This window comes from uncultured Pseudokineococcus sp., assembly GCF_947495735.1.
In the GTDB taxonomy this organism is placed as follows: domain Bacteria; phylum Actinomycetota; class Actinomycetes; order Actinomycetales; family Quadrisphaeraceae; genus Pseudokineococcus.
On sequence record NZ_CANMAA010000022.1, the window covers coordinates 1 to 47,850 of the forward strand.

Genomic DNA, 47,850 nt, shown 5'->3' on the forward strand with positions numbered 1-47,850 from the left:
TTGGCCCCCCGCACGGGCCCCCCAACCCCCCCCCCCCGCAGGGGGGCCCCCCCGGGGGGGGGGGCGCCCTTGGGGGTGACGGGGGGGGGGGGGGGCCCCCCCCCCCCGGGCCGCCCCCCCCCCCCCCCCCCCCCCCCCCCCCCCGCCGTCATCCCGGGCCCAGCGCGACAGCCCCCACGGGGGCACCGGTGGCCGCCGGAGACGGTCGAGACCGCCCGGGACGCGAGGAGCGCGCGACCCGGTCCGGGTCGCGCGCTCCTGAGCGGTGCTGCGGTGCGTCAGGCGACGCGGCCCCAGGTGACGCCGCTCTTGGCCCAGATGGTGCGCTTGCTCACGACGCGGCCCGGCTTGGGCGCGTCCCAGATCTTCCAGTTCCCCGCGTAGATGCCCACGTGGTAGACGTGGCCGCTGGAGTTGTGGAAGAAGACCAGGTCGCCCGGACGGAGGGACTTGGTCGCGATCTTGGGCAGCGCGGCGCGCTGCTGGGCGGCCGTGCGGGGCAGCTTCTTGCCCGCCTGCTTGTAGGACCACTGCGTCAGGCCCGAGCAGTCGAAGCGGGTGGGGCCGGTGGCGCCCCAGACGTAGGGCATCCCGGCGCGCGTCGCGGCGGCGGCGACGGCCTTGCTGCCCAGCGTGGCGGCGTCGGCCTTCGGGGCGGCGGGACCTGCCACGAAGCCGGCCATGAGGGCGACGGACGCGAGCAGGACGAAGAGCATGCGGGCAGGCGTCCGCAGGGCGGTGCTGGTCATGGGTGGTCCTCCGGGTGCCGCCTGCGGGGGGTGACCTGTCGGGTTCGGGCTCCAGAGCTGCCCGGCCGCGCGTGCGCGGCTTCACCCCGAGGACCCCCGTGGGGGCCCGACGAGCTGGTTCCTCCGCCCCTGCCGTCTCCTCGTGTGCTCAGGCTCTTGCCGCAGCGGTGGCAGGGTTCGGCGTCCGCGCGGCCGCCCCGCCTCGTGGCGGGGGCTTCTGACGTTCGTGTCGGCGGAAGAGTGCCACACCTTTACCCGATCGAGATAGAGGGCACCTCAGACATCTCGTCCGCCGGCCGAGGAGGCCGCGCCGGCGGGCGGGTGCGCCGTCCGGCCCCCGCCCGTGAGGGCCCCCGCGCCCGCCCTCCCCGGCGCGGGGCACACTCCCCCCGTGAGCAGCACCCCCCCGGCGCCGTCGGACGACGAGGCGGCCTGGCGCAGCGCCCGTCGCCGGGCCGCGCGCCGCCACCACCCCGACGTCGGCGGCAGCACCGAGGCCTACCTCGCGGCGCTGGCCGAGGTCGACGCGGACTTCGGGCGCCTGCCCGACGGCCGACCCGCCGGCCCGCGGGTCGTCGTCACCACGTCCCTGCGGCGCCGCGTCCTGCGCGGAGCCCTGCGCGGCGCGCGGGACGCCTCACGGGCCGTCCGCCGGCGCATCCCGCCGGGCGTGCCCGGTTCGCGCCGCTACGGCAACCTCTGACCCATGAGCGCCCTGAGCACGCGGCCCGACGTCGTCCTCCTCGACGTCAACGAGACGCTGTCCGACACGGCGCCCATGGCGCGCGCCTTCGAGGACGTGGGCGCGCCGGGCTCGCTGGCCGCGACGTGGTTCGCCGGGGTGCTCCGCGACGGCTTCGCGCGGACGGCCGCCGGCGCCGCGGCGCCCTTCGCCGACGTGGCCGCCGGCGCGCTGCGGACGGTCCTCGAGGGGGTCGACGGCCTCGGTCCCGCCCTCGACGACGCGGTCTCCCAGGTCATGGACGCCTTCACGCAGCTGCCGGCGCACCCCGACGTGGCCCCGGGCCTCGCCGCGCTGCGGGCGAGCGGGCTGCACGTGGCGACGCTGACCAACGGGGCGACCGCCGTCTCCGACGGGCTGCTGCGCCGCGCCGGCGCCCGGGACTCCGTCGACCAGCTGCTCTCCGTCCAGGACGCCCCCGGCGGGGCGTGGAAGCCGGCCCCCGCCGCGTACGAGCACGGCCTGCGCGCCACGGGCTCGACCGCCGACCGGGCGGTGCTCGTGGCCGTGCACCCGTGGGACGTCGACGGCGCCGCCCGCGCCGGCCTCCGCACGGCCTGGCTCGACCGCTCGGGCCGCACCTACCCGAGCCACCTGACCGCCCCCGACGTCACGGCGCCCTCCCTGACGGCGCTGGCGGAGCTGCTCAGCCGCTGAGGGCCCTGGGTCGCTCGGCCACGGTGCTGCGCACCCACGCCGAGGCCCTCGCCGGGCCGGTGGCGCGAGCCGCGCCGGAGGCGCCCGGAGGGGCGGGCGGCCTCCGCACGACCACCACGGGCAGCCCCAGCTCTCGCGCGGCGACGAGCACCGCGGCGCCGCCCGGTCCCCCGCTGTCCGTCGTCAGGACGACACCCACGTCGCGGTCCGCCAGGAGAGCGCGCTCGCCGTCGACATCCCCGGCACGACGGCGCAGGGCGATCTCGCAGCCCGGGGGCAGCGGCGGTCGCGGGAGCCGGGGCAGGCGCAGGACCAGGCGCGGGCTCGACAGGCGGGCCAGCGCCCCGAGGGAGCGGCCGCCCCCCGCGACCAGCGCGCGCGACCACGGCCCGGCGGCGAGGAGCTCCGCCGCGGCGTCCAGGTCCGGGACCGAGCGCCAGTCGTCACCGGCCTGGGGCAGCCAGGCGGGTCGCTCCAGGAGGAGCAGCGGGACGCCGGAGGCCGCGCAGGCCTCGACGGCGGCGTCGGTGATGCGGGCGGAGTAGGGCGGGGTGGCGTCGACCACGGCCCGCACCTCGTGCTCGACCAGCCACGCGGCCAGGCCCTCGGCTCCGCCGAAGCCCCCGCGGTGGAGCTCCCCCGGAGGGGCCAGCGGCACCTCACGGCCGACCGGGAGCGAGGTCGTCACGCGCACGCCCGGCAGCTCCACCAGGTCCTGGGCGAGCGCGCGGGCCTCGGTGGTCCCTCCGAGCACGAGCACGTGATCCGGGTGCGGGTCCACGCGTCCATGGTGGGACACGGGCGCCCGAGCGGCAGGTCCGCTCCGCAACGATGCGGTGACGACCGCCCCGGCGGACGGCGGGAGACATCTCGCGCGACGCACTTCGTCGGCACCCTGCCGCCGACGACGCCCCCCGGGCGCACTCTGTCGACACCCTGCCGCTGACGACCCCCTCGAGGCGCACCCTGTCGGCACACTGCCGCCGGAGACACCCCCGAGGCGAACGGTGTCGACACCGTGCCGCCGAGGACACCGCGCTCAGACCGCGCAGCCCTTCGGGCCGCAGTCCCGAGTGCCGGCGTCGCAGCGGGGACGCCCGCGGGGCCCGCCGCAGCGGGCCCCGGCGGGTCAGCGCCCGCTCGAGCCCCGGCCCCAGCCCCGGCGCCGGCCGCGGCCGCTGCTCGTGCCCAGGGCCTTGCCGACGGCGTCCTTGGCCTTGGTCACGCTGGCCTCGTGCTTGCCGCCGGTGCGGCTGTTGACGGCGTCTCCGACGCGGTCCAGGCCCGACGTCACCTTCTCGGGGTTCTGCGCCGCGTAGCGACGCGCCTGGTTGACGATGAGGCCGATCCTCAGAGCCATCTCGTGCTCCTCCCCAGCGCCCTCGGGCGCTGCTGCTGGTGCTGTGCCGTGCGGTCGGCGCCGGGGTCGGCGCCCTGCCCCGAGCGTCGTCGCTGGGCGGGCGGGGCGCCACCGCGGGGCCTTCTCCCGGCGAGCTGTCACCGGAGTCCGGGCGCGTCACCGACCCCCGGGGACCTCGGACACCTCAGCGGCCCTCCGGAGACCTCACCGGTCTCCGACGACGTCGCTGGTCCCCGACGACGTCACTGGCCCCCGAAGACGCGGACCTCGTCGGCCTCGGTGCCCTCGCCGAGCGAGGCGGGCTGGCCCGTCGCCTCGAGCACCGACCACCACAGGTCCCCGTTGGGGTCCACGCGGTTGCGCGTGCTGACGGCGAGCTGGATGGGGATGTGCACGAAGCGGCGCCGCCAGCGGCCCACGACCATGTTGGTGCGCCCCGCCATCGCCGCGTGGACGGCGGCGTGCGCCAGCCGGGTGCAGTAGACGCTGTCGTAGGGGTTGGCGGGCACGCTGCGGATGACGTAGCTCGGGTCGATGTAGCGCAGGTTGAGCTCCATCCCGTGCCGGGTGAAGTCGTCGGTGATGCGCTGGCGCAGCAGGCGCCCGACGTCCTGCAGCCTCTTGTTGCCCGAGGCGTCGACCAGCCCGCCCTCCGCCTCCGCCTCGGTGAACAGCTCCTGGCCCGCACCCTCGGCGGCGACGACGAGCGCGTGGCCCTGGGTGCGCACCTTCTGCCGCAGGACCTCCAGGAAGCCCCCGGGTCCGTCGAAGGCGAACGGCACCTCGGGGATGAGGACGAAGTCGGCGTCGTTCTGCGCCAGCGCCGCGTAGCAGGCGATGAAGCCGGAGTGCCGCCCCATGAGCTTGACCACGCTGACGCCCCCGGGCGCCGACCGGGCCTCGACCTTCGCGCTGCGGATGGACCGCGTCGCCTCGGAGAAGGCGGTCTGGAAGCCGAAGCTCTGGTCGAGGAAGGGGATGTCGTTGTCGATCGTCTTCGGCACGCCGACGACGCCGATCGGCCGGTCGCGCCGGCCGATCTCCTCCGCGATCCGCTGGGCCCCGCGCATGGAGCCGTCGCCGCCGATGACGAACAGGATGCTGATGCCCATCCGCTCGAGGCAGTCGACGACCTGCCCGATGTCCTGCTGCCCGCGCGAGCTGCCGAGGATCGTCCCGCCCAGGGCGGCGATGCCGTCCACGGACTCCACCGACAGGTCCACGACGTCGTGGCCGTACTCGGGGATGAAGCCCTGGTAGCCGTTGCGGAAGCCGTGGATGCGCTTGACGCCGTAGTGCGTCGTCAGCTCCGAGACGATGCCGCGGATGACGTTGTTGATGCCGGGGCACAGCCCTCCGCACGTCACGATGCCGACACGCGTCTTGGAGGGGTCGAAGAACAGCTTCCGCCGGGGGCCCGCGGCCTCGAGGCTGGGCAGCTCGCCCTCCGAGCGCCGGTCGAAGGACGCCCGCGTGTCGTCGAAGAGGATGCGGTCGCCCTCCTCCACGGCGTGGTGGCTCGTGCGGCGGCGCTCCAGCAGGGGCGCGAGGGGGGACGGGACCGTCCGCGGCCCCAGGGACTGGACCTCGAAGTCGATGTCGGCGTCGCTGCTCGCCATGCCGGGTTTCCGCCTCTCGCCGTCGTGCACGTGCCGGTCGCTCGCCATCCTGGCGCATCGCGCGCGGCGGCCGGCACGCCCCTCCACCGCTCCCGCCAGGAGGGGGCCGCGAGGGGCGGCGAGCCTCAGCGGGGCTGGAGACCCGCCGCGCTGAGCACCTCGGCCCGCTCCTGCGCGGAGAGCCGGTCGACGTAGAGCAGCCCGTCGAGGTGGTCCACCTCGTGCTGGAGGCACACGGCGGCGAGCCCGTTCGTCGACACCCGCACGGGCTCCCCCCGCACGTCGACCCCGGTCACGACGGCCGTCGTGAGGCGCTCCACGACGGCGGCCTCGCCCGGGACCGACAGGCACCCCTCGTCGTCCGCGGCGCGGCGGGCGAAGACGCCCGGCAGGCGCAGCACGGGGTTGACCACCGTGGCGACCACGCGCTCACCGCTCGCGTCGGGGCAGTCCATGACGAAGACGCGGGCGTCGACGCCGATCTGGTTGGCGGCCAGCCCGACGCCGTCGGCGGCGTGCATGCTCACGACCATGTCGGCCTCGAGCTGGGCCAGCTCGTCGTCGAAGACGGTGACCGGGGCGCACGGGCGGTGCAGCACCGGGTCCCCGTCCAGGACGATCGGGCGCACCCGGCCGGCCGGCCCGGCGGCCGAGCCGTCACCGGCTCCCGAGCCGGGCGAGGGCTCCTCGGACGGCGCGGGGGGCGGGGCTGTCCCGGACGGCACGGTCTCCTCCTCGGCGACGACGCCGGCGAGCCCGGCGAGCGAGCCGCCCATGCTAGGGCGGGGCGCGCGCACGACCTCGCGGCGGTGGAGCCCGGCGGCGGGCGACGCGGCCCGCCGCCGGCGGCTCAGCCCTCGGTCGAGCGCTGCTGCGGGACGCCGCCGTCCAGGAGGGCGCGCACCTCGGCCTCGCGGTAGCGGCGGTGGCCGCCGAGCGTCCGGATCGAGGAGAGCTTGCCGGCCTTGGCCCAGCGCGTGACCGTCTTGGGGTCGACGCGGAACAGGGCGGCGACCTCGGCGGGCGTGAGCAGGGTCTCGACCTCGTCGGCACGAGCGGACATGAGGGCCTCCAGGGGGGTGCCGCCCCCGGAGCCGGCGGGACGCCGGCCCGCGGACGACTCGGGTGGATCAGAGTGTGCGGTCGCTTCCTGTGAGTCGCCATAGTCCGGATTGACTAGGTCCTGGGTGTTCGTCTCCGAGTGTCACAGCCGACGGCGCTGGGTGAGCGACTCGGGCCGTTTCGGCTGCGCTCCGTGACAACGCCTCCCCTAGGTAGTCAAATCTGTGACCACTTCGTGATGCTGCGGCGCGCGGCGGGGTCCAGGCGCCCTCACCCGCCCGGGGGAGGAGGGGGCCGGAAGGGTGACGCGGAGCGGGGTGGCGCCGGGACCGGCCGGGCCCTCCCCGAGGGCTCCGCAGCCGGTGTGCCGGAAGACGCGGCGAGGCTGTAGCGTTGCCGCCACGCAGAGATGACCAGGCCCCGGGGCCGCCGTCCTCGGACGGCCTGCCCCGGCACGACGTTCAGAGGGGGTCGACGCCATGGGGCGCGGCCGTCAGAAGGCGAAGCAGACCAAGGTCGCTCGCCAGCTCAAGTACTACAGCCCGGAGACGGACTACAAGTCCCTCGAGCGCGAGCTCGGGCACCCCGGCACGTCGTACGACCCGCCGCCGGAGCGCGAGTCCTCCGACGAGGAGGACGACGGCTACGGCGGATGGGCCTCCGGCTCCGTCCGCTGAGGACCGGCCGGCACAGCAGCTGCACCACCACGACGCACCGCTCGGCCCCACGGGCCGGGCGGTGCGTCGTGCTGTGCGCGGGCTCCCGCTCGGGTGCGGCGCCACCAGCGCTCGGGGCCCCGGGCGGGGCGCGGAGACTCCGTGGGGTCGGGACTCCAGCGGCGCTCGACGACTCAGCGGCGCTCGGCGACTCAGCGGCGACCTGGTGGTGTTCGACGACTGAGGAGGCTCGGGACCTCAGCGCGCGAGGTGCGCCCCTCGGAGCCGCACGCTGCCGCCGTCCACGCCCTTGGCGCCCGCGGTGACGTCCGCGTCGCGCACGCCGTCGTCCGCCCGGACGGAACCCAGGACCCAGGCGTGCGTCCCCGCCCCTGCGAGCCCGCGGAGCGCGGCGTCCACGGCGTCCGGCGCCACCACCGCGACCATGCCGACGCCCATGTTGAGCGTCCGCTCCAGGTCCTCGAGGGGGACGCCGCCCAGCCGGCCGACGAGGTCGACGACCGCCGGGGGCGCCCACGTGCCGCGGTCGAGGTCGGCCTGCAGGCCCGCGGGCAGCACGCGCCCGAGGTTGGCCGCCAGCCCTCCGCCGGTGACGTGGCTGAGGGCCCGCAGCCCCTCTCCCAGGTCGGCGGCCAGGTCCAGGCACGGCCGGGTGTACAGGCGCGTCGGCGTCAGGAGCTCCTCGCCGAGGGTGCGGCCGAGCTCGTCGACGTGCCGCTCCAGGCCCCACCCCGCGTCGGCGACCACGCGGCGGACCAGCGAGAAGCCGTTGCTGTGCAGGCCCGAGCTGGCCAGGGCCAGGACGACGTCGCCCTCGCGCACCCGCTCGGGGCCGAGGACGTCGTCCGCCTCGACCACTCCCGTGGCCGCCCCGGCGAGGTCGTACTCGTCGGGGCCCATGAGCCCGGGGTGCTCGGCGGTCTCGCCCCCGACGAGGGCGGTGCCCGTCTCCTCGCACCCGCGGGCGATGCCGCGGACGAGGTCGGCGATGCGCTCCGGCACGACCCGGCCGCAGGCGATGTAGTCGGTCATGAAGAGGGGGCGCGCGCCGCTGACGACGATGTCGTCGACCACCATGGCCACGAGGTCGATCCCGACCGTGTCGTGGACGTCCAGCGCCCGGGCGATCGCGATCTTCGTGCCCACGCCGTCCGTGCTCGTCGTCAGCAGGGGGCGCCGCATCCCGACCAGGGCGCTGGCGTCGAAGAGGCCCGCGAAGCCGCCGAGCCCGCCGACCACCTCGGGGCCGTGCGTGCGCGAGACGGCCTCGCGCATGAGCGCGACCGCGCGGTCCCCCGCCTCGACGTCGACGCCCGCCGCGGCGTAGGTGGTGCCCGGGGCTGCGCCCCCTGGGGCGCCCGCCCCGCTCACCGACCGCTCCCCGCGACGGCGCCCTCGGCGTCCTTGACGGCGCCGCTCGGGGCGGCCGCCGCCGAGCCGAGGGCCGCGTCGGAGCGCACCTCCGTGAGGCCGAGCTCGAGCTGGTGCTTGCCGAGGCGGTGCGCGTCGGGCAGCGGCACGGGGTAGTCGCCGGTGAAGCAGGCCGAGCAGAGCCGGTCGGCCGGCTGCTCGGTGGCCTCGACCATCGCCTCCTGGGAGATGTACCCGAGGGTGTCGGCGTCGATGCTGCGGCGGATCTCCTCCACCCCCAGGCCGGCGGCGACGAGCTCGGCGCGGCTCGCGAAGTCGATGCCGTAGAAGCACGGCCACGTGACGGGCGGTGAGGAGATGCGCACGTGCACCTCGGCGGCGCCGGCCTCGCGGAGCATCCGCACGAGCGCGCGCTGGGTGTTGCCCCGGACGATCGAGTCGTCGACCACGACCAGGCGCTTGCCCCGGACGACGTCGCGCAGCGGGTTGAGCTTGAGCCGGATGCCCAGCTGGCGGATGGTCTGGTCGGGCTGGATGAACGTGCGCCCGACGTAGCTGTTCTTGACCATGCCCTGGCCGTAGGGGATGCCGGACGCCTCCGCGTAGCCGATGGCCGCGGGCGTCCCCGACTCGGGCGTGGGGATGACGAGGTCGGCCTCGACGGGGTGCTCGGCCGCCAGGCGCCGTCCCATCTCGACCCGGGCGGCGTGGACGACGCGGCCGGCGATCGTGGTGTCCGGGCGCGCCAGGTACACGTACTCGAAGACGCAGCCCTTCGGCGTGCTCTCCGCGAAGCGCGAGCTCCGCAGCCCGTCCTCGTCGACGGCCACGAGCTCGCCGGGCTCGACCTCGCGCACGAAGCTGGCGCCGACGATGTCCAGCGCCGCCGTCTCGCTGGCCACCACCCAGCCCCGCTCGAGGCGACCGAGGACGAGCGGGCGCACGCCGTGGCGGTCCCGCGCGGCGTAGAGCGTGCGCTCGTCCATGAACACGAGGCTGAAGGCGCCCTCCAGCAGCGGCAGGACCTCCAGCGCCGTCGCCTCGAGCGTGCGGTCCGGGCGGCCGGCCAGCAGCGCGGTGACCAGGGCGGTGTCGGTGGTGTTGCCGCGGGCGAGCTCGCCGCTGGCGGCACTGGTCCCCTGCTCGCCGCGCAGCTCCGCGACCATCTCGCGCAGCTGGTGGCTGTTGGTGAGGTTGCCGTTGTGGCCGAGGGCGACGGTGCCCGAGGCCGTGGCGCCCAGGGTCGGCTGGGCGTTCTCCCACCGGCTCGCACCGGTCGTGGAGTACCGGGTGTGGCCGATGGCCACCTGCCCCGTGAGCGCCCGGAGCGCCGGCTCGTCGAAGACCTGGGACACCAGGCCCATGTCCTTGTAGACGAGCAGCTGGCTGCCGGTGCTGACCGCGATGCCCGCGGACTCCTGGCCGCGGTGCTGCAGCGCGTAGATGCCGAAGTACGTCAGCCGCGCGACGTCCTCGTCGGGCGCCCAGACGCCGAAGACCCCGCAGGCGTCCTGCGGGCCCTTCTCGCCGGGGAGCAGGTCGTGGGTCAGCCGTCCGTCGCCACCAGGCACGCGGCAATGGTGGCACAGGGCGCGCGACCCGCCCGACCGCTGCGCAGCCGCGCACCACCCTCCCGGAGGACGGCCGCGAGCGGTCGCCCTCCGTCGGACGGCTCGTCGAGCGGCCCCGGACGGGTGGTCCCCGCGTCCTGGGCGCACGCGGGGCGGCGCCCTGCGGGAGCCTCGGGCCCGTGTCCGGGACGGCCCACGAGCGCGCGCTGCACCTCGACCTGGCGGGTCTCCGGGAGGAGTACGTGCACCAGGACCCGCCGATGGCCCGGGGCACCGCCGTCCGCTGGCTCCTGGCGGGCGCGGTCGCCGTCACCGCCGCCGCGGTCCTCGCCGTCGTGACCGAGCACCTCGGCCTCCTCGTCGGGGCCCTGCTGCACGGCGTCGCGGCAGTCGTCGTCGTGAGCGTCACCGACCGACCGCGGTGGCGCCCGCGCACGGTCCTGCGTCCCGAGGAGCTGGACGTGCGCGACCGCGGGCTCTTCCGCGACCGCTTCGCCTGGTGGTGGGTCGTCGAGGTCCAGTGCCACCCCGCCCGCCGGCCACCGGGCCGGGTCGTCCTGCAGGACGGACGGCGGCTGCGGCTGCGCGGCATGCCCGCTGCCGACGTCGAGCGACTGGCGCGGGCGCTGGAGCGCGCGAGGGCGGCCACCCACGGCTCGGGCTCGTGACGGACCCGCTCCCCCTCCGGCTCGACCTGGCGGGGCTGCAGGAGCACTACGCCCGGGTCGACCCGCAGCTCTCCCCCCGCGCGCGGCGGCTGCTGCTGGTGCTGGCCGTCGTGGCCGGGCTGGTCGCGGCCGTCGGGGTCCTGCGAGCCGTCCTGGCCGACGGCCTGCCCCACCTGCTCGTCGCCCTCCTGCCGGGCGTGCTGCTGCAGGCGCTCCTCGGCCTCGTGGCGCACCCGTCGCTGCGGCCGCGCACCCGCCTGTCGCCCGAGGAGCTCGACGTCCGCGCGGAGCTCCTGCACCACGAGCGGGTGCCGTGGCAGCAGGTGGTGCGCGTGCGACCGGCCGGACGGTGGGAGGACGCCGCGCACGCCGAGCTGGCCGACGGCGGGCTCCTGCCGCTGCCGCACGTGCCGCCGGACGACGCGCTCCGGCTGGCCGTGGCCCTCGACGCAGCGCGGGAGCGAGTCGAGCGCGAGGCGGACGGGAGCGGCGCCGGTGGCTGACCGCACCGCCCCTGACCCGGGTGACCTCGGTGACCTCGTCCGCGTCCACCGCGAGCCGTGGCGGCCCCGGACCCGTCGCGGACGAGTGGCGACCGTCGTGGCGCTCGTCGCCGCCGTGCTGCTCCTGCTCGGCTCCGCCGTGCTCGTCGTCCCCCGCAGCGGCGCCTGGGCCGTGCTGCCTGCGGTCTCGGCGCTCCCGCCCCTGCTGCTCCGACCGCTCGGCACGGGCGTGGACCTGGAGGGTCTCCACCGCCGCCAGGGCGTGCTGCGCCGCCGGCGCGTGACGTGGGCCGACGTCGTCGAGGTGCGGCCCGCGGGCCGGTGGCGGGAGTGGGGCAGCGCCCGGCTGGGCGACGGACGTCACCTGGAGCTCGTCGGCATGGCGCCCGACGACGTCGAGCGGCTGTCGGCGGCACTGGCTGCGGCGCGCCGACGCGCCGCGCAGACCGCTCGAGACTGACGAACGGCGCCCTCCCCGGACGGGGAGGGCGCCGTTCGTCGTTCTCGGGCAGAGCGTCCCGCCGTCCGCCGGTCTCGGCGACGCGCGCGTCAGTCGCCCTTGACGTTCACCACCTGCCGGAGCACGTGGCGGACGTCGACGAGGCGGGCGGCGTCGGCCATGACGACGTCGACGGGCTTGTAGGCCTGCGGGTGCTCGTCGAGGAAGGCGTCGGACTCGCCCCACACGACACCCGTCATCCGGGAGTCGAGGTCGCTGCGGGAGAAGCGCCCGCGCGCCGCCGACCGCGACCAGGCCCGCCCCGCGCCGTGCGGGGAGGAGTGCAGCGCCACGGGGTCGCCCTTGCCGACGACGACGTACGAGGCGTCGCCCATGGAACCGGGGACGAGCCCCGGCTCGCCCTCGCGGGCGCTGATGGCGCCCTTGCGGGAGAGCCACACCTGGCGCCCGAAGTGCGTCTCGCGCGCCGTGTAGTTGTGGTGGCAGCCGATCGTCTCCTCGCGCACCACGTCCTGCGGCCCGCCCAGGCCGAGGGCCTCGGCGAGCGCCGCGACGACGCGGTCCATCATCTCCTCGCGGTTCAGGGCGGCGAACCGCTGGGCCCACAGGAGCGCCTCGACGTAGGCGTCGAACTCCAGCTCGCCCTCGACCAGGTAGGCGAGGTCGCGGTCGGGCAGGTCGTAGAACCGCCGGGGCGCCTGCTCCTGCGCCACCCGGATGTGCCGCTGCGCCAGCTGGTTGCCGACGCCCCGCGACCCCGAGTGCAGGAAGAGCCACACGCGCTGCTGCTCGTCGAGCGAGACCTCGACGAAGTGGTTGCCCGACCCGAGCGTGCCCAGCTGCCGCTCCCACCGGCGCCCCACCTGGTCGGCCTGCTCCACGCCGGGCAGGGCGCGCAGCTCGGCGACGCGCGGCTCCGCCGTCGCCTCCACGCCGCGGTTGCGCCCGCCCGCCGACAGCGGCACGCGGGCGCTGATGCCGGTGTGCAGCGCCCGCAGGTCGACGCGCCGCAGGTCCTGCGCGACGTACCGCGTGCGGACGGCGAGCATCCCGCAGCCGATGTCGACCCCCACGGCGGCGGGGATGATCGCGCCGTCGGTGGGGATGACGGAGCCGACCGTCGCCCCCTTGCCGAGGTGCGCGTCGGGCATGAGGGCGATGTGCGGGTGGATGAACGGCAGGGTCGCCGTCGTGAGCGCCTGCTCGCGCGTGGCGTCGTCGAGGATCGACGCCCAGCTCATCAGGCGGGGGGCGAGCCGGTCGGGCCGGCCGTCGGTGGGCATGGCTGTGCTCTCTCGTGCGGAGGGGATGCCGCGCGGTGCCGCGCGGCGCCGACGAGCATCACCGGGAAGCCGCGCAGCGTCACGCGGGTTTCGGCCCGTCCGGCCGGGGCGCTGTCAGAGACCTCCGCGCGCCGCGCCGCCTGGTCGTCGGAACCCGCGGCCCCGACCGCTCAGTCCCGCCGGCGGACCGCGCGCTCGAGCCCGACGCCGACGAGCCCGCCGAGCAGACCGCCGACGATGCCGAGCCCGGCGAGGAGGTAGCCGAAGATCGCTGCACGGCCGTAGGTCTCGGTCGGGGTGGCCACGAAGGTCAGGACCAGGGCCGCCAGCGCCCCGACGACGACGCCCAGGCCGATGAGCAGCCGGTAGCGGGGGGCGCGGCGGTAGCGCACGCGCTGGGCTCCCGCGAGCTCCTCCGCCGTCGGAGCGGGGCGCTCGTCGCGGTCGCCGGACCGGTCGGGCTGCTGCTCGCTCACGGGACCGACGCTACCCGGCGGACGAGCCGCCCCCGCCCGCGGTCAGCCGGGGCTCGCGGCCGGGCTCGTCGGCCAGAGCGGCAGCGCGTCCCCGAGCACCGCGCGCAGGCCGCTGGCCGAGACGCGCCCCTGGGCGACGGCGTCGTCCCAGCGCAGATCGCCGGTCACCAGGGCGAGCCACGTCGCGGCGTCGGTCTCCACCACGTTGGGCGGGGTGCCGCGCGTGTGGCGCGGACCCTCGACGCACTGGGCGACGCCGAAGGGCGGCACCCGCACCTCCACGCTGCTGCCCGGGACCCGCTCGGCGAGCTCCTCGAGGGACCCGCGGACGGCGAGCGCGGTGGCGGTGCGGTCGGCGCCGGCGGGGTCGGCCGCCCAGGCGCGGACGGCGTCGCGCGCGCGGCCCGAGCTGATGCGGCGGCGGGCGGGCACGTCAGCTCCCGAACGCCTCGCGCAGCGTCGCCGTCGAGACGGCGCGCAGCTCGGCCACGGGGACGACGAAGAGCCCCTGCACGTCGAGCACCGCGGCGTCGCCGGGCTCGTCGACGACGCCGACGCGCAGCGCCGGCTGCTGGCGCGCCGAGCAGACGTCGGTGAAGCGGACCTCCTCCGAGCGCGGCACCGAGACCAGCACGCGCGCGGTCGACTCGCTGAACAGCGCCGTGGCGGCGTCGACGCCGTCGCGCTCGCGCAGCTCGTCGAGCCACACGCGCGCGCCGACGCCGTAGCGCAGGCACCCCTCGACGAGCGCCTGCGCGAGCCCGCCCTCGGAGAGGTCGTGCGCGGCGTCGACGAGCCCGTCGCGGCTGGCGTTGACCAGGACGTCGCCCAGCAGCCGCTCGGCCTCCAGGTCCACCGCCGGGGGCAGCCCCCCGAGGTGGCCGTGCTCGACCTCGGCCCACGCCGAGCCGTCGAGCTCGAAGCGCGTGGTGCCCAGCAGGTACAGCGCCTGGCCCGGCTCCCGCCAGCCCGACGGGGTCCGGCGCGCGACGTCGTCGAGCACGCCGAGGACGCCGACGACGGGCGTCGGGTGGATCGGGGTGTCCGCCGTCGAGTTGTAGAGCGAGACGTTGCCGCCGGTCACGGGCACCCCGAGCACCTGGCAGGCGTCCGCGAGCCCGGTGACGGACTGCTGGAACTGCCACATGACGTCGGGGTCCTCGGGGCTGCCGAAGTTGAGGCAGTCGGTGACGGCGAGCGGCCGCGCCCCGACGGTCGAGACGTTGCGGTAGGCCTCCGCGAGCGCGAGCTGCGCGCCCGCGTAGGGGTCGAGGTAGCCGTAGCGGCCGTTGGCGTCGGTGGCGACCGCGACGCCGAGGCCGCTCGCCTCGTCCACGCGGACGACGCCCGCGTCGTCGGGCGTCGCGAGCGCGGTGTTGCCGAGGACGTAGCGGTCGTACTGGTCGGTGATCCACCCGGCGTCGGCGAGGTTCGGCGAGGCCACGAGGCGCAGCAGCGTCGCGCGCAGCTCCTCCCCCGACGTCGGGCGCGCCAGCGCGGCGGCGGTGTCCGCCTGCAGCGCGTCCTGCCACGACGGGCGGGCGTAGGGCCGCTCGTAGACCGGCCCGTCGTGCGCGACGGTGCGCGGCGGCACGTCGAGGACGACCTCGCCGCGCCACGTGATGACGAGGCGGCCGGTGTCCGTGACCTCCCCCAGCACGCTCGTCTCGACGTCCCAGCGGCCGGTGACCTCCATGAACCGGTCGAGGTCCTCGGGCCGGACGACGGCCATCATCCGCTCCTGGCTCTCGCTCATGAGGATCTCCTCGGGCGACAGCGAGGGGTCGCGCAGCAGCACGCGGTCCAGCTCGACGTGCATGCCGCCGTCGCCGGCGCTGGCGAGCTCGCTCGTGGCGCAGGAGAGCCCGGCGCCGCCGAGGTCCTGGATGCCCTCGACGACGCCCGCGGCGAAGAGCTCGAGGCAGCACTCGATGAGCACCTTCTCGGCGAACGGGTCGCCGACCTGGACGCTCGGGCGCTTCGCCGGGCCCGTCGCGTCGAAGGTCTCCGACGCGAGCACGGAGACGCCGCCGATGCCGTCGCCGCCCGTGCGCGCGCCGAACAGGACGACCTTGTTGCCGGCGCCGGTGGCGTTGGCCAGGTGCAGGTCCTCGTGCCGCATGACGCCGACGGCGAGGGCGTTGACGAGCGGGTTGCCCTGGTAGACGGCGTCGAAGACGGTCTCGCCGCCGATGTTCGGCAGGCCCAGGCAGTTGCCGTACCCGCCGACGCCGGCGACGACGCCGTGGACGACGCGCGCGGTGTCGGGGTGGTCGACGGCGCCGAAGCGCAGCTGGTCCATCACGGCCACCGGGCGGGCGCCCATCGCGAGGATGTCGCGGACGATGCCGCCGACGCCCGTGGCCGCGCCCTGGTGGGGCTCGACGAAGCTCGGGTGGTTGTGGCTCTCGACCTTGAAGGTCACGGCCCAGCCGTCACCGATGTCGACCACGCCGGCGTTCTCGCCGATGCCCACCATGAGGTGCTCGCGCATCGCCTCGGTGGTCTTCTCGCCGAACTGGCGCAGGTGCACCTTCGAGGACTTGTAGGAGCAGTGCTCGCTCCACATCACCGAGTACATGGCCAGCTCGGCCGACGTCGGGCGGCGGCCCAGGATCTCCCGGATGCGCCCGTACTCCTCCTCGCGCAGACCCAGCTCGCGCCACGGCTGGGCGACGTCGGGCGTGCTCGCCGCGCGCTCGACGGTGTCGAGGCCGCCGCCCGGTCCGGTGGGGGCCTGCGGGGCGGTGGCGGTGGTGGGCTCGGCCATGGGCGCAGGCTACCGAGCGGTGCGGGCCCTCCCCGCCCGCCGAGGTGCGCGACGGCGCGCCCGCACCGGGACGGAGATCGGGGACCCGGCCCAGGTGCTGGCTCGGCATCCGGACTCGGGACTCGGGACTCCGGACTCGGGCTCGGGCTCGGGACCCAGGTCGGGGCTCAGGTCCGGAGGAGGGCGTGCCGACAGCCTGGGTGTGGAGGGCATCAGCAGCATCACCGCACGCATGGCCGGGATCCAGTCGCACCTCGACGCGCTGTCCGTGGGCGGTGCCGGGCGCGCGAGCACGGCGACGACCCCACCGGCGTCGGACGCCGCCTTCGCCGGCGCCCTCGCCCAGCAGCTCGGCGCCCAGCAGCTCGGGACGAGTCCCGACGTGGCCTCGCTGGCCGCGGCGCTCGGCGGCACGGCAGGCCCGGCCACCGGTGGCCTCGCCACCGCACTCGCCGGTGCCCCTGCGACGACGCCCGCCGAGCCCGCCTTCACCACCACCACGACCTCGCTGTCCTCGGACGGCCTGACGCAGCTGCTCGCCGCGCTGCCGGGCGCCCGTCCGGCCGCCCCGCCGGCGGCGTCCCCGAGCGCCGCGCCGGTCACCGCGGTCGAGGCCGCCTCCGCCCCGAAGGCACCGCCGTCGGTCGTCGGGAAGCTCGACGCCAAGGGCGTCCCGCTGGACCTGAAGGCCTACGGCAACGGCAAGGTGCCGGAGGACCAGCTCGTCGAGATCGGCCGCGCCGGCTCCGGGGAGCGGCTGTGGGGCCCGGCAGCCGCGGCCTTCGACGAGATGGCCGCCGCGGCGAGGGCCGACGGCGTCTCCTTCCGCATCAACGACAGCTACCGCTCGTACGAGGACCAGGTCTCGATGGCCGAGCGCAAGGGCCTGCGCAGCCAGGGCGGCCTCGCCGCGGCGCCGGGCACGAGCAGCCACGGCTGGGGCATGGCCGTCGACCTGGGCCTCGACGGCCGCGCGCAGTCCTGGATGCGCGAGAACGCCGGTGCGCACGGCTTCGCCGAGACCGTCTCCGGCGAGCCCTGGCACTGGGGCTTCCGCCCGAAGTCCGCCTGACCCGGCCGGCCGGCCCGCACCCTGTCGGCACATCGCCGAGAGATCGGGCCTTCACCGGCGAACTGCCGACACAGTGCCGGGAACAGCGCCCCTCAGGGGCGAACTGCCGACACAGTGCCGGGAACAGCGGCCCTCGGGGGCGAACTGCCGACACAGTGCGGAGAGGGCGACCCTCAGCGGCAGACCGGGGCGTCGGCGCCCGGTGTCAGGCGACGAGCTGGCGCAGCGCCGAGGAGAAGATGCGCAGGCCGTCGGTGCCCGCCGTGCCGGTGCGCGGGTCGGGGCCGTAGCCGGCCTCGACGGCGTGCTCGGGGTGCGGCATCAGGCCGACGACGTTGCCGGCGGCGTTCGTGATGCCGGCGATGTCGCGCGCGCTGCCGTTGGGGTTGCGCCCGCCCTCGGGGACGACGTAGCGCAGGGCCACCAGGCCCTCTCCCTCCAGCCGGTCGAGCGTCGCCTCGTCGGCCAGGTAGCCGCCCTCGCCGTTCTTCAGCGGGATGACGACCTCCTCGCCGGCGGCGTACTCGCTCGTCCACGCCGTGGAGGCCTCCACGCGCAGGCGCTGGTCGGTGCAGCGGAAGGTGCGGTGGTCGTTGCGCACCAGCGCCCCGGGGAGCAGGTGCGCCTCGCAGAGCACCTGGAAGCCGTTGCAGATGCCGAGCACCGGCAGCCCGCCGCGGGCGGCGTCCACGAGGGGCTCCATGACGGGCGCGAAGCGGGCGATCGCGCCGCAGCGCAGGTAGTCGCCGTAGGAGAAGCCGCCCGGCAGGACGACGGCGTCGACGCCCTTGAGGTCCGCGTCCCCGTGCCACAGGCGCACGGGCTCGCCGCCGGCGAGGCGGACGGCGCGCGCCGCGTCCCCGTCGTCGAGGGAGCCGGGGAAGGTGACGACGCCCACGCGCCCCATCAGGCGGTCCCGCCCGCGAGCGCCGTCGTGGCGGCGTCGGCCTCGACCGGCGCGACGCGCACGACGTCCTCGATGACGGGGTTGGACAGGAGCACCTCGGCGGCGCGGGCGGCCTCCTCGAGGACCTCGGCCGTCACCTCGCCCTCGACCTCGAGCTCGAAGCGCTTGCCCTGGCGGACCCCGGTGAAGCGCCCGAAGCCGAGCCGGGGCAGCGCCCCGGCGACGGCCTTGCCCTGGGGGTCCAGGATCTCGGGCTTCGGCATGACCTCGACGACGACGCGACCCATGGGTCCGACGGTACCGGGGCCCGGCCCGGTCCCGGCCACGCGTCCGCCGCCTCGGTGGCGGACGGGCCGGTCAGACGCCGGCGACGGGCCCGCCGCGCTCGACGAGCATGTCGCCCAGCGTCGTGAGCTCGGCCTGCTGGCCGGTGGCCATGGCCGTGGCCAGGTGGCGCACCTGCGCGTCGTCGGCCCCCGCCGCGGCCGCCTCCGCCATCTCCACCCCGGCGACGTGGTGGGTGATCATCAGCTGCAAGTAGATCCGCTCCGCCTCCACCCCGTCCGCGGCCGCGAGCGCGTCCATCTGGTCGGACGTCGCCATGCCGGGCATCTCGCCGACGGCCCCGAGCCCGTCGGCCGGCACCGCCATGTCGTGGCCGCTCATGTCGTGGCCGCTCATGTCGTGGTCGGCCGCGTCGTGGCCGCTCGTGTCGTGGTCGGCCATCCACCCCATCACCGGCTCGGTGCGCCCCTGGCCGAGGCCCCACTGCTCGAGCCAGCCGTACATCTGGCCGGCCTGCTGCTGCTGCGTGAGCTGGATGTCGCGGGCGACGGCGCGGACCACCTCGTCGTCGGTCCGGTCGAGCACGAGCGTGGACATCTCCACGGCCTGGCGGTGGTGCGCCTGCATGTCGAGGGAGAAGCCGGCCTCCACCGACCCGGCCGTGGGCGTCGCCGGCTCCGTCGCCGCCCCCCAGTGCAGGCCGAGCACGACACCGAGCACCAGCAGGAGCGCCCCGGTGGCCACCGACCCGGCCACCACGACCGCGCGCGTGCGGCGCCGCGACCGGGCGTCCGCCGCCCGCTCCTGCGCAGGGCGTCCCTCGACGTCGAGGACGTCGTGCGAACCGCCCGGCGAGGGCTCCGTCGCCGGGGCCATCAGGAGACGCCGCCCGTGCAGGCGGCGCCCGGCTCCGGCGTCTGCTCGCCCTGCACGTACTGGGCGAGGAAGGGGGCGATGCGCTCGTCGGAGGCGTCCTCGACGGCGAGCTGGGCGCCCCAGGCGCTCAGGGTGATGGGGCTCTCCATGCCCTCGTACGGGCTCACGAGCGTGTAGTCGTAGGACTCGGCGGCCGCGACCAGCTGGTCGACCTGCTCCTGGGGCAGGGCGGGGTCGTGGGTGATCCACACCGCGCCGTGCTCCATGGAGTGGACGGCGTTCTCGTCGACGACCGGCTCCGGGTAGACGCCGCAGTTCCACCAGACGGCCTGGTGGTCCCCGCCCACCGGCGGGGTCTGGGCGTAGTCCACGGCCCCGGTGACGTGGTCGCGGCCGAGGTCCTCGAAGGTCTGCACCCCGTCGATCGGCGCCTCGAGGGCGGCCTGCTCCTCCTCGCGCTGGGACTGCGTCGTCACGAGCACGAAGGCGACCGCCGCGACCAGGGCCGCGATGACCGCCGCGGTGATCCCGATGATGAGCCCGCGCTGACGGCGCTCCTTGCGGCGCTGCTGCTCTCGCAGGGCGGCAGCGCGGGCGGCGCGCTCCTCGCGGGGGCTGGTCGACTGGGCCACGCGGGCTCCTCCGGTCTCTGGTGCGCGGGCGGGCGGGCCGGTGGTGGCGCCGCGTGGGCGACCGCGTCGGACAGTGGCGTCATGGTGCCACCCGCCACTGGGCGGAGGCTGGACGCCCGGGCGCCGGAGGACCCCGCCGGAGCACGGGGCGCGAGCCCGGACGAGGGGGCGCGGGCTCGTGCGCGCACGCCCGCGGTGCCATCGTGTCGGGATGCGCATCACGCACCTGGGCCACTCGACCCTGCTGGTGGAGGCGGGCGGCGCCCGCGTCCTGCTCGACCCCGGCGTCCTCACGCCGGGCTGGGAGGACCTGCGCGACCTCGACGCCGTCGTCGTCACGCACGCCCACCCCGACCACCTCGACCCGGCGCAGGGCCGCTTCGAGGCCCTGCGCGACGCCAACCCGGGAGCGCGCGTGCTCGCCGAGCCGCAGACGGCCGCGGACGGCCGGTGGGGCGCCGAGGCCCTGGCCGCCGGCGCGACGACGCGGGTCGTCGACCTGCCGCTGCGCGCGGTCGGCGGCGAGCACGCCGTCATCCACGACGACATCCCGGTCATCGGCAACGTGGGCGTGCTGCTCGGGGGGCCGGGCGACGGCGGAGGGGGCGGCGAGCCCGTGCTCTTCCACCCCGGTGACGCCTACACCGCCGTCCCCGAGGGCGTCGACGTCCTGGCCGCGCCGCTGACGGCGCCGTGGACCTCGCTGAAGGAGACCGTCGCCTTCACCCGCGCGGTCGGCCCGCGGCTCGTGGTGCCGATCCACGACGCGATCGTCTCCGGGCCGGGCCGGGGCATCTACCTGTCCCAGCTCGGCGCCCTCGGCCCGGAGGGCGCGCGGGTGCTCGACCTCGCCGGCGCCGGCGCGACCGAGGTCCCGGACGCGTGAGCGCGCCCCTGGACCTCTCGCGCACCCGCGCCGAGGACGGCCCGGACACCTGGCCGGGGTGGGGCCCGGGCTGGCAGGACACCCGCGTCAGCCGCGTCGTCGGGCCCGGGGTGGTCGGGCAGGGCGCCCGCGCCTTCGCCCGCGCCCGCGCCGGCCTCCTCGGCTGGGACGTCCAGCGCCTCGCCGGCGTCTCCGTGCCCACCTCCACCCCCGGGGTCGCCCCGGGGGTGGAGGTGCGCCAGAGCGTCGGGCCCCGGGGCCTGCTGGTGGCCCGGTGCCGCGTGAGCGAGGTGGTCGACGCCCCGCGCCGCGCCGGCTTCGCCTACGAGGCGCTGCAGCCGCACCCCGAGGAGGGCCAGGAGGTCTTCCTCCTCGAGCACCGGGACGACGACGCCGTCGTGATGACGGTCGCCTCGCGCTCGCGCCTCGTCTGGGCGCCCGCGCGCCTGGCGAGCCCGCTCGCCCGCGCGGCCCAGCGCCTCGCCGTCCGCCGCTACCTGGGCGCGGGACGCCGGCTCGCGCGCTGACCGGCGGGCGCCGTCGGCGCCCGGCCCCCCGGCACGGCCGCGCACCGGGGGGGCCGGAGGGGCTCAGAAGCCGTAGGCCTCCAGCAGCCGGAGCCAGACCTCGCTGATGGTCGGGTACGGCGGGACGGCGTGCCAGAGCCGCTCGAGCGGCACCTCGCCGGCGACGGCGATCGCCGCGGACTGGCAGAGCTCGGCGACGTCCTGGCCGACGAAGGTCATGCCCACGACCACGCGACGGCTCTCGTCGACCACCATGCACGCCCACCCGGTGTACCCGTCGGCGTGCAGCGCGGAGCCCGCGACGGCGAGGTCCAGCTCGACGACGCGCACGTCCAGGCCCGCGTCGCGCGCCTGCTGCGACGTCATCCCGACGGAGGCGACCTCCGGGTCGGTGAAGACGACCTGCGTGACCGCGCGGTGCAGCGCCGTCGTGGCGTGCTTCGTCCAGGCCGCGGGCTCCTCGGCCGCCTCGCCGCGCGCACGGGCTGCGACGACGTCGCCGACCGCGCGGGCGGCGTACTTGCCCATGTGCGTCAGGGGCGCGAGGCCGGTGACGTCGCCGGCCGCGTACAGCCACTGCCCGGAGGCGCCGCGGACCTGCCCCGCGGCGTCGATGTCCAGGGCGTCGCCGGGCTCCAGCCCGACCGTCTCCAGCCCCAGGTCCCCGGTCTGGGGCTTGCGCCCGGTGGCCACGAGCAGCTCGTCGCCGACGAGCACCCGGCCGTCGTCGAGCGTCAGGCAGACCTCGCCCTCGTCGCCGTCGCGCTCCACCGACTGCGCGCGCGAGCCGACGACGACCTCGACGCCCATCTCGCGCAGGGCGTCGCCGACCAGCTCGCCGGCGCGCGGCTCCATCGGCGACAGCACGGCCGAGCCGGCCACGAGGGACACCTCCGAGCCCAGGCGGCGGTAGGCGGTGGCCAGCTCGCTGCCGACGACGCCGCCGCCGAGCACCAGCAGGCGCGGCGGGACCGAGCGGGAGGACGTGGCCTCCCGGCTCGACCAGTGCCGGACGCCGTCCAGCCCGTCGATCGGGGGCGTGACCGGCGTCGAGCCCACCGCCACGACGACCGCGTGCCGCGCGGTGAGCGTCGTCGTCCCGCCGTCGGACGTCGTCACCACGACGCGGCGCTCGCCGTCCAGGCGCGCGCGGCCGCGCACCAGCTCCAGCCCGGCGCCCTCGACCCACTCGACCTGGCTGGCGTCGTCCCAGTCGCTGGTGAAGGAGGTGCGGCGGGCCAGCACCGCTTCGACGTCGACCTCGCCGGTCACGGCGGCCTGCGCGCCGGGCACGCGCCGGGCCGCCTCCAGGGCGGCCGTCGGGCGCAGCAGCGCCTTGCTGGGCATGCACGCCCAGTAGGAGCACTCCCCGCCGACCAGCTCGTCCTCGACGACGACCACCTCGCCGAGCCCGCCCCGGTGGGCGCGGTCGGCCACGTTCTCCCCGGTCGACCCGCCCCCGATGACGACGACGTCGACCTCTCGCTCCCGCGCGCTGCTCGTCTCGCTCATGCCGACGACCATGCCCCACGCCCTGCGCCCCGGCACCCCGTCACCAGCCGCCCCGTCGCCGGCCGCCCCGTCGCCGGCCCCCTCCCGCCGGCTCCTGCCCCGGCCGGGGCACCGCAGACCGCGGGGCGCCCGGCGGGGGCCGTCAGTGGCGGGCGCGCAGGTGCTCGCGCAGGAGGTCCCCGCCGAAGTCGTCGCGCAGGTGGCGCCAGACGGTGTGCACGTGGTCCGCGCCGTGCTGGGTGTCGTCCAGCTCGAGCAGCAGGCTCGGCGCCCGGACGGCGTAGTAGTGGCCCTCGCCGCGGACGAGCGAGCCCAGCCATGTGAGCTCCACCCCGCCGAGGCCGTCGGCGAGGACCTCCTCCCAGCAGGCGGCGGCGTAGGCGGCGGGCGCCCGCCGCAGGTAGCGCTGGACGAGCAGCTCCAGGGAGCGCTGCGCCGCCGGCGGCATGTCGCGGTGGGCCAGTCCGCGCGGCAGCACGCCGGGGTCGGCCACCGGGTCGGTGCCCGTCAGGACGTCGGCCGGCGCCGTGCCGGACGGGCGCGCGAGCGCGAGCCGGTCGGCGTCCAGGGCGGCCAGGACGTCGCGCGCCAGGTCCTCCTCGGGGCCCAGCAGCCGCCACCCGGCGCGCGGCCCGCGCGGGACGACCGCGGGCTGGGCCCCGACGAAGTGGGGGGTGACGTGCACGCGCTCGTCGACGACGGCGACGTGGACGGCGAGGTGGTGACCGCTGACCCGCCACCCCCACGCCGCGCTCCCCGGCTCGCCCTCCAGGCGCAGCGCGTAGGGGTCGGGGTCGTCGCGGCCCTCCAGCGACGGCGGGTCCAGCGGCGTCCCCGCCGCGGCGTGCTCGGCCGCGAGCCCCTGGCGGACCCGCTCGAGCTCGACGGCGCCGCGCACGACGCCGCTGCCGCCGTCGCGGTCGTCCCCGGCCGAGGCCAGCAGCGCCAGCGCGAGCTCGTGCCGGCGCGCGTCCAGGTCCCCGAGGACGAGGCCGGGGTGCCGTCCGTCCACGTAGGTCCACCGCCGCCGGTCGCGGTCGTCCAGCCGGCTGCGCAGCTGGTCGCGCTGCTCGGCGTCCAGCGCGTCGAGCAGGGCGCGAGCCGCCTCGGCGGTGGCAGCGGCCGTGCGGGCGTCGACGGGCGGTCCCGGCGGGGCGGTGGTCATGGCCCACCGTCGCCCCGGCGGGCCGCGGCGGCGACCCGGCTCAGCCCCAGCGGCGGCCGGTGAGGCGCTCGTAGGCCTCGACGTAGCGCCCGCGGGTGGCGGCGACGACGTCGTCCGGCAGCGGGGGCGGCGGCGCGTCGGAGCGGCGGTCCCAGCCGGAGGCGTCGGAGAGGAGCCAGTCGCGCACGAACTGCTTGTCGAAGCTCGGCTGCGCGCGGCCCGGCGACCACGACGCGGCGTCCCAGAAGCGGGAGGAGTCCGGCGTCAGCACCTCGTCGGCGAGGACGAGCGCGTCGGGGGCCCCGGGCGAGCCGACGTCGACCCCCGGCGGCAGCCCCAGCTCGATCTTGGTGTCGGCGAGCAGGACGCCGCGCTCGCGGGCCAGCTCGTCGCCGAGCGCGTACAGGCGCAGGGTGATGTCGCGGGCGCGCTCGGCGAGCTCGGGGCCCAGCACGTCCGCGACGACGGCGAAGCTGACGTTCTCGTCGTGGCCCACCTCGGCCTTGGTGGCCGGCGTGAACAGGGGCCGGTGGAGGCGCGAGCCGTCCTCGAGCCCGGCGGGCAGCTCGACGCCGCAGACGGCGCCGCTCGCCCGGTAGTCCGCGAGGCCCGAGCCGGTGAGGTAGCCGCGGGCCACGCACTCCACGGGCAGCATCGCCAGGCGCCGGCACCGGACCGCCCGGCCGGCGACGGCGGCCGGCACGCCGGACGAGGCGTCGTCGGGGCCGACCTCCGCGGACAGCACGTGGTCGGGCACGCCGAGACCGGCGTCCGCGAGGCGCTCGAACCACCACAGCGACAGGGCGGTGAGCACGGCGCCCTTGTCGGGCACCGGCGTGGGCAGCACGTGGTCGAACGCGCTGACGCGGTCGCTGGCCACGACGAGGAGGTCGCCCTCCCCCGGCGCGGCACCCGCGGGCTCGTAGAGGTCGCGGACCTTGCCCGAGCGGACGTGCCGCCAGCCCGGCAGCTCCGGCGCGGCGGACGTCTCGTCGGCGCTCACGCGCCCACCTCCTCGGCGAGGGCGGCGGAGGCCGCCGCGATGTCGGTGCGGTGCTGGCCGCCCTGGAGCCCGACCTCGGCCACGGCCGCGTAGGCCGCGGCGCGCGCGTCGGCGAGGGTGGCACCCGTGCCGACGAGCGACAGGACGCGGCCGCCCGAGGCCACGAGCGCGCCGTCCGCCCCGGCGGCCGTGCCCGCGTGGAGCACGCGGGCACCCGGGACGGCCGCCGCGGCCTCCAGGCCGGACAGCGGGTCCCCGGCGCGCGGGGCGGCCGGGTAGCCGCCCGCCGCGAGGACGACGACGACCGCGGCGTCGGAGGACCACCCGAGGGGGGCGGCCTCGGCCAGCCGGCCGGTGGCCGCGGCGCGCAGCAGCCCGCCCAGCGGGGTGCGCAGCCGCGGCAGGACCACCTGCGTCTCGGGGTCGCCGAAGCGCGCGTTGAACTCCACCACCCGCACGCCGCGGGAGGTCAGGGCCAGCCCGCAGTACAGGACGCCGGCGAAGGGCGTGCCGCGGCGGGCCATCTCGTCGACGACCGGCTGGGCGACGCGCTCCACCACCTCGTCCACGAGCCCCTCGGGGGCCCACGGCAGCGGCGAGTAGGCCCCCATGCCGCCGGTGTTCGGGCCCTCGTCGCCGTCGCGCAGGCGCTTGCTGTCCTGCGCCGGCGCCAGGGGGACGACGTCGCGCCCGTCGCAGAGCACGAACAGCGAGACCTCGGGGCCGTCCAGGAACTCCTCGACGACGACGGCCGAGGCGCCCGCCCCCGGTCGGCCCTCGAGGCAGGAGCGCGCGTGGGCGAGCGCCTCCTCGCGGTCGCTCGTCACGACGACGCCCTTGCCCCCGGCGAGGCCGTCGTCCTTGACGACGTGGGGGGCGCCGAAGGCGTCGAGCGCGGCGGCCACCTGGTCGACGTCGGTGCACACGCGCGCCATCGCGGTGGGCACGTCCGCCGACGCCATGACGTCCTTCGCGAACGCCTTGCTCCCCTCCAGGCGGGCCGCGACGGCCGACGGGCCGAAGCAGTCGACGCCCGCCGCCCGCACGGCGTCCGCCACGCCGCCGACGAGCGGGGCCTCCGGCCCGACCACGACGAGGTCGACGCCGCGCTCGCGGGCGAGCGCGGCGACCGCCGCGCCGTCCAGCGGGTCGAGGGGCACCACCTCGGCGACGTCGGCGACGCCCGGCCCGCCCGGGCCGACGAGGACGTCGGAGACGTCGTCGTCGGCCGCGAGGGCGACGGCGAGGGCGTGCTCGCGAGCACCGGACCCGACCACGAGGACGCGCACGCGGCGAGCGTAGGGGGCTCCGCCCGCGGCGACGGCCGCACGACCGCGAAGCGCGCTCATCTGAGCGCCTGCAGGTCACATGCGAGTGTCGGTCTTGACGGCCGGGGGTCGCGCCCGGTCTCATCTGCTGCACGCGGCGCCCGGCGCCGCCCACGGCGACGCCGGCACGAGGACGTGCCTCCCGGCGAGCGACCACGGCCCTCCCCCTGCTCCGGAAGGACACGACCGCATGACCGCACGACGACGTGCCCCCCTCGCGCTCGCCGCTCTCTCGACGGTCGCCCTCGCCAGCACGGCGTGCGGCGGCGCGGGCGGAGGTGGCGGCGGTGGCGGCGGAGGCAGCACCGACGGCACCGCCGACAGCATCAGCGTGATCATGGTCAACAACCCGCAGATGGAGGACCTCCAGCAGCTGACGGCGGAGCACTTCACCGAGGAGACCGGGATCGAGGTCCAGTTCACGGTCCAGCCGGAGAACGACGTCCGCGCCCTGATCGCGCAGGACTTCTCGCAGCAGGCCGCCCAGTACGACGTCGCGACCATCAGCAACTACGAGGTGCCGTTCTTCTCCGAGAACAGCTGGCTCGCCCCGCTGAGCGACTACGCCGAGCAGGACGCGGACTTCGCCCAGGACGACATCCTCGAGCCCATCTCGGCGGGGCTGACGGGCTCGGACGGCGAGATCTACGCCGAGCCCTTCTACGGCGAGTCCTCGTTCCTCATGTACCGCACCGACCTCTTCGAGCAGGCCGGGCTGACCATGCCGGAGCAGCCGACCTGGCAGGAGGTGGCCGACCTCGCCGCCCAGATCGACGACCCGAACGGCACCCGCGGCATCTGCCTGCGCGGCCTGCCCGGGTGGGGCCAGGTCTTCGCGCCGCTGACCACGGTCGTCAACACCTTCGGCGGCACGTGGTTCGACGCCGACTGGAACGCCCAGGTCAACTCCCCCGAGTTCGTCGAGGCCACGCAGTTCTACGTCGACCTCGTCCAGCAGCACGGCGAGGCGGGCGCCGCCCAGGCCGGCTTCACCGAGTGCCTCAACGCCATGACCCAGGGCGGCACGGCCATGTGGTACGACGCGACGTCGGCCGCCGGCTCCCTCGAGGCGGAGGGCTCCCCCGTCGCCGGGAGCATCGGCTACGCCCCGGCGCCGGTCGTCGAGACCGAGTCCGCCGGGTGGATCTACTCGTGGGCCTGGGGCATCCAGGCGGCGTCGGAGAAGCAGGACGCCGCGTGGGAGTTCATCTCCTGGGCCTCCAGCCAGGAGTACGAGGAGCTCGTCGGCGCCGAGATCGGCTGGTCCAGCGTCCCCGCCGGCAAGCGCGCCTCGACCTACGAGAACGAGGAGTACCTCGAGGTCGCCGGCGCCTTCGCCGAGGCCACCGAGGCCGCCATCTCCTCGGCGAACCCGAACGACCCGGGCGTGCAGCCGCGGCCGGCGCCGGGCATCCAGTTCGTCGCCATCCCGGAGTTCGCCGACCTCGCCACGACGATCTCGCAGGACATCAGCTCCAACATCGCCGGGCAGGGCACGGTCCAGGAGTCGCTCGACCGGGGCCAGGAGGCGGCCCAGGCCGTCGCCGACAACTACAAGTGACGCCCTGCACATGACCTCCGGGTCCTGAGCCGGACCGGCCCCGCCGCCGCAGCGGGGCCGGTCCCGCGCCCCTCGGCGGGGCGCTCCCCCGGCGGCGCGCGCACCCCGCGACCGCTCGCCGTCCACCGCCCCCCAGGCCCCCGCAGGAGAGCCCATGAGCGTCAGCGAGACGACGCCGCAGCAGCGGACCGTCCTTGCCGAGCCCCCACCGCAGCAGCAGCGCGCCGCCTCACGCAAGGCCGGCTGGGTCCGCCGCGCCCCCCTCGTGCCGGCGCTGGTGTTCATCGTCGTCATGACGCAGCTGCCGTTCGCCACGACCATCGTCATCTCGTTCATCAGCTGGAACGCGCTGCGGCCGGACGAGCGCGGCTTCGCCGGCTTCAGCAACTACGCGCAGGTCTTCACCGACGCGAACCTGCGCTCGTCCGTCGTCACGACCATCGTGCTCACGGTGGTCGTCGTCGGCGTCAGCCTCGTGCTGGGCCTGCTCATCGCCCTGCTGCTGGACCGCCAGTTCTTCGGCCGCGGCGCCGTGCGCACCCTGATGATCGCGCCGTTCCTCGTCGTGCCGGTCGCCGCGGCGCTGCTGTGGAAGCACGCGATCCTCAACCCCAGCTACGGGCTCGTCAACGGCGTCCTGACCTGGGTGTGGGGGCTGTTCGGGTCCTCGAGCCCGCCACAGGTGGCCTGGCTGACGCAGTACCCGCTGATCTCCATCGAGCTGGCCCTGATCTGGCAGTGGACGCCGTTCATGATGCTGATCCTGCTGGCGGGCCTGCAGAGCCGGCCGGCCGACGCCTTCGAGGCGGCCAAGATGGACGGCGCCAGCCCCTTCCAGGCGTTCCGGTACATCACGCTGCCGCACCTGCGCCGCTACATCGACCTGGGCGCCACGCTCGGGGCGATCTTCATCGTCCAGAACTTCGACGCCGTCTTCACGATGACGTCAGGTGCGCTCGGCACGGCCAACCTGCCGTACACGATCTACCAGACGTTCTTCGTGCGGCAGGACTACGGGCTCGCCGCCGCCCAGGGCGTCATCGTCGTGATCGGCACGATCGTCGTCGCCACCTTCGCCCTGCGCTCGGCCTCGTCGCTCCTGAAGGAGGACAGCTGATGGCTGCCACCGCCCCCTCCACCACGGCCGCCGCGGCCGACGCCGCCCCGCCGCGGCAGACCTACCGCAAGCACTCGAAGCTCAACCGACCGAACCCGCTGTGGGGGGTGGCGGCGTGGGCCGTGGGCCTGCTGTTCGCCACCCCGGCGCTGTGGATGGTGCTGACGTCCCTGCACCGCGAGGTGGACGCCGCGACGAACCCGCCGTCGCTGCTCGCCCCGCTCACCCTCGACGGCTACCGCAGCTTCTTCGGCAGCAGCAACGCCTGGCCCGCCCTGATCAACTCGGCGACGGCGTCCGTGGTCTCGACGCTGCTCGTGCTCGCGCTGTCGATCCCGGCGGCGTACGCGCTCTCGATCCGGCCGGTCAAGCGGTGGTCGGACGTCCTGTTCTTCCTGCTGTCGACCCGCTTCCTGCCGATCGTCGCCGCCGTGCTGCCGCTCTACCTCTTCGCCGTCACGACCGGCGCGCTCGACCAGATCGGCCTGCTCATCGCCCTGTACACGGCGATGAACCTGCCGATCGCGGTGTGGATGATGCGCTCGTTCCTCGCCGAGGTGCCGGTGGAGATGCTCGAGGCGGCGCAGCTGGACGGCGCCGGGCTGATCCGCACGCTGCGCAGCGTCGTCGCCCCGGTGGCGATGCCGGGCATCGCCGCCACCGCGCTCATCTGCTTCATCTTCAGCTGGCAGGAGCTGCTCCTCGCGCGGTCCCTGACCGGCGTCGTCGCCGGCACGGCTCCCGTCTTCCTCACGAGCTTCGTGACGAGCCAGGGGCTCTTCCTGGCCCAGGTCTGCGCGGCCGCGACGGTCGTCTCCCTGCCCGTGCTGATCGCCGGCTTCGCCGCCCAGGACAAGCTCGTCCAGGGCCTCTCGCTCGGCGCCGTCAAGTGACCCGCTCCCGCACCCGCCAGGAGGCCGCTCGATGAGCCCGACCCCGCTGTCCGCGAAGGACCTCGGCTCGCTCGACCCGTCGCTGCCCGTGCCGTCCTACGACCGCGGCGCGGTGCGCACGGGGATCGTCCACTTCGGGGTGGGCGGCTTCCACCGGGCGCACCAGGCCATGTACCTCGACCGGCTCATGGAGCAGGGCGAGGCCCTCGACTGGGGCATCTGCGGCGTCGGCGTCCTGCCGGGCGACGAGCGGATGGCCGAGATCATGGCGGCGCAGGACCGCCTCTACACCCTGGTCCTCAAGCACCCCGACGGCACGTACGAGCCGCGCGTCGTCGGCTCGATCTCCGAGTACCTCTTCGCCCCGGCGGACCCCGAGGCCGTCCTGGAGAAGATGGCCGACCCGGCCGTCCGCGTCGTCTCGCTGACGGTCACCGAGGGCGGCTACCACGTGCACCCGGTCACGGGGGAGCTCGACACCCGCGACCCGCGGCTGCAGGCCGACCTGACCGGCGACGCCGCCCCGCAGACGACGTTCGGCCTCATCACCGAGGCCCTGCGCCGCCGCCGCGAGCGCGGCGTGCCCGCCTTCACGGTCATGTCCTGCGACAACATCCAGGGCAACGGCGACGTGGCGCACAGGATGATCACCGCCTACGCCCGGGAGCGCGAGGAGCGCACCGGCGGCGACCTGGCGGACTGGGTGGAGGCCGAGGTGCCCTTCCCCAACTCGATGGTGGACCGCATCACGCCCGTGACGACGGACGAGGACCGGGCCGCCGTCGCCGAGCGGTTCGGCGTCCAGGACGCGTGGCCCGTGGTGTGCGAGCCCTTCGTCCAGTGGGTCCTGGAGGACCGCTTCGGCTCGGGCCGCCCGCCCTACGAGCGCGTCGGCGTGCAGGTCGTCGACGACGTCCACCCCTACGAGCTGATGAAGCTGCGCCTGCTCAACGCGAGCCACCAGGCGCTGTGCTACCTCGGCTACCTGGCGGGCCACCGCTACGCCCACGAGGTCTGCCAGGACGACCTGTTCGCGCGCTTCCTGCTCGCCTACATGGACGAGGAGGCGACGCCGACGCTCGACCCGGTGCCGGGCGTGGACCTCGACGCCTACAAGCCGGGGCTCGTCGAGCGGTTCGCGAACCCGGAGGTGCGCGACACGCTCGCGCGCCTGTGCGCGGACAGCAGCAACCGCATCCCCACCTGGCTGCTGCCGGTCGTGCGCGAGAACCTCGAGGCCGGCCGCTCGGTCGCGCACGCCGCGCTGGTCGTCGCCGCGTGGGCCCGCTACGCCGAGGGCGTCGACGAGCAGGGCGAGCCGATCGAGGTCGTCGACGCGGACGCCGAGGGGCGCACCGCGGCGGCTCGCGCCCAGCTCGAGGGCGACGACCTCGCGTTCCTGCGCGACGAGGACCTCTTCGGCGACCTCGCCGAGCAGGAGGCCTTCACGACGCCGTACCGCGCGGCGCTGGCGTCGCTGCACGCCGAGGGCGCGCGGACGACGCTCGAGGAGCACCTGGCCGGCGCCCGAGCCTGACCCGTCGCACCCGTCGCGGCCCTCCCCGGGGCGGCGACGGGTGCGGTCCTCCCTGCGCGGCAAGCGCTCTCCTAGCCTGCGGGCGTGCGCATCCTCCTGGCCCTGCCCGAGCCGCTGCCCCGGCGCTTCCTCACCCCCGCCGCCCGTGAGCGGCTCAGCGCCGTCGGCGAGGTGGACGTCCACCCCACGCCCGAGGACCACCGGTCCCCGGCTGCGGCATCCGCTCTCGCCCGGGCGGACGTCCTGGTCACCGGCTGGGGCACGGACCTCCTGGACGAGGAGGTCCTCGCCGCAGCGCCGGCTCTGCGCGCCGTCGTGCACAGCGCGGGCTCGGTCCGGCCCGTCGTCACGCGCGGCGCGGTCGGGCGCGGCCTGCTGGTCTCCAGCCAGGCTCGGCTCAACGCGCTCCCCGTGGCCGAGTACGCGCTCGCGACCATCCTGCTCTCGCTCAAGGGCGTGCTGCTGGCCCGGAGCCGCTACCGGGAGGCGCGCGGCCCCCTCGACGTGCGGGAGCTGCTGTCGGACCACGGGGTGCACGCGCGCCGCGTGGGGGTCGTGGGCGCCTCGGTCGTCGGGCGCCGCCTGCTGGAGCTGCTGCGCCCCTTCGACGTCGAGGTCGTCCTCGCGGACCCGACCCTGGACGCGGAGGAGGCGCGCGAGCTGGGCGCCGAGCTGCTCGACCTCGACGACCTCCTGCGCACGAGCGACGTCGTGAGCCTCCACGCGCCCCTGCTGCCCTCGACCCGCGGCATGCTCGACGCCCGCCGCCTGGGGCTGCTGCGCGACGGCGCCGCCCTCGTCAACACCGCGCGCGGCGCGCTCGTCGAGGAGGGCGCGCTCGTCCGCGAGCTCGTCGCCGGTCGCATCTCGGCCGTGCTCGACGTCACGGAGCCGGAGGTGCCGGAGCCGACCTCCCCCCTGTGGGACCTGCCCGACGTCCTCCTGACGCCGCACGTCGCCGGGGCGCTGGGCAGCGAGCTGCTGCGGCTCGGCGACGGCGCCGTCGAGGAGGTCGAGCGGCTCGCCGCGGGCCTGCCCCTGCTGCGCCCGGTCACGGCCGAGACCTACGACCGGCTGGCCTGACCGGCGCCCGCGCGGCCGGAGGGCGCCGCACCGACGCCGGGTAGGGCTGGGGCCGCTGGCGCTCAGCCCAGGTGGGGCAGGACGAGCTCGCGGTAGCGCTCGACGACGCGCCGCAGCACCTCGTGCCCGTCGGTCGCCCAGACCTCCGCGTTGAAGACCTCCACCTCGACGTCGCCGGTGTAGCCGGCCTGCGCCACCCAGCGGCTGACGGGGCCGAAGTCCACGACGCCGTCGCCCATGATCCCGCGGGACAGGAGCGGGTCCTCGGCGATCGGGACGAGGAAGTCGCACACCTGGTAGCTCGCGAGCCGGCCCTCGCGGCCGGCCCGGGCGACGGCCGCCTCCAGCGCGGGGTCCCACCAGACGTGGAAGGTGTCGACGACGACGGCGACGTCCTCGGCGGGGTGCGGGCCCGCCGCGTCGAGGGCCTGGTCGAGCGTGGAGAGCACCGCGCGGTCCGCGCAGTACATGGGGTGCAGGGGCTCGAGCAGCAGCCGGACGCCGTGCTCACGGGCGGTCGGGACGAGCTCGGCCAGGGCGTCGGCCGCGCGGGCGCGGGCGCCCGCCAGGTCTCGGCTGCCCTCGGGCAGCCCTCCGAGCACCATGACGAGGTCGCGCGTCCCCAGCGTCGCCGCCTCCTCGACGGCGCGGCGGTTGTCCTCCAGCGCCGCCGCCCGCCCGTCGGCGTCGGCGGCCGTGAGGAACCCGCCGCGGCACAGGCTCGAGACCCGCAGCCCCGCGTCGCGCACGAGGCGGGCCGCGCGCTCCAGGCCGGCCTCCTCGACGCGGTCGCGCCAGAGCCCGACGGCGGGCAGGCCCGCCCGCGCGGCGCCGTCGACGGCCTCGGCGAGGCTCCACCGCTTCGTCGTCGCCGTGTTCAGCGACAGCCGCGCGAGGTCCCCGACGGGTGAGCCCGGCGTCCCGGCCGCCCCCCGCGCGGCCGGGACGCCGGTCCCCTGCGCGCCCGCGGTCGGGGCGCTCACGCGTCCACCCCCGCGACCGCGAGCAGCGAGCGCATGCGCGTGGCGGCCAGCGCCGGGTCGCGCAGCAGCCCCGCCTCGTCGGCGAGCACCAGGGTGCGGGCCAGGTGCGGCACCGAGCGGGCCGCGTGCATCCCCCCGACCATCGCGAACGCCGGCTGGTGCCCGTTGAGCCAGGACAGGAAGGCGATCCCCGTCTTGTAGGAGGACGTCGGGGCCGCGAACACGTGCCGCCCCAGCTCCTGCGTGGACTCGAGCAGGGCCAGGGCGCGGGCGTCGTCCCCGGCGTCGAGGGCCTGCAGCGCCTCCGAGGCCGCCGGGTAGATCGCGGCGAAGATGCCGAGCAGGGCGTCGGAGCGCCCGCTCTCGTCGCCGACGACGAGCTCGGGGTAGTTGAAGTCGTCGCCGGTGTACATGCGCACGCCCTCGGGCAGCCGCGCGCGCAGCACCTTCTCGGGCTCGGCGTCCAGGAGAGACATCTTGATGCCGTCGACCTTGTCCGACCGCGCCGCGATGAGCTCGTGCACGAGGTCCGACGCCGTCGCGACGTCGTCGCTGCCCCAGTAGCCGGACAGCGCCGGGTCGAACATGGGGCCCAGCCAGTGCAGGACGACGGGCGCCGCGGCCTCCTCGAGGAGCGTCCCGTAGACGTCGAGGTAGTCCTGCGGGCCCTGCGCCACCCGCGCCAGCGCCCGGGAGGCCATGAGGATGACGGTGGCCCCCGCGCCGGCGACGAGCTCCACCTGCTCGCGGTAGGCGTCGAGGACGGCGCGGACCCCGGCGCGGCCCGACGGCAGGGACGCCAGGTCGAGCTGGTCGGTGCCGGCGCCGCAGGCGATGAGCCCGCCGACGGAGGCGGCCTCGGCCGCCGAGCGCCGCACCAGCTCCTGCACGGCGGCCCAGTCCAGGCCGGCGCCGCGCTGAGCGGTGTCCATGGCGTCCGCGACCCCGAGCCCGTGGGACCAGATCTCGTGCCGGTACGCCAGCGTCGAGTCCCAGTCGACCGCCGCCGGGGCGCCCGGGACGTTGTCGGCCGTGCCCGGCGGCACCACGTGCGCCGCCGCGTAGACGCGGCGCGAGGCGGGCGGGCCGTCCGGCCGGGTCCAGCGCACCGGCTCGCGCAGCTCGTGGCGCACGAGCTCCCCCGCGGCGTCGGGCAGGGCCAGCACGACGCCGCTGCCGGCGCGCTCGCCCAGCGGCGCGGCGGTGGCGGTCGTCCGCTCGTCGAGCGCGCTCACAGGACGATCTCCGGCACCTCGAGGCGGCGGCCCTCCGCCGAGCTGCGCAGGCCGAGCTCGGCCAGCTGGACGCCGCGGGCGGCCGACAGCAGGTCGTAGCGGTGCGGGCGCCCCGCGGCGACGTCGAGGAGGAACTCCTCCCACTGCCGCTTGAACCCGTTGTCGAGGTCGGCGTTGGCCGGGACGTCGAGCCACTGGTCGCGGAACGGCTCGGTGACGGGGAGGTCCGGGTTCCACACGGGCATCGGGGTGTGCGAGCGGTGCTGCGCCACGCACCGGTTGAGGCCGGCGACGGCCGAGCCGTGGGTGCCGTCCACCTGGAACTCCACGAGCTCGTCGCGGTGCACGCGCACGGCCCACGAGGAGTTGATCTGGGCGACGACGCCGCCCTCGAGGTCGAAGATGCCGTAGGCGGCGTCGTCGGCCGTGGCCGCGTACTCGGCGCCCTGCTCGTCCCAGCGCGTGGGGATGTGGGTGGCCGTCCGCGCCGTCACCGTCTCGACCTTGCCGAGGATCCCCTCGAGCACGTAGTTCCAGTGGCAGAACATGTCGACGGTGATGCCGCCGCCGTCCTCGGCGCGGTAGTTCCAGCTCGGGCGCTGGGCCGCCTGGCCGTCGCCCTCGAAGACCCAGTACCCGAACTCCCCCCGCAGGGACAGGATCCGGCCGAAGAAGCCCTCGTCGACGAGGCGGCGCAGCTTGACCAGGCCCGGCAGGTAGAGCTTGTCGTGCACGACGCCGACGGTGACGCCCGTCGTCATCGCCAGGCGGGCGAGGTCGACCGCCTCGTCCAGCGTCTCGGCGGTCGGCTTCTCCGTGTAGACGTGCTTGCCGGCCTTCATGGCGGCCGTCAGGGCCGCGGCGCGCCGGGAGGTGACCTGGGCGTCGAAGTAGACGTCGACCGCGGGGTCGGTCACGACGCCGTCGAGGTCCGTCGTCCAGTGCTCGACGTCGTGGCGCGCGGCCAGCTCGCGCAGCTTGTCCTCGTTGCGCCCCACGAGCACGGGCTCGACCTGCACGCGGCTGCCGTCGGGGGCGACCACGCCACCGGCCTCGCGGATCGGGAGGATCGAGCGCACGAGGTGCTGGCGGTAGCCCATGCGGCCGGTGACACCGCTCATGGCGATGCGCAGCGTGCGGTTTCGGGTGGACATCGTTGGCCTCCTGGGACGACGCGCAGTGCTCGCGGCGCCGCCTCCGGCGGCGGCGACCGAGGTGGGTGGGCGGCACCGCCCCTGCGGCGGCCCGACGTGCTTGGATAGCGCTTTCCTGACTGTAGGCAGCCCGTCGTGGCGCCGTCAAGGACGAGTCGCGGCGGACGGGAGCTCGCGACGGGCGGCCGACGGGGCGTCGTGGCGAGGCGACGCGCAGCGGCACGAGGAGCGGAGGGCGACGTGGACCGAGGGCACGAGCGAGGGGCGGCGAGCCGGGAGGCCGCCGCGCGGGCCCGCGCGGGGACGGACCTGCCCGCGCCGGACTGGGCGCGCTCGCCGCGCACCGGCTGGGGACGCGAGCACTGGGCGGCCGTGGCCGACCGCGTGCTGCTCGCCCTGCGACCCTTCGCCACGGCGGACCGGGCGGGTTTCGCGCTCCCCGGCCCGCCGTCGGGCGCGGGCCCGGCGAGCGACGCGCTGGAGGCGTTCGCCCGCTCCCTGGTGCTCGCGGCGCTGCGCGTCCGCGGGGAGGGCGGCGAGGACCCCCACGGCCTGATGGACTGGTACCGCGAGGGCCTCGTGGCGGGCACCGACCCGCGGAGCCCCACGCGCTGGCCGCGCCCCGACGAGGTGCCCCAGGCGCGGGTGGAGGCGGCCTCGCTCGCCGTCGCCCTCGACCTCTCCCGCCCGTGGCTCCTCGACCGGCTGGCGCCCCGGGAGCACGAGCAGGTGCTCGACTGGTTCCAGACCTGCGTGGGCGCCTGGTACCCCGACAGCAACTGGGTCTGGTTCCGCACCGTCGTGGAGACGCTCCTCGTGGCCGAGGGGCGCGACGTGCCGCCCGAGGGGCTCGCGGGGACGCTGGCCCTGCACGAGCAGCTCGCGCGGGCGGACGGCTGGACGTCCGACGGCGGCGAGCGCGCCTTCGACCACTACGGCGACTGGGTGCTGCACCACCACCCGCACCTGTGGGTCGACCAGGCCCGCCGCACCGCCCCGCACCTGCTCGAGGCCGCGCGGCTCCCCGACGGCACCGCCGCGGAGGAGGTGTGGCGCCGGCGTCTCGGCCGCTACCTCGCCGACGTCCTCGCCCTCCAGGGCGCCGACGGGTCCCCGCTGGTGCAGGGACGCAGCCTCGTCTACCGGATGACCGCGGCCTCCCTCTGGACGGGAGCCGCCACCGGGGCCGGGGACCTCCCGCCGGGCCTCCTGCGACGGGCGGCCACGGGGCAGCTGCAGCACTTCCTGGGCTCCGGCTGCCTCGACGAGCGAGGCCTGCTGTCCCTCGGCTGGCACGGCGCCTTCCCGGTGATGAAGCAGTCCTACACCGGGCCCGGGTCGACGTACTGGGCGTCGACGGGCTTCTCCGGGCTCGCGCTGCCCGCCGACCACCCCGCCTGGACCGACGTCGAGGAGCCGCTGCCCGTCGAGGAGGGCGACGTCCGCCGGCTCGTCCGGGCGCCCGGGTGGCTCGTCAGCGGCACCCGCGCCGACGGCGTCGTCCGCGTCCTCAACCACGGCACCGACCACGCCCTCCCCGGTGACGAGCGCACCGAGGCGCCGCTGTACGCCCGGCTCGGGTACTCCACGGCCACGGCGCCGCCCCTCACCGGGCCGACCACCACGGCGCCCGTGGACTCCACCGCCGCCCTGCTCGACGCGGCCGGGGCGCCCAGCCACCGCAGCGGCATGGTCACGGGCGACCTCCTCGACGACGGCGTCGCGCTGCGCGGGAGCTCGTCGGTGCGCGCCCACTGGGTCGACGGCGTCGACCCCGCGGCGCCCGACCACGCGAGCGGCCTCCCCGGCCGCGTGCGCTGGGGACCCCGGGTCACGACCACCTCGCTGGTCCGCGGCGCCTGGGAGGTGCGCGTCGTCGCCGTCGCCCCGCGGGGGGCCGACGACGAGCCGGCCCCCGCGCTGCGGGTCGGCGGCTGGCCCGTCGCCGGCCCGGAGGTCCCGGGCGCCGAGGACCGGACGCCCCCGGGGGGCGCGCAGGGCCGGGCGGCGTCCGCCAGCGCCGGGGGCCTGTCGTCGTCGGTGCACCTGGCGCTCCCCGCGGCGGAGGGCTCCCCGACGGGCGCTCGCTGCGGCGTCCACCGCGAGTCCGGCACCTCCCCGCTCGGGGAGCACGTGGCCGTGCCGTGGGTCCAGGTCCCGCTCGACGGGACGGCGGCGCTCGTCGTGGCCGTGGTGGGGCTGGCGGGAGCGGGCACCTCGGAGGCCCCGCCCGAGATCCGGTCGGACGGGCGGCACCTGGGGGTCCTCTGGGACGGTGGGGCCCGGTCTTCCCTGGAGGTGCCATGACCGAGACCCGCACGGCCGCGCCCGGCGACGCCGCCGACGACCCGTCCGCACCTCCGGCCACCCCGGCGTCGCGCACGGAGCGCGCGGCCGCGGTCACGCTCAGCGACGTCGCGCGCGCCGCCGGCGTCTCGCTGGCGACCGCCTCCCGCGCCGTCAACGGCAGCGCGCGCAAGGTGCGGCCGGACCTGCACGACCGCGTCCTCGCGGCGGCGGCCTCGCTGGGCTACAGCGCCAACGGCCCCGCCCAGGCCATGGCCCGCGGGCGGACGAGCGTCGTGGGGCTGGTGGTGCACGACATCGCGGACCCCTACTTCTCCACGATGGCGGCCGGGGTGGTGCGCGCGGCCGAGGAGCGCGGCCTCGTCGTGACGATCGGCACGACCGGCCGCGACCCCGTCAAGGAGGCCCAGCACGTGGCCGCGCTGCGCGGCCAGCGCGCCAGCGCCGTCGTCGTCGTCGGGTCGCGGACGGGCGAGGCGCCGGTGCAGGCGCGCCTGGCCGAGGAGGTGGCCGCCTTCGAGGCCGCGGGGGGCCGCGCCGTCCTGGTGAGCCAGGAGTCGATCCCGGTGGACACGGTGGTGCTGCAGAACGAGCGCGGCGCCGGGGACCTGGCGCGGGCGCTGGTCGGGCTCGGCCACCGCCGCTTCGCCGTCCTCGCCGGCCCTCCCGGCCTGCTCACCGCCCGGGACCGGCTGGCGGGCTTCCGCGCCGGCGCGTCCGCGGCGGGCGCCCAGGTGCAGGACGAGCTCGTCGTCCACGGCGACTTCACGCGCGACGGCGGGCACGCCGCGATGCTCAGCCTCCTGGACGCCGGGTTCGCGCGGGGGTGCGTCTTCGCCGTCAACGACGTGATGGCCGTCGGAGCCATGGCCGCCCTGCGCGAGCGCGGCGTCGACCTGCCCGGGGCCGTGGCCGTGGCCGGCTTCGACGACATCTCCACCCTGCGCGACGTCACCCCCGCGCTCACGACGGTGCGACTGCCCCTGCAGGGCATCGGCGAGCAGGCCGTCCACCTCCTGCTCCAGGAGCGCGCCGCGAGCCCGCGCACCGTCCACGTGGACGGCGAGGTCGTGCTGCGCGCCAGCACGCCCGACCTCACGACCGGCCGGCCCTCCTCGTGAGCGCGCGGACCTCCGGAGGCCCCCGCCCCCTGCGCGTCGTCGTGGCCGTGGACTCCTTCAAGGGCTCGCTGAGCACGCGCGAGGCCGGGGAGGCCGTCGCCGCCGGCGTCCGCGCCGCGGACCCGACCGCCGACGTCGCCGTCGTGCCGGTCGCCGACGGGGGGGAGGGCACCGCCGAGTGCCTGGCGGACGCCTGGGGGGCGCGCCTGCGCGAGAGCGCCACGACCGACGCCCTCGGCCGGCCCTGCACCGCGGCGTGGGCGCTCTCGCCCGACGGGTCGACCGCCGTCGTCGAGATCGCCTCCGCCAGCGGCCTGCCCGGCGTCGCGGACCTCCCGGCGCGCCCTCGCGAGGCGACGACGCTCGGCACCGGCGCGCTGCTCGTCGAGGCGCTCGACGCCGGTGCGCAGGAGGTCGTGCTGTGCCTGGGCGGCAGCGCGACGACGGACGGCGGCGCCGGGCTGCTGGCCGCCCTCGGCGCGCGGTTCCTCGACGACGCGGGCGCCGACCTGCCGCCCGGCGGCGGAGCGCTGGCCCGCCTGGCGCGCGTCGACCTCTCCGGCCTGCACCCCCGCGCGCGCGGCGTGCGCTGGCGCCTCGCGTGCGACGTGACGAACCCCCTGCTCGGCCCCCGCGGGGCCGCTGCCGTCTACGGGCCGCAGAAGGGGGCGGACGCCGACGACGTCGCGGCCCTCGACGACGGCCTGGCCCGGCTGGCCCGCGCGCTCGAGGAGGCCACGGGCACCGCCGTCGCCGACCTCCCGGGCTGCGGGGCCGCCGGGGGCGCCCCCGCCTGCCTCGTGGCGGTCTGCGGGGCGCAGCTGGAGCCCGGCGCACCCCTCGTCCTCGGGGAGGCCGGTCTGCCGCAGCTCCTCGCACGGGGGGCCGACCTCGTGCTGACCGGGGAGGGCTCCTGCGACGCCCAGTCGCTGCAGGGCAAGGTCGTCGACGGGGTGGCCGCCGCCGTGCGCGCCGAGCCCGCCTCCGCCGCAGCGGCTGTCGTCGTCCTGGCCGGGCGCGTCGACGCCCCGGCGGCCGACCTGGCCGCCGCCGGCGTGCACGCCGCCTTCAGCATCGCGCAGGGGGCCGCGCCGCTGGCCGACCTCCAGCGCGACGCCGCGGAGCTGCTCGCCGACCTCGCCGAGCGCGTCACGCGGCTGGTCGTCCGCTCCTCGGGGCCGGGTCGGCCGGCGGGGGCCTGAGGCGCACCGCTCGCCGCGACCCGGCCTCCGAGCCCGCGCCTGGCCGACGGCCGGGCGCGGCGCTGGAGCGCCTGCGCCGGCGCGCCGCGGGGACCGGTCCCGGCGCGGACCGGCTCTGGACACCGCCGGGGCCGGGCGGTCTGATGGGCCCATGACCCTGCGCACGTCCCCCTGGCCCGCCGGCACGCCCTGCTGGGTCGACGTGACCGCCCGCGACGTGCGGGCCGCGTCGGCCTTCTACGCGGCCGTCCTGGGCTGGGACGTCTCGGCGCCCGGGGAGGGGTCGGACGAGGAGTACGGCGGCTACGTCATCGCGAGCGCGCGCGGCGCCGCGGCGGCCGGCATCGGGCCGCGCACCCAGCCCGACTCCCCGAGCGCCTGGACCCTGTACCTGGCCACCGACGACGTCGAGGCCACCGCCGCGGCCGTCCCCGAGCACGGCGGCGTGGTCCTCCTGCCCCCGGGCGACGTCGGCCCCCTCGGCCGGATGGCGGTCGCCGCCGACCCCGCGGGAGCCGTCTTCGCCCTGTGGGAGGCGGGCACCCACCTCGGCTGCGGCGTCGTCGACGAGCCCGGCGGCCTCGTCTGGGAGGACCTGCGCTCCCCCGCCCCGGACATCGCGCGCGCCTTCTACGCCGGCCTCTTCGGCTACAGCACCGAGGGCGTGGACATGGCGCCGGAGGACTACACGACCTTCGCGCTGCCGGCGGGCGCCCCCCTCGGGGGGATCGGCGGGATGATGGGCGAGGACTCCCCGCCGCACTGGCTCGTCTACTTCGGCGTGCCGGACGCCGACGCGGCCGCCGCCGCGGCCGAGCGCTCGGGCGGGCGCGTGCTCTCCCCCGCGGTGGACACCCCGTTCGGCCGGATGGTCGTGCTCGCCGACCCCGACGGCGCCGCCTTCACCGCGATGACCCTCCCCGACGAGCCCGTCGAGGGCTGAGCGCCCCCGCCCGGCCGCGGGCCGACGGGGCGGGAGCGGGGCTCACCAGCGGTGGGCGACGTCCACCACGACGCGCGAGGTGGCGCCGTCGCGCACGACGAAGGAGCGGAACGGCAGCCGGGCGCGGACGCCCACGCCGAGGGTCGTCTGCCCCTCGAAGCTGCCGGCGAGGGCGACCTGGCGCAGCGTGGTGGCGCCGCGCACGTCGACCAGCTCGCGCGGGGAGGCCGGTGCGTAGGTCGGCCGGAAGTCCTCGTCGTGGCTGGGCGCCCCCACGACCACGAGGAGCCGGGCGCCCCCGCGCAGGGGCACCGGCGCCCCCGAGCCGTCCTGGGTGACCTCGTCGACGTAGAGCACCGCGGTGCCGCCGACCTCGCCGCGGACGTCCACGACCAGCCGGTCGAAGCAGGCGTGGCGACCGGACCGCACGCCCGTGACCGCGCCCGAGCCGAGACCGAGGGCCACCTGCTCGCCGGAGCCCCACGCCGTGCGGCAGGCCGTCGCCGCGGACGCCGGCGCCGCGCCGGCCGCCGCGGGCACCGCGAGCAGCGCCGCCGTCAGGAGCGCCCCCGCCGCCCGCCGCAGCCCCCGCCCCCGGCCTCGTCCCGCGCTCGTCGTCCTGCTGGTCCCGCTCGTCGACACCACGTGCCACCCCTCCCGAAGCCACGGCACATCGGCGCGCCGGGACTCGGACGTTAGCGACGCGACGGCGCCCGCGCCGGGCCTTCACCCGACCGGCCCAGCCCTCGTCCGACGACGGCGACCGGTCCTCGTCAGCCGTCGCGCCAGTCGTCCGAGCCCAGGTGCGACCCGGCCATGGGGCCCATCTGCGTCATGCCCCCGTCCGCGACGAACGACGCACCGGTCACGTAGGACGCCTCGTCGCTGCAGAGGAAGGCGACCACGGCGGCCATCTCGTCGGCGCTGCCCACCCGGCCGAGAGGGACGCCGGGGCGCGCCTCGTCCGCCGGGTCGACGTCCTCGGCGCCCGTCAGGGGGGTGGCGACCTCCCCCGGTCCCACGCTGTTGACGGTGATGCCGTGACGGCCCAGCTCGACCGCCGCCGTCTTCACCAGACCGCCGAGGCCGTGCTTGGCCGCGACGTAGTCCGCCGCGCCGACCCGCGGCTGGTGCTCGTGGACGCTCGTGACCGCGACGATGCGCCCGCCCGTGCCCGCGGCGACCATCCGGCGCGCGGCGCGCTGCATCCCGAGGAACGCCCCGTCCAGGTTGACGCGCATGCGCGTGCGCCACTCCTCGTACGGCAGGTCGAGGAACGGCCCGCCGCTCCCGCCGCCCGCGTTGCTCACGAAGGCCCGCAGCTCGCCGCCGAGGGCCTCGGCGAGCTCGTCGACGACGTCGACGGCCCCGGGGAGCTGCTCCAGGTCCAGGCGGGCGACCTCGGCGCGACGACCGGCCGCCCGGACCTCCTCCGCCGTGCCGAGGGCTCCCTGCTCGTCCTCGTGCCAGGTGATGCCGACGTCGAAGCCGGCGCGGGCGAGCGCGACGGCGCTCGCCTTCCCGATGCCCGAGTCCGACGCCGTGACGATCGCTGTGCGGCTCATGCACCGGCACGCTAGGCGCGGCGTCCGCCGACCGCCCTCCGAGCGAGCACCCCCTCGGGGCGGGGTGGGGCTCAGGCCCGCCGGGGGGCGGGCGTCGTCGGGGCCGGGCTCCCGGCGCCCTTGAGCGCGTACATGGCGGCGTCGGCCGCCCGGAGCAGGCCGGGCCCGTCCGCGCCGTCGGGGACGTCCTGGGCGCAGGCGGTGCCGATGGTGGCGTGCAGCACCAGCGAGCGACCGGCCACGGACATCGGCACCGCGAGCGCCGCCCGCAGGCGGTCGGCGATCCCGTCGGCCTGCGCGCGCGAGGTCCCCTCGCACAGCACCGTGAACTCGTCCCCGCCCCAGCGGGCGGCGGTGTCCCCCGGGCGCAGCAGGCCCTGCACGCGGTGCGCGGCCTCGACGAGCACGAGGTCGCCGACGTGGTGGCCGTGGGTGTCGTTGACGGCCTTGAACCCGTCCAGGTCCAGGAACAGCACCGAGGTGTCGCGGGCCTGCCGCGCGGCGCGCGCCAGCGCGTGGTCCAGCCGGTCGGAGAACAGCCCCCGGTTCGGCAGGCCCGTCAGGGCGTCGTGCAGGGCGCGGTGGGTCAGCTCGGCCTCCAGCGCCCGCTGCGCCGCGGCGTCCTCGACGTGCATGACCAGCTGCGCGGGCTGGTCCCCGTCGGCCTCCACCCGCGACGTCGTCACCGTGACCGGCACCACGCCCCCGTCGGCGTGGACGAAGCGCACCGCGATCTGGACCGTCCCCGGGCCGGTCAGCGACCGGCACGCGGCGACGGCGCGGGCGCGGTCCTCGACGTGGGTGACGCCGAAGAGGTCGCCCCCGACGACCTGCTCGGCCGGGCGGCCCAGCAGGCGCTCCAGGGCCGTGTTGCACCGCACCACCACCCCCCGGGTGTCCAGGACGGCCATCCCGATCGGCGCGTTCTCGAACGCGCTGCGGAAGTCGACGTCCGGTGCTCCCCCGACGAGCGGCGGCGGCGCGGCCAGCCCGGCGTCGTCCTCCGGCGGCGGGACGGCGCCCAGCACGACGGCGGCCCCCGGGTACCCCGTGACGACCCTGCCCAGCAGCGCGGTGGCCGCGCGCAGGACGAGCTCGCGGTCGTAGGTCAGCACGTAGTCGAAGCGGCGGTCCGCGGCCCTCCCGCGGTCGTGCAGGTCGCGGGCCACCAGCGCGCCCGTGAAGTGCGGGCTGACCACGACCACGGCCCACTCGGGGCAGATCGGGTCGTCCGGGTCCAGCAGCCCGCCCCGGACCCCCTGGACGGGCTCGACCGGCATCCCCTTCCCCAGCACCGCCACGAGCGCGGCGCGGGCCGCCACCTGCTGGTAGCGCGCCGCGGTCCCGGGGCTGAAGAACCGCGCGTCCTCGATCGAGGACAGCAGCACCGTCATCGGACCGCACGCCAGCGCCTGCCCCTCCAGGTGCTGGCTCATCGCCTGCAGCAGCGGCTTGGTCGACCGCTGGACCACCTGGCCGACGGCCACGTCCTCGAAGACGCTGCCGCGCGGGGCCACCGGGCGTCGCGGTCGCACCATCACGACCGGGCGGTCCGGCGCGGGCGGCGGCGCCGCGAGGTCCCCGGGGCGCCCGAAGAGCCAGCCCTGGCCCAGCGTGGCGCCCATCGCCAGCGCCGTCCGCAGGTGCTCCTCGGTCTCGACGCCCTCGGCGAGCACGGTCGCCCCGGTGCGCTCGGCGTGCGCGCTCACCGCCGCGACGACCTGCGCCAGGGGCGCGTCGGGACGACGGCGCAGCAGCCCCAGGTCCAGCTTGACGACGTCGGGCTCCAGCAGCGGCATCAGGGCCAGGGAGAGCGGGTCCGCGCCCACGTCGTCCACGGCGACCCCCCAGCCCTGGCTGCGCACCCACGCCACGGTCCGCAGCAGGTCGGCGGGCCGCCACGCCAGCGACCGCTCGGTCAGCTCCACGACGACGCGCAGCTCGCGCCCCGCGCGCTCTACCAGGTGCCGGACGGCTGCCGGCGGAGAGGTCATGACCTCCGGCTCGAGGTTGACGAACAGGGTGAGCGGCGAGGCGAGCCGCGCCCGCAGGGCCCCCTCCACGGCGGCCGCACGGCACGCCCACTCCACCTCCGGCAGGCGTCCCTGCTCCCGGGCGGCCCGTAGGAGCGCCACCGGGGACTCGTGCTCGGACCCCGCCGCCCCCCGGGCGAGCGCCTCGTAGCCCACCACCGCGCGCGTCCCCAGGGACACGACGGGCTGGTACACGGACCTGATGGCCGTTGTCTCGACCTGGGTCACCGACGTTCCCCTCACCACGGACCGCGATCGACGCGGTGCTCGGTTTACACCCTAAGTCGCCCGGTCCGTCGCGAACAGGGCGAACGGGCGATCAGGCGGGTCAGAGCAGGTACTGGAAGACCTGGCTGCCCGGCTCCAGCCGCTCGACGTCGAGGCCCGTCTCGGCCATGCGCCGCACCAGGGGGGCGAGGTCCTCGGGGCGGGCGACCTCGACGCCGATGAGGGCGGGCCCGGTCTCCCGGCTGTTGCGCTTGACGTACTCGAAGCGCGTGATGTCGTCGTCGGGGCCCAGCACCTCGTCGAGGAAGCTCCGCAGCGCGCCGGGCTCCTGGGCGAACTGGACGAGGAAGTAGTGCTTGAGGCCCTCGTGGACCAGCGACCGCTCGAGGACCTCGCCGTAGCGGCTGACGTCGTTGTTGCCGCCGGACAGGACGCAGACGACGTCCTGCCCCGGCTCGACGGCCACCACCGACCCGAGGGCGGCGCTCGCCAGCGCGCCCGCGGGCTCGGCGATGACGCCGTCCACCTGGTAGAGCCGGAGCATCTCGGTGCAGACGCGCCCCTCGGGGACCACGACGAGCTCGGCGCCGCTGTCGCGCACCAGCGGCAGCGTCACGGCCCCGGCGGTGCGCACGGCCGCGCCGTCGACGAAGGTCTCCACGTCGACGAGCGGCACCGGCCGGCCCGCCGCCACCGCCGCGGCCATGGACGCGGCGCCCGCGGGCTCGACGCCGACCAGCCGGGTGCCGGGGTGCCGCTCGCGCATCCACGTGCCCGTGCCGGCGAGCAGGCCACCGCCGCCGACCGGCACGACGAGGACGTCCGGGGCGCGGCCGAGCTGCTCGACGACCTCGCACGCGACCGTGCCCTGGCCGGCGGCCGTCCGCGGGTCGTCGAAGGCGGGGACGACGACGGCGCCGGTGCGCTCCGCCTCCTCGCGGGTGGCGGCCAGCGCGTCGTCGTAGACGTCGCCGACGACGACGACCTCGACGCAGGCGCCGCCGAGGGCCGCGATCCGCTCGCGCTTCTGGCGCGGGGTCGTGCGCGGCACCACGACGCGCCCGCGGACGCCGAGCTCGCGGCAGGCGGCGGCGACGCCCTGCCCGTGGTTGCCGGCGCTCGCGCACACGACGCCCCGGGCCAGCTCGGCCTCGGAGAGCTGGGCGATGAGGTTGTAGGCCCCGCGGACCTTGTAGGAGCGGACGGCCTGGAGGTCCTCGCGCTTGAGGTGCACGCGCGCGCCCGTGGCCTCCGACAGGCGCGCCGAGAGCTGCAGCGGGGTCCGCTGCACCGCCCCCGCCAGGCGCCGCGCGGCCTCCTCGACCGCGTCGGCCGTCACCGGCGGCACGGGGGCGCCGGGGCCGGTCGTGCGCGAGGGGGGCGGGACGGGTGCTCCGGCGTCGATGGCGTCGCTCCTGCGGTCGCGGTCGCGGCCGCGGCGCTCCGGCGACCTCGTGCGGGCGTCGAGCCCGCGCGCCGGATGCTAGACGCGCCGGCTCCGGCGGCCCCCGGGCGTCCGCCGACCGGGCGCCCCGGAGCCGGCGGGGAGGCCGGGCGGGTCCGGCGGCGCGCCCGCCGACCTCACCCGCCGACGGCGGTCGGGGGGCGGGCCCCGGCGTCGACGGGCCGGCGCGCCCACCAGGAGGCGAGGGCCGAGCCCGAGATGTTGTGCCACACCGAGAAGAGGGCGGCCGGCAGCGCGGCGAGCGGGGCGAAGTGCGCCGTCGCCAGGGCCGCGGCGAGCCCGGAGTTCTGCATGCCGACCTCGAGGGTCACGGCCCGTGAGGCCGCCTCGCCCACGCCCGTCACGCGTCCGACGACCCGGCCGACGGCGAGACCGAGCACGTTGTGCGCCACCACGGCCAGGAGGACGAGCAGGCCGGCGGACCGGACGGCGTCCGCGTTGGCGCCCACGACGGCCGCGACCACGACGACGATCCCCAGCACCGAGAGCAGGGGCAGCAGCGGCAGCGCGCGCTCCACCGCGGCCGGCGCCAGCCGGCGCACCAGGGCGCCGGCGACGACGGGGAGCAGGACCACCTGCAGGATGGACAGGACGAGCGAGGACGCCGGCACCTCCAGGACCGAGCCCGCCAGCCACAGCACGAGCAGCGGCGTGAGGACCGGCGCCAGGAGCGTCGAGACGGTGGTCATGGCCACCGACAGGGCGACGTCGCCGCGCGCGAGGTGCACGACGACGTTCGACGCCGTGCCGCCCGGCGACGCGCCGACGAGCACCATCCCCACCGCGAGCAGGGGGTCGAGGTCCAGCAGGACCGCCACGCCCCAGCCGAGCAGCGGCATCACCGAGTACTGGGCGAGGACCCCGACCGCGACGGCGCGGGGACGCCGGCCGAGGACGGCGAAGTCCCGGGGCCGCAGCGTGAGCCCCATCCCGAACATGATGACGCCGAGCAGGAGGGGCACCCGCGGAGCCAGCGTGGCGGTCTCGTCCGGGGCGAGCAGCCCCACGACGAGGCCGCCGACGACGAGCAGCCCGAACCACGTGCCCACGAACCCCGCTACCCGCACCAGGACGCCCACGAGCTCCCCCTCCTCGGCGACCGGCCCTCGCGGTCGCGACCGCCGGACGCTAGACCGCCGGGGGGGGGGGGGGGGGGGGGCGGGCCCCCCCCCCCGCCGGGGGGGGGGGGCGGGCCCCCCCCCCCCCCGGGGCGCCCGCCGCGCCCCCCCCCCCCCCCCCCCCCCCCCGACGCCCCCCCCCGG

Annotated in this window: 46 protein-coding genes; 18 read left to right on the forward strand and 28 right to left on the reverse strand. The window is 76.9% G+C overall.

All coding sequences use genetic code 11. The annotated features are described in order from the left end of the window. Positions 1 to 278: 278 nt before the first annotated feature. A complete protein-coding gene (locus Q0848_RS18060) occupies positions 279 to 749 on the reverse strand; it encodes a C40 family peptidase (RefSeq protein WP_299040097.1) in 471 nt (156 codons plus the stop codon). Between the two features lie 391 nt (positions 750 to 1,140). Here Q0848_RS18060 and Q0848_RS18065 point away from each other — a divergent pair, with 391 nt between their 5' ends. Then, positions 1,141 to 1,452 carry a hypothetical protein gene (locus Q0848_RS18065; RefSeq protein ID WP_299040098.1) on the forward strand — a complete coding sequence of 104 codons (312 nt, stop codon included), beginning with the start codon at positions 1,141 to 1,143 and terminating at the stop codon, positions 1,450 to 1,452. Positions 1,453 to 1,455: 3 nt separating this feature from the next. Then, positions 1,456 to 2,148: a haloacid dehalogenase type II gene (locus Q0848_RS18070; RefSeq protein WP_299040100.1), complete on the forward strand. Its 693-nt coding sequence runs from the start codon at positions 1,456 to 1,458 to the stop codon at positions 2,146 to 2,148. On the opposite strand, the gene Q0848_RS18075 is transcribed toward Q0848_RS18070, so the two are convergent. From Q0848_RS18075 to Q0848_RS18095, 5 genes are all read right to left on the reverse strand, one after another. Beyond that, on the reverse strand, positions 2,138 to 2,929 hold the full coding sequence (locus tag Q0848_RS18075) for a precorrin-6A/cobalt-precorrin-6A reductase (RefSeq protein ID WP_299040101.1): 792 nt from the start codon (positions 2,927 to 2,929) through the stop codon (positions 2,138 to 2,140). The genes Q0848_RS18070 and Q0848_RS18075 overlap by 11 nt on opposite strands. A gap of 348 nt (positions 2,930 to 3,277) precedes the next feature. Then, positions 3,278 to 3,508, reverse strand: a complete 231-nt coding sequence (locus Q0848_RS18080) for an antitoxin (protein WP_299040102.1) — start codon at positions 3,506 to 3,508, stop codon at positions 3,278 to 3,280. Between the two features lie 242 nt (positions 3,509 to 3,750). Then, positions 3,751 to 5,127 (reverse strand): ATP-dependent 6-phosphofructokinase, encoded by a 1,377-nt coding sequence (locus tag Q0848_RS18085; RefSeq protein ID WP_299040104.1) that lies wholly within the window; start codon positions 5,125 to 5,127, stop codon positions 3,751 to 3,753. A 125-nt stretch (positions 5,128 to 5,252) separates the two neighbouring features. Next, positions 5,253 to 5,903, reverse strand: a complete 651-nt coding sequence (gene def / locus Q0848_RS18090; protein WP_299040105.1) for a peptide deformylase — start codon at positions 5,901 to 5,903, stop codon at positions 5,253 to 5,255. A 74-nt stretch (positions 5,904 to 5,977) separates the two neighbouring features. Then, on the reverse strand, positions 5,978 to 6,190 hold the full coding sequence (locus Q0848_RS18095; RefSeq protein WP_299040107.1) for a BldC family transcriptional regulator: 213 nt from the start codon (positions 6,188 to 6,190) through the stop codon (positions 5,978 to 5,980). 478 nt (positions 6,191 to 6,668) lie between these two features. Here Q0848_RS18095 and Q0848_RS18100 point away from each other — a divergent pair, with 478 nt between their 5' ends. Further along, on the forward strand, positions 6,669 to 6,866 hold the full coding sequence (locus Q0848_RS18100) for a DUF3073 domain-containing protein (RefSeq protein ID WP_299040109.1): 198 nt from the start codon (positions 6,669 to 6,671) through the stop codon (positions 6,864 to 6,866). Positions 6,867 to 7,103: 237 nt separating this feature from the next. Here Q0848_RS18100 and purM read toward each other — a convergent pair whose 3' ends face one another. Continuing rightward, positions 7,104 to 8,237 (reverse strand): phosphoribosylformylglycinamidine cyclo-ligase, encoded by a 1,134-nt coding sequence (gene purM / locus Q0848_RS18105; RefSeq protein WP_299040111.1) that lies wholly within the window; start codon positions 8,235 to 8,237, stop codon positions 7,104 to 7,106. Next, positions 8,234 to 9,808: an amidophosphoribosyltransferase gene (gene purF / locus Q0848_RS18110; RefSeq protein ID WP_299040113.1), complete on the reverse strand. Its 1,575-nt coding sequence runs from the start codon at positions 9,806 to 9,808 to the stop codon at positions 8,234 to 8,236. Before purF ends, purM begins: the two co-directional genes overlap by 4 nt. A 179-nt stretch (positions 9,809 to 9,987) precedes the next feature. Between purF and Q0848_RS18115 the strand changes: the two genes are divergently transcribed. From Q0848_RS18115 to Q0848_RS18125, 3 genes are read left to right on the forward strand one after another with little or no spacing between them, the layout of a single operon-like run. Further along, a complete protein-coding gene (locus tag Q0848_RS18115) occupies positions 9,988 to 10,476 on the forward strand; it encodes a hypothetical protein (RefSeq protein ID WP_299040115.1) in 489 nt (162 codons plus the stop codon). Beyond that, positions 10,473 to 10,979, forward strand: a complete 507-nt coding sequence (locus Q0848_RS18120; RefSeq protein ID WP_299040117.1) for a PH domain-containing protein — start codon at positions 10,473 to 10,475, stop codon at positions 10,977 to 10,979. Before Q0848_RS18115 ends, Q0848_RS18120 begins: the two co-directional genes overlap by 4 nt. Beyond that, positions 10,972 to 11,439, forward strand: a complete 468-nt coding sequence (locus tag Q0848_RS18125; RefSeq protein ID WP_299040119.1) for a hypothetical protein — start codon at positions 10,972 to 10,974, stop codon at positions 11,437 to 11,439. The genes Q0848_RS18120 and Q0848_RS18125 overlap by 8 nt, the downstream gene beginning before the upstream one ends. A gap of 89 nt (positions 11,440 to 11,528) precedes the next feature. Here Q0848_RS18125 and Q0848_RS18130 read toward each other — a convergent pair whose 3' ends face one another. The 4 genes from Q0848_RS18130 to purL all read right to left on the reverse strand — a co-directional run bounded on the left by Q0848_RS18130 (position 11,529) and on the right by purL (position 15,968). Beyond that, positions 11,529 to 12,722, reverse strand: a complete 1,194-nt coding sequence (locus Q0848_RS18130; RefSeq protein ID WP_299040121.1) for an RtcB family protein — start codon at positions 12,720 to 12,722, stop codon at positions 11,529 to 11,531. 170 nt (positions 12,723 to 12,892) lie between these two features. Next, positions 12,893 to 13,198 (reverse strand): hypothetical protein, encoded by a 306-nt coding sequence (locus tag Q0848_RS18135; RefSeq protein WP_299040123.1) that lies wholly within the window; start codon positions 13,196 to 13,198, stop codon positions 12,893 to 12,895. A gap of 42 nt (positions 13,199 to 13,240) precedes the next feature. Continuing rightward, on the reverse strand, positions 13,241 to 13,630 hold the full coding sequence (locus Q0848_RS18140; RefSeq protein ID WP_299040124.1) for a sterol carrier family protein: 390 nt from the start codon (positions 13,628 to 13,630) through the stop codon (positions 13,241 to 13,243). 1 nt (position 13,631) lies between these two features. Continuing rightward, positions 13,632 to 15,968, reverse strand: a complete 2,337-nt coding sequence (purL, locus tag Q0848_RS18145) for a phosphoribosylformylglycinamidine synthase subunit PurL (protein ID WP_299040126.1) — start codon at positions 15,966 to 15,968, stop codon at positions 13,632 to 13,634. A gap of 232 nt (positions 15,969 to 16,200) precedes the next feature. Here purL and Q0848_RS18150 point away from each other — a divergent pair, with 232 nt between their 5' ends. Next, the gene (locus Q0848_RS18150) at positions 16,201 to 17,040 is read left to right on the forward strand and encodes a M15 family metallopeptidase (RefSeq protein ID WP_299040127.1); all 840 of its coding nucleotides are present in this window, start codon (positions 16,201 to 16,203) and stop codon (positions 17,038 to 17,040) included. Between the two features lie 205 nt (positions 17,041 to 17,245). On the opposite strand, the gene purQ is transcribed toward Q0848_RS18150, so the two are convergent. The 4 genes from purQ to Q0848_RS18170 form a co-directional block, all read right to left on the reverse strand. Then, positions 17,246 to 17,950, reverse strand: a complete 705-nt coding sequence (gene purQ / locus Q0848_RS18155; RefSeq protein ID WP_366146673.1) for a phosphoribosylformylglycinamidine synthase subunit PurQ — start codon at positions 17,948 to 17,950, stop codon at positions 17,246 to 17,248. Then, complete coding sequence (purS, locus tag Q0848_RS18160; protein ID WP_299040131.1) at positions 17,947 to 18,234, reverse strand: phosphoribosylformylglycinamidine synthase subunit PurS; 288 nt, start codon at positions 18,232 to 18,234, stop codon at positions 17,947 to 17,949. The genes purQ and purS overlap by 4 nt, the downstream gene beginning before the upstream one ends. Before the next feature lie 70 nt (positions 18,235 to 18,304). After that, positions 18,305 to 19,108, reverse strand: coding sequence for a DUF305 domain-containing protein (locus Q0848_RS18165; protein ID WP_299040133.1), 804 nt, complete (start codon positions 19,106 to 19,108; stop codon positions 18,305 to 18,307). Next, complete coding sequence (locus tag Q0848_RS18170) at positions 19,108 to 19,740, reverse strand: DUF3105 domain-containing protein (protein ID WP_299040135.1); 633 nt, start codon at positions 19,738 to 19,740, stop codon at positions 19,108 to 19,110. The genes Q0848_RS18165 and Q0848_RS18170 overlap by 1 nt, the downstream gene beginning before the upstream one ends. Before the next feature lie 211 nt (positions 19,741 to 19,951). On the opposite strand from Q0848_RS18170, the gene Q0848_RS18175 reads away from it, so the two are divergent. Next, positions 19,952 to 20,626: an MBL fold metallo-hydrolase gene (locus tag Q0848_RS18175; protein WP_299040137.1), complete on the forward strand. Its 675-nt coding sequence runs from the start codon at positions 19,952 to 19,954 to the stop codon at positions 20,624 to 20,626. Next, a complete protein-coding gene (locus Q0848_RS18180) occupies positions 20,623 to 21,153 on the forward strand; it encodes a DUF1990 domain-containing protein (protein ID WP_299040140.1) in 531 nt (176 codons plus the stop codon). Before Q0848_RS18175 ends, Q0848_RS18180 begins: the two co-directional genes overlap by 4 nt. Before the next feature lie 63 nt (positions 21,154 to 21,216). Here Q0848_RS18180 and Q0848_RS18185 read toward each other — a convergent pair whose 3' ends face one another. The 4 genes from Q0848_RS18185 to purD all read right to left on the reverse strand — a co-directional run bounded on the left by Q0848_RS18185 (position 21,217) and on the right by purD (position 26,122). Then, a complete protein-coding gene (locus Q0848_RS18185; RefSeq protein WP_299040142.1) occupies positions 21,217 to 22,665 on the reverse strand; it encodes an NAD(P)/FAD-dependent oxidoreductase in 1,449 nt (482 codons plus the stop codon). A gap of 142 nt (positions 22,666 to 22,807) precedes the next feature. Continuing rightward, positions 22,808 to 23,830 (reverse strand): DUF3500 domain-containing protein, encoded by a 1,023-nt coding sequence (locus Q0848_RS18190; protein WP_299040144.1) that lies wholly within the window; start codon positions 23,828 to 23,830, stop codon positions 22,808 to 22,810. Between the two features lie 40 nt (positions 23,831 to 23,870). Continuing rightward, a complete protein-coding gene (locus Q0848_RS18195; RefSeq protein ID WP_299040146.1) occupies positions 23,871 to 24,833 on the reverse strand; it encodes a phosphoribosylaminoimidazolesuccinocarboxamide synthase in 963 nt (320 codons plus the stop codon). Beyond that, a complete protein-coding gene (purD, locus tag Q0848_RS18200) occupies positions 24,830 to 26,122 on the reverse strand; it encodes a phosphoribosylamine--glycine ligase (RefSeq protein ID WP_299040148.1) in 1,293 nt (430 codons plus the stop codon). Before purD ends, Q0848_RS18195 begins: the two co-directional genes overlap by 4 nt. A 229-nt stretch (positions 26,123 to 26,351) precedes the next feature. Between purD and Q0848_RS18205 the strand changes: the two genes are divergently transcribed. The 5 genes from Q0848_RS18205 (at position 26,352) to Q0848_RS18225 (ending at position 32,352) form a co-directional block, all read left to right on the forward strand. Further along, a complete protein-coding gene (locus tag Q0848_RS18205; RefSeq protein ID WP_299040150.1) occupies positions 26,352 to 27,722 on the forward strand; it encodes a sugar ABC transporter substrate-binding protein in 1,371 nt (456 codons plus the stop codon). Between the two features lie 154 nt (positions 27,723 to 27,876). Next, positions 27,877 to 28,839: a carbohydrate ABC transporter permease gene (locus Q0848_RS18210; protein ID WP_299040152.1), complete on the forward strand. Its 963-nt coding sequence runs from the start codon at positions 27,877 to 27,879 to the stop codon at positions 28,837 to 28,839. Beyond that, complete coding sequence (locus Q0848_RS18215) at positions 28,836 to 29,732, forward strand: carbohydrate ABC transporter permease (protein WP_366146674.1); 897 nt, start codon at positions 28,836 to 28,838, stop codon at positions 29,730 to 29,732. The genes Q0848_RS18210 and Q0848_RS18215 overlap by 4 nt, the downstream gene beginning before the upstream one ends. Before the next feature lie 31 nt (positions 29,733 to 29,763). Next, complete coding sequence (locus Q0848_RS18220; RefSeq protein ID WP_299040156.1) at positions 29,764 to 31,269, forward strand: mannitol dehydrogenase family protein; 1,506 nt, start codon at positions 29,764 to 29,766, stop codon at positions 31,267 to 31,269. A gap of 84 nt (positions 31,270 to 31,353) precedes the next feature. Next, positions 31,354 to 32,352: a hydroxyacid dehydrogenase gene (locus Q0848_RS18225; protein ID WP_299040158.1), complete on the forward strand. Its 999-nt coding sequence runs from the start codon at positions 31,354 to 31,356 to the stop codon at positions 32,350 to 32,352. Between the two features lie 62 nt (positions 32,353 to 32,414). On the opposite strand, the gene Q0848_RS18230 is transcribed toward Q0848_RS18225, so the two are convergent. From Q0848_RS18230 to Q0848_RS18240, 3 genes are all read right to left on the reverse strand, one after another. Then, the gene (locus Q0848_RS18230) at positions 32,415 to 33,239 is read right to left on the reverse strand and encodes a sugar phosphate isomerase/epimerase (RefSeq protein ID WP_366146675.1); all 825 of its coding nucleotides are present in this window, start codon (positions 33,237 to 33,239) and stop codon (positions 32,415 to 32,417) included. A gap of 92 nt (positions 33,240 to 33,331) precedes the next feature. Next, positions 33,332 to 34,498, reverse strand: coding sequence for a dihydrodipicolinate synthase family protein (locus tag Q0848_RS18235; RefSeq protein ID WP_366146676.1), 1,167 nt, complete (start codon positions 34,496 to 34,498; stop codon positions 33,332 to 33,334). Positions 34,499 to 34,566: 68 nt separating this feature from the next. Further along, positions 34,567 to 35,724, reverse strand: coding sequence for a Gfo/Idh/MocA family protein (locus Q0848_RS18240; RefSeq protein ID WP_299040164.1), 1,158 nt, complete (start codon positions 35,722 to 35,724; stop codon positions 34,567 to 34,569). Between the two features lie 240 nt (positions 35,725 to 35,964). Between Q0848_RS18240 and Q0848_RS18245 the strand changes: the two genes are divergently transcribed. The 4 genes from Q0848_RS18245 to Q0848_RS18260 all read left to right on the forward strand — a co-directional run bounded on the left by Q0848_RS18245 (position 35,965) and on the right by Q0848_RS18260 (position 41,297). Continuing rightward, entirely contained in the window at positions 35,965 to 38,031 is a 2,067-nt protein-coding gene (locus tag Q0848_RS18245) for a DUF2264 domain-containing protein (RefSeq protein WP_299040166.1), read from the forward strand. Beyond that, entirely contained in the window at positions 38,028 to 39,152 is a 1,125-nt protein-coding gene (locus Q0848_RS18250; protein ID WP_299040169.1) for a LacI family DNA-binding transcriptional regulator, read from the forward strand. Before Q0848_RS18245 ends, Q0848_RS18250 begins: the two co-directional genes overlap by 4 nt. Then, entirely contained in the window at positions 39,149 to 40,354 is a 1,206-nt protein-coding gene (locus Q0848_RS18255) for a glycerate kinase (protein WP_299040172.1), read from the forward strand. The genes Q0848_RS18250 and Q0848_RS18255 overlap by 4 nt, the downstream gene beginning before the upstream one ends. Before the next feature lie 151 nt (positions 40,355 to 40,505). Beyond that, complete coding sequence (locus Q0848_RS18260) at positions 40,506 to 41,297, forward strand: VOC family protein (RefSeq protein ID WP_299040174.1); 792 nt, start codon at positions 40,506 to 40,508, stop codon at positions 41,295 to 41,297. A gap of 42 nt (positions 41,298 to 41,339) precedes the next feature. Here the strand turns inward: Q0848_RS18260 and Q0848_RS18265 are convergent, their stop codons facing one another. From Q0848_RS18265 to Q0848_RS18285, 5 genes are all read right to left on the reverse strand, one after another. After that, entirely contained in the window at positions 41,340 to 41,942 is a 603-nt protein-coding gene (locus Q0848_RS18265) for a hypothetical protein (protein WP_299040176.1), read from the reverse strand. Positions 41,943 to 42,070: 128 nt separating this feature from the next. Beyond that, entirely contained in the window at positions 42,071 to 42,862 is a 792-nt protein-coding gene (locus tag Q0848_RS18270; protein ID WP_299040178.1) for an SDR family oxidoreductase, read from the reverse strand. A gap of 71 nt (positions 42,863 to 42,933) precedes the next feature. Beyond that, complete coding sequence (locus Q0848_RS18275; RefSeq protein ID WP_299040179.1) at positions 42,934 to 45,123, reverse strand: diguanylate cyclase domain-containing protein; 2,190 nt, start codon at positions 45,121 to 45,123, stop codon at positions 42,934 to 42,936. A gap of 100 nt (positions 45,124 to 45,223) precedes the next feature. Then, positions 45,224 to 46,462, reverse strand: a complete 1,239-nt coding sequence (gene ilvA / locus Q0848_RS18280; protein ID WP_299040180.1) for a threonine ammonia-lyase IlvA — start codon at positions 46,460 to 46,462, stop codon at positions 45,224 to 45,226. A gap of 242 nt (positions 46,463 to 46,704) precedes the next feature. Further along, positions 46,705 to 47,667, reverse strand: a complete 963-nt coding sequence (locus Q0848_RS18285; protein WP_299040181.1) for a bile acid:sodium symporter family protein — start codon at positions 47,665 to 47,667, stop codon at positions 46,705 to 46,707. Between the last annotated feature and the right edge of the window lie 183 nt (positions 47,668 to 47,850).

Bases quoted from the DNA above. Each gene is read 5' to 3' on its own strand.
- Q0848_RS18130 (WP_299040121.1), bottom strand. From the start codon at position 12,722: ATGCCCACCGACGGCCGGCCCGACCGGCTCGCCCCCCGCCTGATGAGC.
- Q0848_RS18240 (WP_299040164.1), bottom strand. From the start codon at position 35,724: ATGTCCACCCGAAACCGCACGCTGCGCATCGCCATGAGCGGTGTCACC.
- Q0848_RS18060 (WP_299040097.1), bottom strand. From the start codon at position 749: ATGACCAGCACCGCCCTGCGGACGCCTGCCCGCATGCTCTTCGTCCTG.
- Q0848_RS18070 (WP_299040100.1), top strand. From the start codon at position 1,456: ATGAGCGCCCTGAGCACGCGGCCCGACGTCGTCCTCCTCGACGTCAAC.
- Q0848_RS18210 (WP_299040152.1), top strand. From the start codon at position 27,877: ATGAGCGTCAGCGAGACGACGCCGCAGCAGCGGACCGTCCTTGCCGAG.
- Q0848_RS18150 (WP_299040127.1), top strand. From the start codon at position 16,201: ATGGCCGGGATCCAGTCGCACCTCGACGCGCTGTCCGTGGGCGGTGCC.
- Q0848_RS18095 (WP_299040107.1), bottom strand. From the start codon at position 6,190: ATGTCCGCTCGTGCCGACGAGGTCGAGACCCTGCTCACGCCCGCCGAG.
- Q0848_RS18165 (WP_299040133.1), bottom strand. From the start codon at position 19,108: ATGGCCCCGGCGACGGAGCCCTCGCCGGGCGGTTCGCACGACGTCCTC.
- Q0848_RS18185 (WP_299040142.1), bottom strand. From the start codon at position 22,665: ATGAGCGAGACGAGCAGCGCGCGGGAGCGAGAGGTCGACGTCGTCGTC.
- Q0848_RS18080 (WP_299040102.1), bottom strand. From the start codon at position 3,508: ATGGCTCTGAGGATCGGCCTCATCGTCAACCAGGCGCGTCGCTACGCG.
- purL (WP_299040126.1), bottom strand. From the start codon at position 15,968: ATGGCCGAGCCCACCACCGCCACCGCCCCGCAGGCCCCCACCGGACCG.
- Q0848_RS18190 (WP_299040144.1), bottom strand. From the start codon at position 23,830: ATGACCACCGCCCCGCCGGGACCGCCCGTCGACGCCCGCACGGCCGCT.
- Q0848_RS18250 (WP_299040169.1), top strand. From the start codon at position 38,028: ATGACCGAGACCCGCACGGCCGCGCCCGGCGACGCCGCCGACGACCCG.
- Q0848_RS18260 (WP_299040174.1), top strand. From the start codon at position 40,506: ATGACCCTGCGCACGTCCCCCTGGCCCGCCGGCACGCCCTGCTGGGTC.
- Q0848_RS18205 (WP_299040150.1), top strand. From the start codon at position 26,352: ATGACCGCACGACGACGTGCCCCCCTCGCGCTCGCCGCTCTCTCGACG.
- Q0848_RS18100 (WP_299040109.1), top strand. From the start codon at position 6,669: ATGGGGCGCGGCCGTCAGAAGGCGAAGCAGACCAAGGTCGCTCGCCAG.
- Q0848_RS18085 (WP_299040104.1), bottom strand. From the start codon at position 5,127: ATGGCGAGCAGCGACGCCGACATCGACTTCGAGGTCCAGTCCCTGGGG.
- Q0848_RS18175 (WP_299040137.1), top strand. From the start codon at position 19,952: ATGCGCATCACGCACCTGGGCCACTCGACCCTGCTGGTGGAGGCGGGC.
- Q0848_RS18270 (WP_299040178.1), bottom strand. From the start codon at position 42,862: ATGAGCCGCACAGCGATCGTCACGGCGTCGGACTCGGGCATCGGGAAG.
- def (WP_299040105.1), bottom strand. From the start codon at position 5,903: ATGGGCGGCTCGCTCGCCGGGCTCGCCGGCGTCGTCGCCGAGGAGGAG.
- purS (WP_299040131.1), bottom strand. From the start codon at position 18,234: ATGGGTCGCGTCGTCGTCGAGGTCATGCCGAAGCCCGAGATCCTGGAC.
- Q0848_RS18220 (WP_299040156.1), top strand. From the start codon at position 29,764: ATGAGCCCGACCCCGCTGTCCGCGAAGGACCTCGGCTCGCTCGACCCG.